Source organism: Myxococcota bacterium, assembly GCA_039030075.1.
Lineage (GTDB): Bacteria > Myxococcota_A > UBA9160 > UBA9160 > SMWR01 > JAHEJV01.
In genome coordinates this window covers 1-56511 of record JBCCEW010000017.1, presented here as the reverse complement: position 1 = coordinate 56511, position 56511 = coordinate 1, and the positions used below count along the sequence as shown (strand labels likewise).

Annotated in this window: 53 protein-coding genes (1 of these 53 only partly in view); 35 read left to right on the top strand and 18 right to left on the bottom strand. The window is 68.9% G+C overall.

Annotated elements, in window-relative coordinates:
- Positions 1-204 carry the beginning of a MaoC family dehydratase gene (locus AAF430_17525; protein MEM7412032.1) on the bottom strand. 291 nt of this gene lie to the left of the window's left edge, so 204 of the gene's 495 nt are visible here — the first part of the coding sequence; the start codon lies at positions 202-204; the stop codon falls past the left edge of the window.
- 92 nt (positions 205-296) lie between these two features.
- Here AAF430_17525 and AAF430_17520 point away from each other — a divergent pair, with 92 nt between their 5' ends.
- From AAF430_17520 to AAF430_17485, 8 genes are read left to right on the top strand one after another with little or no spacing between them, the layout of a single operon-like run.
- Positions 297-677, top strand: a complete 381-nt coding sequence (locus AAF430_17520; GenBank protein MEM7412031.1) for a hypothetical protein — start codon at positions 297-299, stop codon at positions 675-677.
- On the top strand, positions 674-1516 hold the full coding sequence (locus tag AAF430_17515; protein MEM7412030.1) for an alpha/beta hydrolase: 843 nt from the start codon (positions 674-676) through the stop codon (positions 1514-1516). The genes AAF430_17520 and AAF430_17515 overlap by 4 nt, the downstream gene beginning before the upstream one ends.
- Positions 1513-2202 carry a TetR/AcrR family transcriptional regulator gene (locus tag AAF430_17510; GenBank protein ID MEM7412029.1) on the top strand — a complete coding sequence of 230 codons (690 nt, stop codon included), beginning with the start codon at positions 1513-1515 and terminating at the stop codon, positions 2200-2202. The genes AAF430_17515 and AAF430_17510 overlap by 4 nt, the downstream gene beginning before the upstream one ends.
- The gene (locus AAF430_17505; protein ID MEM7412028.1) at positions 2199-3557 is read left to right on the top strand and encodes an MmgE/PrpD family protein; all 1359 of its coding nucleotides are present in this window, start codon (positions 2199-2201) and stop codon (positions 3555-3557) included. The genes AAF430_17510 and AAF430_17505 overlap by 4 nt, the downstream gene beginning before the upstream one ends.
- A 51-nt stretch (positions 3558-3608) precedes the next feature.
- Complete coding sequence (locus tag AAF430_17500) at positions 3609-4820, top strand: CoA transferase (GenBank protein MEM7412027.1); 1212 nt, start codon at positions 3609-3611, stop codon at positions 4818-4820.
- Complete coding sequence (locus AAF430_17495) at positions 4817-5689, top strand: SDR family NAD(P)-dependent oxidoreductase (GenBank protein ID MEM7412026.1); 873 nt, start codon at positions 4817-4819, stop codon at positions 5687-5689. The genes AAF430_17500 and AAF430_17495 overlap by 4 nt, the downstream gene beginning before the upstream one ends.
- Before the next feature lie 13 nt (positions 5690-5702).
- Positions 5703-7883: a malate synthase G gene (locus AAF430_17490; GenBank protein MEM7412025.1), complete on the top strand. Its 2181-nt coding sequence runs from the start codon at positions 5703-5705 to the stop codon at positions 7881-7883.
- A gap of 50 nt (positions 7884-7933) precedes the next feature.
- Positions 7934-9628, top strand: a complete 1695-nt coding sequence (locus AAF430_17485; GenBank protein ID MEM7412024.1) for a glycosyltransferase family 39 protein — start codon at positions 7934-7936, stop codon at positions 9626-9628.
- Here AAF430_17485 and AAF430_17480 read toward each other — a convergent pair.
- From AAF430_17480 to AAF430_17470, 3 genes are all read right to left on the bottom strand, one after another.
- A complete protein-coding gene (locus tag AAF430_17480; GenBank protein MEM7412023.1) occupies positions 9625-10467 on the bottom strand; it encodes a TauD/TfdA family dioxygenase in 843 nt (280 codons plus the stop codon). The two genes, AAF430_17485 and AAF430_17480, sit on opposite strands and share 4 nt — an antisense overlap.
- 64 nt (positions 10468-10531) lie before the next feature.
- The gene (locus tag AAF430_17475; GenBank protein ID MEM7412022.1) at positions 10532-12004 is read right to left on the bottom strand and encodes an aromatic ring-hydroxylating dioxygenase subunit alpha; all 1473 of its coding nucleotides are present in this window, start codon (positions 12002-12004) and stop codon (positions 10532-10534) included.
- Positions 12005-12040: 36 nt separating this feature from the next.
- Positions 12041-13054, bottom strand: a complete 1014-nt coding sequence (locus AAF430_17470) for a putative sugar O-methyltransferase (protein MEM7412021.1) — start codon at positions 13052-13054, stop codon at positions 12041-12043.
- Positions 13055-13217: 163 nt separating this feature from the next.
- Between AAF430_17470 and AAF430_17465 the strand changes: the two genes are divergently transcribed.
- From AAF430_17465 to AAF430_17455, 3 genes are all read left to right on the top strand, one after another.
- A complete protein-coding gene (locus AAF430_17465) occupies positions 13218-14717 on the top strand; it encodes an NAD(P)/FAD-dependent oxidoreductase (GenBank protein MEM7412020.1) in 1500 nt (499 codons plus the stop codon).
- Positions 14718-14904: 187 nt separating this feature from the next.
- Positions 14905-15603, top strand: coding sequence for a helix-turn-helix domain-containing protein (locus tag AAF430_17460; protein ID MEM7412019.1), 699 nt, complete (start codon positions 14905-14907; stop codon positions 15601-15603).
- Positions 15604-15628: 25 nt separating this feature from the next.
- Positions 15629-16858 (top strand): SRPBCC family protein, encoded by a 1230-nt coding sequence (locus AAF430_17455; protein MEM7412018.1) that lies wholly within the window; start codon positions 15629-15631, stop codon positions 16856-16858.
- 266 nt (positions 16859-17124) lie between these two features.
- On the opposite strand, the gene AAF430_17450 is transcribed toward AAF430_17455, so the two are convergent.
- The 3 genes from AAF430_17450 to AAF430_17440 all read right to left on the bottom strand — a co-directional run bounded on the left by AAF430_17450 (position 17125) and on the right by AAF430_17440 (position 19972).
- Entirely contained in the window at positions 17125-17640 is a 516-nt protein-coding gene (locus AAF430_17450) for a peptidylprolyl isomerase (protein MEM7412017.1), read from the bottom strand.
- A 146-nt stretch (positions 17641-17786) separates the two neighbouring features.
- Complete coding sequence (locus tag AAF430_17445; GenBank protein MEM7412016.1) at positions 17787-18797, bottom strand: glutamine synthetase beta-grasp domain-containing protein; 1011 nt, start codon at positions 18795-18797, stop codon at positions 17787-17789.
- 209 nt (positions 18798-19006) lie between these two features.
- Positions 19007-19972 (bottom strand): serine/threonine-protein kinase, encoded by a 966-nt coding sequence (locus AAF430_17440; protein ID MEM7412015.1) that lies wholly within the window; start codon positions 19970-19972, stop codon positions 19007-19009.
- Positions 19973-20257: 285 nt separating this feature from the next.
- Here AAF430_17440 and AAF430_17435 point away from each other — a divergent pair, with 285 nt between their 5' ends.
- Complete coding sequence (locus AAF430_17435; protein ID MEM7412014.1) at positions 20258-20590, top strand: hypothetical protein; 333 nt, start codon at positions 20258-20260, stop codon at positions 20588-20590.
- A 521-nt stretch (positions 20591-21111) separates the two neighbouring features.
- Positions 21112-21783: a PEP-CTERM sorting domain-containing protein gene (locus AAF430_17430; GenBank protein MEM7412013.1), complete on the top strand. Its 672-nt coding sequence runs from the start codon at positions 21112-21114 to the stop codon at positions 21781-21783.
- Here AAF430_17430 and AAF430_17425 read toward each other — a convergent pair.
- Positions 21738-22241, bottom strand: a complete 504-nt coding sequence (locus tag AAF430_17425) for a CBS domain-containing protein (GenBank protein MEM7412012.1) — start codon at positions 22239-22241, stop codon at positions 21738-21740. The two genes, AAF430_17430 and AAF430_17425, sit on opposite strands and share 46 nt — an antisense overlap.
- A gap of 293 nt (positions 22242-22534) precedes the next feature.
- Between AAF430_17425 and AAF430_17420 the strand changes: the two genes are divergently transcribed.
- Together AAF430_17420 and AAF430_17415 are read left to right on the top strand one after the other, a co-directional pair.
- Positions 22535-23419 (top strand): SDR family NAD(P)-dependent oxidoreductase, encoded by an 885-nt coding sequence (locus AAF430_17420; GenBank protein MEM7412011.1) that lies wholly within the window; start codon positions 22535-22537, stop codon positions 23417-23419.
- Positions 23420-23477: 58 nt separating this feature from the next.
- Positions 23478-23906, top strand: coding sequence for a nuclear transport factor 2 family protein (locus AAF430_17415; protein ID MEM7412010.1), 429 nt, complete (start codon positions 23478-23480; stop codon positions 23904-23906).
- Here the strand turns inward: AAF430_17415 and AAF430_17410 are convergent.
- The gene (locus tag AAF430_17410) at positions 23837-25942 is read right to left on the bottom strand and encodes an ATP-binding protein (protein MEM7412009.1); all 2106 of its coding nucleotides are present in this window, start codon (positions 25940-25942) and stop codon (positions 23837-23839) included. The two genes, AAF430_17415 and AAF430_17410, sit on opposite strands and share 70 nt — an antisense overlap.
- Positions 25943-26193: 251 nt before the next feature.
- Between AAF430_17410 and AAF430_17405 the strand changes: the two genes are divergently transcribed.
- A complete protein-coding gene (locus tag AAF430_17405) occupies positions 26194-26400 on the top strand; it encodes a DUF2188 domain-containing protein (GenBank protein ID MEM7412008.1) in 207 nt (68 codons plus the stop codon).
- 109 nt (positions 26401-26509) lie between these two features.
- Here AAF430_17405 and AAF430_17400 read toward each other — a convergent pair whose 3' ends face one another.
- Together AAF430_17400 and AAF430_17395 are read right to left on the bottom strand one after the other, a co-directional pair.
- Positions 26510-27223, bottom strand: coding sequence for a CoA pyrophosphatase (locus AAF430_17400; GenBank protein MEM7412007.1), 714 nt, complete (start codon positions 27221-27223; stop codon positions 26510-26512).
- 19 nt (positions 27224-27242) lie between these two features.
- Positions 27243-28793, bottom strand: a complete 1551-nt coding sequence (locus tag AAF430_17395) for an NAD(P)/FAD-dependent oxidoreductase (protein MEM7412006.1) — start codon at positions 28791-28793, stop codon at positions 27243-27245.
- A 61-nt stretch (positions 28794-28854) separates the two neighbouring features.
- Between AAF430_17395 and AAF430_17390 the strand changes: the two genes are divergently transcribed.
- The 8 genes from AAF430_17390 to AAF430_17355 all read left to right on the top strand — a co-directional run bounded on the left by AAF430_17390 (position 28855) and on the right by AAF430_17355 (position 37541).
- Entirely contained in the window at positions 28855-29535 is a 681-nt protein-coding gene (locus AAF430_17390; GenBank protein ID MEM7412005.1) for a TetR/AcrR family transcriptional regulator, read from the top strand.
- Positions 29536-29650: 115 nt separating this feature from the next.
- Positions 29651-30274: a TetR/AcrR family transcriptional regulator gene (locus AAF430_17385; protein MEM7412004.1), complete on the top strand. Its 624-nt coding sequence runs from the start codon at positions 29651-29653 to the stop codon at positions 30272-30274.
- Positions 30271-31149, top strand: a complete 879-nt coding sequence (locus tag AAF430_17380; protein ID MEM7412003.1) for a sterol desaturase family protein — start codon at positions 30271-30273, stop codon at positions 31147-31149. The genes AAF430_17385 and AAF430_17380 overlap by 4 nt, the downstream gene beginning before the upstream one ends.
- 32 nt (positions 31150-31181) lie before the next feature.
- A complete protein-coding gene (locus tag AAF430_17375) occupies positions 31182-32549 on the top strand; it encodes a phosphotransferase (protein ID MEM7412002.1) in 1368 nt (455 codons plus the stop codon).
- A gap of 117 nt (positions 32550-32666) precedes the next feature.
- Positions 32667-33599 carry a VOC family protein gene (locus AAF430_17370; GenBank protein MEM7412001.1) on the top strand — a complete coding sequence of 311 codons (933 nt, stop codon included), beginning with the start codon at positions 32667-32669 and terminating at the stop codon, positions 33597-33599.
- A gap of 11 nt (positions 33600-33610) precedes the next feature.
- Entirely contained in the window at positions 33611-34222 is a 612-nt protein-coding gene (locus tag AAF430_17365; protein ID MEM7412000.1) for a 2-hydroxychromene-2-carboxylate isomerase, read from the top strand.
- Between the two features lie 77 nt (positions 34223-34299).
- Positions 34300-36762 (top strand): CoA transferase, encoded by a 2463-nt coding sequence (locus tag AAF430_17360; protein ID MEM7411999.1) that lies wholly within the window; start codon positions 34300-34302, stop codon positions 36760-36762.
- A 14-nt stretch (positions 36763-36776) separates the two neighbouring features.
- Entirely contained in the window at positions 36777-37541 is a 765-nt protein-coding gene (locus AAF430_17355; GenBank protein MEM7411998.1) for a M90 family metallopeptidase, read from the top strand.
- Here AAF430_17355 and AAF430_17350 read toward each other — a convergent pair.
- Together AAF430_17350 and AAF430_17345 are read right to left on the bottom strand one after the other, a co-directional pair.
- Positions 37538-37990, bottom strand: coding sequence for a hypothetical protein (locus tag AAF430_17350; GenBank protein ID MEM7411997.1), 453 nt, complete (start codon positions 37988-37990; stop codon positions 37538-37540). The genes AAF430_17355 and AAF430_17350 overlap by 4 nt on opposite strands.
- Positions 37991-37999: 9 nt before the next feature.
- Entirely contained in the window at positions 38000-39472 is a 1473-nt protein-coding gene (locus AAF430_17345; GenBank protein MEM7411996.1) for an NAD(P)/FAD-dependent oxidoreductase, read from the bottom strand.
- Between the two features lie 281 nt (positions 39473-39753).
- Here AAF430_17345 and AAF430_17340 point away from each other — a divergent pair, with 281 nt between their 5' ends.
- From AAF430_17340 to AAF430_17295, 10 genes are all read left to right on the top strand, one after another.
- Entirely contained in the window at positions 39754-40785 is a 1032-nt protein-coding gene (locus AAF430_17340) for a MarR family transcriptional regulator (GenBank protein ID MEM7411995.1), read from the top strand.
- The gene (locus AAF430_17335) at positions 40782-41504 is read left to right on the top strand and encodes a sterol desaturase family protein (protein MEM7411994.1); all 723 of its coding nucleotides are present in this window, start codon (positions 40782-40784) and stop codon (positions 41502-41504) included. The genes AAF430_17340 and AAF430_17335 overlap by 4 nt, the downstream gene beginning before the upstream one ends.
- A 53-nt stretch (positions 41505-41557) precedes the next feature.
- Positions 41558-42751, top strand: a complete 1194-nt coding sequence (locus tag AAF430_17330) for a cytochrome P450 (protein MEM7411993.1) — start codon at positions 41558-41560, stop codon at positions 42749-42751.
- 7 nt (positions 42752-42758) lie between these two features.
- Positions 42759-43271 carry a nitroreductase family deazaflavin-dependent oxidoreductase gene (locus AAF430_17325; GenBank protein MEM7411992.1) on the top strand — a complete coding sequence of 171 codons (513 nt, stop codon included), beginning with the start codon at positions 42759-42761 and terminating at the stop codon, positions 43269-43271.
- Between the two features lie 61 nt (positions 43272-43332).
- On the top strand, positions 43333-45705 hold the full coding sequence (locus AAF430_17320) for a CoA transferase (protein MEM7411991.1): 2373 nt from the start codon (positions 43333-43335) through the stop codon (positions 45703-45705).
- The gene (locus AAF430_17315) at positions 45706-46515 is read left to right on the top strand and encodes a carboxymuconolactone decarboxylase family protein (protein MEM7411990.1); all 810 of its coding nucleotides are present in this window, start codon (positions 45706-45708) and stop codon (positions 46513-46515) included.
- 11 nt (positions 46516-46526) lie between these two features.
- The gene (locus AAF430_17310) at positions 46527-47048 is read left to right on the top strand and encodes a carboxypeptidase-like regulatory domain-containing protein (protein ID MEM7411989.1); all 522 of its coding nucleotides are present in this window, start codon (positions 46527-46529) and stop codon (positions 47046-47048) included.
- A gap of 183 nt (positions 47049-47231) precedes the next feature.
- Positions 47232-48137 carry a hypothetical protein gene (locus AAF430_17305; GenBank protein ID MEM7411988.1) on the top strand — a complete coding sequence of 302 codons (906 nt, stop codon included), beginning with the start codon at positions 47232-47234 and terminating at the stop codon, positions 48135-48137.
- 10 nt (positions 48138-48147) lie between these two features.
- Positions 48148-49311 (top strand): hypothetical protein, encoded by a 1164-nt coding sequence (locus tag AAF430_17300; GenBank protein MEM7411987.1) that lies wholly within the window; start codon positions 48148-48150, stop codon positions 49309-49311.
- Between the two features lie 108 nt (positions 49312-49419).
- Positions 49420-49854, top strand: coding sequence for an MAPEG family protein (locus AAF430_17295; GenBank protein MEM7411986.1), 435 nt, complete (start codon positions 49420-49422; stop codon positions 49852-49854).
- Here the strand turns inward: AAF430_17295 and AAF430_17290 are convergent.
- The 5 genes from AAF430_17290 to AAF430_17270 form a co-directional block, all read right to left on the bottom strand.
- Entirely contained in the window at positions 49851-51293 is a 1443-nt protein-coding gene (locus AAF430_17290) for an MFS transporter (protein ID MEM7411985.1), read from the bottom strand. The genes AAF430_17295 and AAF430_17290 overlap by 4 nt on opposite strands.
- Before the next feature lie 36 nt (positions 51294-51329).
- Entirely contained in the window at positions 51330-51995 is a 666-nt protein-coding gene (locus AAF430_17285; GenBank protein ID MEM7411984.1) for an OmpA family protein, read from the bottom strand.
- A gap of 103 nt (positions 51996-52098) precedes the next feature.
- Positions 52099-52521, bottom strand: a complete 423-nt coding sequence (locus AAF430_17280) for an MAPEG family protein (protein ID MEM7411983.1) — start codon at positions 52519-52521, stop codon at positions 52099-52101.
- Positions 52522-52565: 44 nt separating this feature from the next.
- On the bottom strand, positions 52566-53483 hold the full coding sequence (locus AAF430_17275) for a sterol desaturase family protein (protein MEM7411982.1): 918 nt from the start codon (positions 53481-53483) through the stop codon (positions 52566-52568).
- A gap of 30 nt (positions 53484-53513) precedes the next feature.
- Positions 53514-55241, bottom strand: coding sequence for an amidohydrolase family protein (locus AAF430_17270; GenBank protein ID MEM7411981.1), 1728 nt, complete (start codon positions 55239-55241; stop codon positions 53514-53516).
- A 100-nt stretch (positions 55242-55341) separates the two neighbouring features.
- Between AAF430_17270 and AAF430_17265 the strand changes: the two genes are divergently transcribed.
- Positions 55342-56511 (top strand): NAD(P)/FAD-dependent oxidoreductase (locus AAF430_17265; protein ID MEM7411980.1); only part of this gene is annotated, 1170 nt, incomplete at its 3' end.

Below are 56511 nucleotides of genomic sequence, written 5' to 3'. Positions count from 1 at the left end.
CGGGCCCGGGTGGCCCAGCGCCTGGGCGTACTCCCGGTTGAAGTAGAGGGGGTTGAAGCGCAGCGTCTGGGTGGAGAAGAGCAGCCCGTCCGCCTCCGAGAGGGTGCGCCCCCAGTGGTGGGGGATCTGCTGGCCCTTCTCGAAGTCCTGGTATTGGTTGCCCTTTTTGCGCAGGGGAAAGGTCGAGAAGTCCGGGTCGGCCATGGGGAGGGCTCCTTCCAGCGCCTTTGTATCAGAAATTGATTGATGAACCAATAAATTTCTGAGAAGATCCCAGCCACCCACAGGAGGCCCCCATGCTGGATTGGCAACAGCTTCCCGAGCGGGTGAACCGGGACCCGGAGTTCCAGGTCGCCAGCCGCCATTGGACCGCGCGCCTGCGCCTCGACACGGGCGATGCCTCGCGCCTGCTGCGCTTCGAAGAGGGTCGCCTGGTCGACATCGACACGGCTGGGGCGGAGAGCGCATGCGATCTGTTCGTCTCGGCGCCCGAGTCGGACTGGGAAGGGCTGCTCGCACGTGAACCGCGTCCCTTCTACCAGGATCTCTTCGGGGCCCAGATCCACCACGACGTGCGTCTCCCCGAGGATCCGCTGGCGTACGCCGCCTACTACCCGGCGCTGCGACGTCTCGTCCAATTGATGTCGGCTCTGCGACACGAGGAGGAGTCGGGATGAGCCTGGATGCGATCGTTGGCCGCTACGTCCATCTCGAGCTGGCGGGCGTCGAACACCGCGTGTACTTCGAAGAAGCCGGGGAAGGCGTACCGCTGCTCTGTCAGCACACCGCCGGCGCCCACGGGAGTCAGTGGCGTCACCTGCTCGAGTCGGACGAGATCACCCGCGACTTCCGCGTCATCGCCTACGACCTGCCGTATCACGGCAAGTCGCTGCCGCCGACGTCCCAGGCGTGGTGGAGCGAGGAGTACAAGCTCACCAAGGACTTCTTGATGTCGGTGCCCCTGGCGCTCTCGCGCGCCCTCGGACTCGAACGCCCGGTCTACATCGGGAGCTCGATCGGAGGGCACCTCGCGCTCGACCTCGCGTCGAATCATCCGGACGCGTTTCGCGCGGTGATCGGCCTCGAGGCGTCTGCGGCCACGCCCGGCGGTTACCTCGACATCATGAATCACCCGCGCGTGTCGAACGCGTTCAAGGCGAGCATGATGTATGGCCTGACCGCGTCGACGGCGCCAGAGGCCTACCGCCGCGAGACCGAGTGGGTCTACAGCCAGGGGGCGCCGCCGGTCTTCAAGGGCGACCTCTACTACTACAGCGTCGACCACCACATGTCGCCCGAAGAGCTTGCCGGGATCGACACGGGCCAGTGCGCCGTGCATATGCTGACCGGGGAGTTCGATTGGACGGCCACTCCTTCGGCGAGCGAAGCGACGGCCCAGCAGATCCCGGGCGCGACCTACGCCACGATGGCCGGTCTGGGTCATTTCCCGATGTGCGAAGACCCGGAGCGTTTTCTGGCCGCGCTGCGGCCGGTGCTCGAAAAGGTGCGCAGGTGAGCGCACCGGCGCCCCGCGAACGTCGTTCCCAGGCCGAGCGTACGGCGACGGCCGCGCGCCGCATGGTGCGGGCGGCGGGTCGTCTGATCGCGCGTCAGGGCTACACGAAGACGACGCTCGCCCAGGTGGGGAAGGAGGCCGGCTACACCGGCGGACTCGTGAGCCACCACTTCGGGTCGAAGGAAGGCCTGTTGCGGGATCTCGTCGATCGCTTTACGGGCCGCTTCTACAGCGATCAGTTGGTGGCGGCGGTCGACGACCGCGTGGGCATCGAGGCGCTCTGCGCCACGGCGGACACCTACCTGAAGGAGCTGGTGCTGCGGGAAGACCGCATGCGGACGCTCTACGTGCTGATGGGCGAGTCGCTCGGACCCGTCTCCGAGATCAACGAAGTCTTCTCCGACCTCAACAATGGCTTTCGCGCCAGCGCTCGCCGCTCGATCACCGAGGGCATCGAGCGGGGGGAAGTCCGCTCGGACCTCGATCCGGACGCCGAGGCGGCACTCTTCGTCGGGATGCTGCGGGGTGTCGCTTTCCAGTGGATGGCCGACCCCGGCGCTTTCGACCTCGAAGCCGTCGCGGCGAGCGTGAAGGACTCGCTGCGCGCGCATCTGGGTACGGAATCCCGAAGACTCGGTGCGGATTCCCGAAATCTGGGGGTGGATCCCCAAAGGAGAAACCGATGAGCGAGACCCCGGCTCCGGTGACCGAGGCGCTGGCCCGCTATGGGCGCGCGCTCTCCTACGAGACGATTCCCGAAGCGGCGCGCGACGTGGCGCGACACTGCGTGCTCGACTTCCTGGGTTGCGCCCTCGCGGGCGCGCGGGAGGAACTCAGCGAGATCGTCGTACGCGAAGTCGCGACACCCGAAGCGTCCGCCCAGGCGACCCTGATCGGTCGGTCCGCGCGCGCGACGGCGGCCACCGCGGCGCTCTTCAACGGCGCGGCCGGGCATGCCCTCGACTATGACGACACGGCCGCCGCCATGGGCGGCCACCCGTCGGTCGCCGTGCTGCCCGCCGTGTTCGCCGCGGCCGAGGTGACCGGCGCGTCGGGTCGCGACTTCCTGACCGCGCTGGTGGCGGGCTTCGAAGTGCAGGCCCGCATCGGGCGCCTGCTCGGCGGCGGGCACTACGCAGCCGGCTTCCACAACACGGGCACGGTCGGCACCTTCGGCGCGGCCGCAGCCTGCGCTCATCTCTTCGGCCTCGACGAAACGGGCTGGCGCCATGCGCTCGGCCTCGCCGGGACCCAGGCGGCGGGGTTGAAGTCGGGCTTCGGCACGATGGCGAAGCCGCTGCATGCCGGGCGCGCCGCTTCCGCGGGTTTCGTGGCGGCGAGTCTCGCGCGCGGCGGGTTCACCGCGAACCCCTCGATTCTTGAGGTGCCCCAGGGCTTCCATGCGACCCATGCCGGCCAGACGCCGACGCTGGAGGCCCTCGCGGCCGAGACGGATCGCTTCCACACGCCGGACACCCTCTTCAAGTACCACGCGGCCTGCTACCTGACCCACTCGACGATCGAGACGATCGGGCGCTTTCGAGCGGAAGCCGGTCTCGACCCGGAGAAGATCGAGGCGATCGAGGTGCGTGTGCATCCGGGGCTGTTCGGGGTGTGTCACATCCCCGAGCCGACGACTGGGCTCGAGGGGAAGTTCAGCCTCCGGGTCACGGCGGCGCTCGCTGCCCTGGGCCGGGCCACCGAGGCCCCGGAGACCTTCTGCGAAGCGACGATGTCGGACCCGGTGGTGGTGGCGATGCGCGATCGCGTGACGGTGATCGGGGACGAGAGCACGCCCGCCGCGACCCACGCCCACGTCTCCGTGCGTCACGCGAGTGGCGTCCTCGAAGAGGCCTTCGACTCGGGCCGCCCCGAGCGTGACCTCGCGCGGCAGGGCGAGCGGCTCTCCGCCAAGTTCGAGCGCCTCTCGGTGCCCGCGATCGGAGAAGCCGCGAGCGGTGCGCTGCGCGACGGCGTCCGCTCCCTCGAAGGGCAGGCGCGGACTGCGGACCTGCTGACGACGACGACTCCTTCGCACTGATCACCGACCGACCACCCTGGATTGGACGAAGACCGGGAGGCGACGCATCGCATGGAACAGCAACGCACGGGACCGCTCTCGGACATCCGCATCCTCGATCTCTCCCAGGCGCTGGCGGGACCGTTCGGGACCGCGCTCCTGGGCGACCTGGGGGCGGACGTCATCAAGGTGGAGCCGCGCGGCGGCGACATGAGCCGCGGTCTGCCACCGCGACCGCCCGACGGAGAGGGCTGCGACTACGGTGGCTACTTCGCGAGCATCAATCGCAGCAAGCGCAGCATCGAACTCGACCTGAAGCAGGCGGAAGATCGGGAGCTCTTCCTGCGCATGGCCGAGCAGGCCGACGCCGTGGTCGAGAACGCGCGGGTCGGCGTGATGGACAAGCTGGGCGTCGGCTACGACGTCCTCAAGGAGCGCAACCCGCGCCTCGTCTACGCGGCGATCCGCGGCTTCGGCGATCCGCGCACGGGCGAGAGCCCCTACGCCCATTGGCCGGCCTTCGACGTGGTCGCCCAGTCGATGGGCGGATTCGCCGCCATCAACGGGCCCGCCGGCGGACACGGGATGCCGGGCGGGACCAGCATCGGGGACATCTACCCCGGGACCCTCATGGCCCTGGGCCTCGTCTCGGCAGTGCACGCGGCAAGGAGCACCGGGAAGGGACAGTTCGTCGACGTCGGCATGTACGACTCGATCCTGGCGCTCTCGGAGCTGATCGTCTGGAACTACAGCTACGACAAGAAGGTCGTCACGCCGCGCGGTTCCGGACACCCGATGCTCTGCCCCTTCGACGTCTTTCCCGCGAAGGACGGCGCGATCTCGATCGCGGCGCCCGGTCCCGTGCATTGGGAGAAGCTGTGTCGGGTGATGGGCCGCGAGGACCTCGTCACCGACGAGCGAACCTCGGACGTGCTGCGCCGCGCGAAGCATCGCGATTTCACCATCGGTGTGGTTACCGAGTTCACCCAGGCGCGCACGCGGCAGGAGATCGTGGAGCTGCTCGGCGGCGAAGTCCCGATCGGTCCGGTGCAGACCGCCGAGGACATCTTCGCCGACCCCCACGTGGCCGCACGCGACATGCTGCCCGAGGTCGAGCTGCCCGGGGACAACCCGTCCGTGCAGCTCCCGGGGACGCCGATCCATTTCACGGAGACCAAGGCGGGCATCCATCGGCGCCCGCCCACCCTCGACGAGCATCGCGCGGAGATCCTGCGCGAGTTCGGAATCGAGGCAGCGACCGAACCGGGAAAGGAATCTCGATGAACGTGCAAGGGGGAGGCGCCGTCGTCACCGGCGGTGCCTCGGGCATCGGGCGCGCGATCGCCCTCGAGCTGGGTCGCCGCGGTTGCGCGGTGGCCGTGGCGGACATCGACGGCGCGGCAGCGACCCAGGTCGCGAAGGAGGTCGCCGCCCTCGGCGTCACGGCGACCGGCCACGCCTGCGACGTGACCGAGTCGGGCGCGATCGAGGCGCTGGCCGAAGCCGCCGCGTCCGAGCTGCCGCGGGTGAACCTGCTCTTCAACAACGCCGGCGTCGGCGCACCGTCCCCACTGCTCGAAGGCTCGGCCGACGACCTGCGCTGGATCCTCGAGGTGAATCTCGTCGGTGTCTGGAAGGGCTGCGCCGTCTTCGGCAAGCACTTCGTCGCGCAGGGCGAGCCGGCCTGGATCTGCAACACCGGCTCGGAGCACAGCCTCGGCCTGGCTCATGTCGGGATGGGCTTCTATTCCGCCTCGAAGGCGGCGTTGCTCGGGCTCAGCGATGTACTGCGCGGCGAACTCCCCGACCATGTGGGTGTGAGCCTCGCGTGCCCGGGGATGGTCGATACCGGGCTGTGGAACGCGACCCGGCACCGACCGGATCGCTTCGGCGGCGCCGGTGACGCCGACGCGTTCTCCGGAAAGGTGCAGGCCCACGGCATGGAGGCCGGGCCGATCGGCGCACGCATCGTAGACGGGGTGGAGGCCGGCGCGCCGATCATCGTCACCCACTCCCAGGCGCGACGTTACGCCGAGGCGCGCTGGAACCAGATCCGCGAGGCCTTCGACGCGCAGGCGCCGTACCGTGAAGAGGACGAGCGCTACGACGTCACGGGCGTGATCGGTCGACTGCTGTCCGGCGACGCGAGCTAGGGGAGGGCGCCCGGTGTCGGAACGCGATGGTCTCGTCCGCGTGCTCGATCTCCAGGTCGACCCGCGGCTGCACGCCTTCCTCGAGAAGGAGGCGCTGCCCGGGAGCGAGGTCGATCCCGCGACCTTCTGGGCAAAGCTGTCCGAGCTGGTGCGCGCGTTCACGCCGCGCAACCAGGCGCTGCTCGACGAACGGCAGCGCCTGCAGGATGCGATCGACGCCTGGCACCGGGAGCGGCCGGGTCCGATCGAGCCCGAGGCCTACGCCGGGTTCCTGCGGGAGATCGGCTATCTCGAGCCGCTCCCGGCGCCCTTCGCGGTGGAGCTCACGGGGATCGATCCCGAGATCGCCACGACCCCCGGGCCCCAGCTCGTCGTTCCCGTGAGCAACGCGCGCTACGCGTTGAACGCCGCCAATGCGCGCTGGGGGTCCCTCTACGACGCGCTCTACGGGACCGACGCGCTCGGTGACTCGCCGCCGCCCGGGCCCTATGACCCGGCGCGCGGAGACCGGGTGGTCGCCTGGACCCGCGACTTCCTGGATCGCAGCCTGCCTCTCTCCGAGGGCTCCCACCACGACCTCGTTGCGTACGCCGTCGGGGAAGACGGGCACTTGCAGATGCAGGGTGCGGCGGGGCACGTGCGGGCACTGGCGAACCCCAAGGCCTTCGTCGGCGCACGTGTCGACGGATCGGGGGCGCAGCGGCTGCTCTTCCGTCACCACGGTCTCGGGATCGAGCTCCGCATCGACCGGGACGATCCGGTGGGCGCGCGCGATCGGGCTGGCGTGGCCGACGTCGAGCTCGAGAGCGCGGTGACCACGATCATGGATTGTGAGGACTCGGTCGCGGCCGTGGACGGGGAGGACAAGACCCAGGTCTACCGCCACTGGCTCGGGTTGATGCGGGGAGACCTGGCCGAGTCCTTCGTGAAGAACGGGGAGGCGGTCACGCGCCGTCTGGCGCAGGACCGTCGCTACCGCACCCCCGGCGGTGGGGAAGAACGCCTCTCGGGTCGCTCGCTGCTGCTCGTGCGCAACGTCGGTCTCTTGATGACGACGCCTGCCGTCCTGGATGCGGTGGGGAACGAGGTGTTCGAGGGGCTGTTGGACGCGCTCTGTACGGCCCTTGCCGCGAAGCACGACCTGCTGCGTAAGAGCGCCGAGCGAGGCAACTCGCGCGCCGGCTCGATCTACGTGGTGAAGCCGAAGCTCCACGGCCCCGCCGAGGTGCGCTTTGCCTGCGAGCTGATGGCTTTCGTGGAAGCGGCCCTCGAGCTTCCGGCGCAGACGATCAAGCTCGGCATCATGGACGAGGAGCGGCGCACGAGCGTCAACCTGGCTGCCTGCATCGCCGAGGCGCGCGACCGGGTCGCGTTCATCAACACGGGCTTCCTCGACCGCACCGGCGACGAGATCCACACCTCGTTCCATGCCGGCCCCGCGGTTCCGAAGGCGGCGATGAAGCGCACGCCGTGGATCGCGGCCTACGAAGCCGGAAACGTGCGCACGGGGCTCGACTGTGGCCTCGGTGGGCGCGCCCAGATCGGCAAGGGCATGTGGGCGATGCCCGATCGTATGGCCGAGATGCTGGAGCAGAAGCGCGCTCATCCGGAAGCGGGCGCGACCTGTGCGTGGGTTCCGTCGCCGAGCGCCGCGACGCTCCACGCCGTCCACTACCACGAGGTGGACGCCTTCGCGCGCCAGCGTGCGCTTCGTGACGCTGCGCCGCCCGATCCCGCGACCCTCCTGCAGCTTCCCCTCGGCGATCCCAAGGGCGGGTCCGCGTCCGATCGACGCTTCGAGATCGAGAACAACGTGCAGGGCATCCTCGGCTACGTGGTCCGCTGGATCGACCAGGGCGTCGGCTGTTCGAAGGTGCCCGATCGAAACGACGTCGGGCTCATGGAGGACCGGGCGACCTGCCGGATCTCGTCCCAGCACCTCGCGAACTGGTTGGCGCACGGCGTGATCTCGCGCGACGAGGTCGAGGACGCGTTCCGGCGGATGGCCGAGGTGGTCGACCGTCAGAACGCGGACGATCCGGAGTACGTGGCGATGGCGCCGGGCTTCGACGGTCTTGCGTTCGAGGCCGCCCGGGCCCTGGTCTTCGACGGCGCCACGCAGCCATCGGGCTACACGGAGCCGTTGCTCCACGCGTTTCGTCGGCGCCGCAAGCAGGAGCTCGCGCAGGGGTAACCCCAGCGCTTTCGCCCCCTGGGCCGGATTCGTCGGGTACGCTGACCGGCGTGGATGTCGCGTCGGACGCAGCGCCGCCGGCGCCCGCCACCGCGGCGCGCCGACGCAAGGAGCTGGGGCTCCTGTGCGGCGTCGTCGCCCTCGGGTTGCTCGCGTTCCTCGACAAGCCCGTGCACGTCGACGATCCCGTCTACCTCTGGGTGGCCGAGCGGATCCAGACCCACCCGACGGATCCCTACGGGTTCGAGCTCAACTGGCACGGCACCCGCGATCCCGTGCACGCCATTCAGCAGAACCCTCCCGGTGTCAGCTATGCCCAGGCCAGCGTGCGGAGCGTGTTCGGTCCGAGCATCGCGGCCCAGCACGGCGTGGCGCTCGTCTGGGCCCTCGGCGCACTCCTCGGTGTCTACCTCCTGGCCGAGCGCTTCACGCGCTCACCCGGCGTGGCGACCGCCCTGGTGGCGACCACGCCCGCGTTCTTCGTCTCCGCGACGACGCTGATGAGCGACCTGCCGATGCTCGCCTGCTGGTGCGGGGCGATCGCGTGCTGGGTGCGGGGGCTCGACCGCGGCTCCACGCGCTGGCTGGTGGTTGGCGGGTCGCTCATCGGGGTGGCGGCGCTGACGAAGTACTTCGCCGTGGCCCTGCTGCCACTCCTCGCCGCCTACACGGCACTGCGCGGCGTGCGCGCGCCCCGGGTGTGGGCGGTCTTCGCGCTGCCCGTGTCGGTGCTCGTCGGCTTCGAGGCGGCGGCCCATGGGCTCTACGGTCATGGGTTGTTGAGCCAGGTTCCGGGCTATGCCACCGGCGTTCGGCAGTACTTGGGGCAACCGTGGTGGAACGACGCGATCGTCGCTCTGGCGTTCATCGGAGGTTGCGCGTTTCCGCTGCCGCTCCTGACGGGCGGGGCCAGTGACCCGCGCGGTCGGGTCTTGGGGGCGCTCGCGCTCCTCGCGTTGGTCGGAGCCGTCGTCGCCTGGAGTCCGCTTCCCTATGAGATCGATGTAGCCACGACGCGCGGCTGGGTGCTCGTTCACGTCGTGATCTTCGCCTGGGCGGGGGCTTGTCTCGTGGCCCTCGGCGTCGCCGGAGCGCGTCGCGCCGCACGCGATCCCGATCACGCACTCCTGGTCCTGTGGGGCGCGGGGGTTTTCGCGTTCGTGGCGTTCTTCAACTGGAGCGCGAACGCGCGTGCAGTCCTGCCCCTGGTACCTGCAGCGGCCCTGGGCGGCGTGCGCGCGTGGGAGGCGCGCGCGGGTTCGCCCCTATCGCTCGTACGCGCCGCCCCGCTGCTGGCGCTCGGCGCGGCGCTCTCCCTCAGCGTCGCCCACGCCGACCGCGACTGGGCGACGGGTGCCATGCGCATGGCGCGACAGCTGGCGCACGACTACGGGGCGGGCGCCCAGCGGGTGTTCTTCCAGGGCCACTGGGGCTTCCAGTACTACTTCGAAAGCGCGGGCGGGCGCGCCTACGACGTGCATCGCGACCGGCTGGTGCCCGGCGACATCGTGATCATGCCGCGCAACAACGTCCACCTGACCCAGCTCGATCCGTCGAAGGCGATCGAGCTCGAGGTGCGCGATGCCGGCAGGACCAGCCCTTGGAGCCTGATGGGGGGCGGGGCCGGCTTCTACTCCAGCGTGTGGGGTCCGGTGCCGTTCAGCTTGGGCCCGTCGGCGCCCGAGCTGTACCGGGTCCTCGAGGTTCGTGCGCCGATCCCGCCGCGGCCCGCGCTCGGCCGCTAGGCCGATCCAATCGTCGTCCGGTGCAGCAAGCGGGCGTGACCGTCGTAGCCGCCCGTGGCCTGGTGCAACACGCTGCGGTTGTCCCAGAGCACGAGCATGTTCGCTTCCCAGGCGTGGTCGTAGATGAACTCGGCTCGGCTCTGCCAATCGTAGAGTTCTTTGACCAGGGGCAGGGCCTCCTCGGTCGCCATCCCGTCGATTCCCACGATGTAGCCGAGGGAGCCGAACACGCCCTTGCGTCCCGTCTCGGGATGGACGCGCAGGATCGGGTGCCGCTGCTCGGCCAGCGCGGCCTCGGACACGCGGATGTCCATGCTGCGTCCCGAGTCACGATCGGTCCGGCCGTACATCCCGTCGGGTCCGTAGGGGATGCGCGCCGAGTGGATCGCCTGTTTTCCCTCGAGGCGGCTGCGCAGTAAAGCGGGCATCTGCTCGTAGGCCAGATACTGATTCGCGAAGCGGGTGTTCCCACCCTGGGGCGGGATCGTGATCCCGAACAGGCAGGTGCCCTGGGGCGGGTGTTCCTGGAAGCTCCAGTCCGTGTGCCAGCTCTCGGCGAAGAGCGGGGTGGTCTCGCCGGCATCGCGTTGGATCGCGGCGATATGGGGGTGGCCGGGAATCGAGCCGAAGAAGGGATCGTCGCCGAAGGGACCGAAGTAGCGCGTGAAGCGCTCGAGATCTCCGTTGCTCATGGGTTGGTTCGGAAACACGAGCACGAGGTGCTCGAGCCACGCCGTGCGAATCTCCTCGACGTCGCTGTCCGAGAGCGGCTGCGTCAGATCGATCCCGCGGACGTGGGCGCCGCAGGCCTGACCGGTCGGCGTGATGTCGAGGGGCATGGGAGACCTCCGTTCGGCCAAGGCTACGCCGAGGGTGGACTCGGCGCGAGGCCCTGTGCGTCGACTAGACCGGCCCTGCGGGACCGAGCCAGCGCCACAGGTCGAAGGCGATGAGTGCCATGGAGCCCAGGGCCCACACCGCGTTGATGCTCCAGAAGAGCGCCGGGTTCTCGGCGCGCGCGACGGGTTCGACCAGCTGCGTGATCCCGTCGCGCAGCGAGCGAAGCGTCCAGAAGAGGAAGAGCAGACCCCACGGCCAGCTCCAGCCCGCGAGCGTGGTCGCCACCAGGACGCAGAGGGTGGCGATGCTCCAGGGCTTCGCGAGGGAGCGTCGCTTCGGCGCGACGTCGACCGACGCTGGAGCGGACGCGGCGGTCTTGGGCGTTGCCTGTGGGGGCGAAGCGTCCGGTTCCGCCGAGTCCCGTTCGACTGAGAACGGGGGATCGGTCGGCGTACCGAACAAACGGTTCCCGAGGTACTGGTGGAAGTCGACGACGACGCGCTCGAGCTCGACGAGCTGTCCGCCCTCCTGTGCCGAGCGCATGCCGCGCTGGTTGCGCTCGCAGATGGCCTGGTCTTCCGCGAGGAAGGCTTCGAAGAACTCGGAGCCGGCACCTTCCTCCGTCGCGACCGGCGAGAGCCCGGCGCCCAGCACCGTGCACTGCTCGGGCCCACTCGGGAGCACCGAGATCCAGCCCCAGGAGTCGGCGGTCAGGATGCCGACGAAGGAGGGGGGAAGCGAGACGAGTACGTAGTGCTCGCGTTCCCAGGCGCCGAGTCCTTCCGAGTCGCCCGGATGCGCGGCGCGCGCGAGCTTGGTCGTGCCCGCTGTGAGGGTCGCTTCGGCCGAGCCCTCCAGATAGAACGCACCGCGTGTCGGCGTGTAGGGCTCGAGGGTCTCGGGATGCACGCGGAACAGGTGGTAGCTCTCGATGCCGTTCTCGACCGCGAGTTTCCAGTTCGCGTCCCAGGCATGCAGCGAGATGCGCGTTGGATGGGTGAACCGATCCAGCGCATAGCGCGACAGCCGCGCATCGATCCCAGCGACGCGTTCGGCGAGGGGCGGTGCCTGGGGATCGAGATTCACGAAGACGACGCCGGCCCAGGTTTCGACGCGATAGCTCGGAAGCGCGTGGGCCGCCTTGTCGACCACGACGTCGCCGGGGTGTGGGACGCCCTTGAGTCGGCCATCGAGGCCGTAGCCCCAGGCGTGATAGGGACACACGAGGCTGGACGCGTGGCCGATCCCTTCGTCGAGCAGCGGGGTCCCGCGGTGGCGGCAGACGTTCGAGAGCGCGCGGAGCTCGCCGTCCTCGCCGCGCACGACGATGACGGGCTCGTTTCCGAGCGTGACGGTGAGGGTGTCGCCGGGTTCGGAAAGCGCGGCGGCCGAGCCGAGGGCGATCCACTCGCGGGCGAAGATCCGTTCGCGCTCGCGGGCATGGAGGTCCGGGTCGGTGTAGGCGGCGAAGGGCAGGGCGCGCGCTTCACCGGCCGAGGCCGCGCAGACGCGTCGCAGGGAGTCTTCGAGGGTCACACCGCGGAAGGTAGCGGGTCACCTGCTCGGCGCGGGCTAGCCGCGCTCGTAGCAGTGGTACCAGGCCGGGAAGACGCCGAGTCGCTGGACGGCGTCCGAGTGGGCGTACTTCGGCTGGACGTCGACGGCGCGGTAGCCGAGCGTCTCGAGGACCGGCGCCAGCGGCGCCCGCGTGAGGTCGTCTTCCAGGGCGAAGAGCTCGGGTTCGACATGCACGAGGAAGAGCCGGGGGACGTCGGCGGCGGCGAGCCGCTCGATCCACCAGCGCACGCTGGCGAGCGGCGCTTCGCCAAAGCTGTGGACGTTGGTGGCCAGGTCGAAGCGGCGTGTGCTCAGCGCGTTCTCGATCTCGTGGAGAGCTATGACCTGGGTGCCTGGGCAGGCGCGGAACCCGAGGTAGTACTCGCACAGAAAGGTCGAGGTGGGCACCGCGTCGGTCGCGACGCGTTCGCCGTCGGGGGCCCACTGCGCCAGGCGATGGACGAGTCGTCCGTACCCGGCGCCGATGTCGAGGACGCGTCCCTTTGCGAGCGCGTCCGCACCGAGCCATTCCGCCAGCGCCTCGATCTCGAGGGCCGCATCGAGTCGATCGCGGCTGATGGCGCGACCGTCGACGTCGTGGAGCAGTGCACCGAAGAGCCCGTCCTCGTCGAGCCGGTCCAGTACGCCGAGCCGACCGTGGCGCAAGGCGTAGTGGGTCGACAGCGCGTAGGCGGCGTCGGAGGTGCCGCGTGCCTGGTAGAGGTACTGGCTGTCGCCGCGGAAGCGGCGAAGGTCGATCTGGCCTTCCAGTCGCAGGTCGCTCCAGGCCGACACGGCGGCGGCGCAATGCCCGGAGTAGCGGGCGCGCAGCTCGGCGAGACGCGGGTGGTCGGTGCGCAACGCCGCTTCCGCGCCCTCGGGCAGGGCGGCGTCGCCGTGGGTGTACTGCTCCGGCAGCTGGGACTCCACCCAGGAGGGTCGGTAGAGGCCGAGGTCCCAGCGCCGCAGCAGGCGATTGGTCTGGAGTCGGAGCTGGTTCGGATTGAGCCAGCGGCGTACGCGTCCCAAGCGGGCGGTTCCTCCCTTGGTGGACTCTTCATCGGCCAGCAGAAGCGCCGGGTTGAGCCGCGTGTCGTCAGGGTTTTCCGCAGCTGCGGCGCGCCTTGGGCCCGGGCGGCGGTGTACTCTGGAGCACGGCGGGTCATCGGGCCCAGGCCAGGGAGGCAGGGCGATGGCAGGCTGGGCATCCGAGGGGCGCACGCCCCGGGTCGCGATCATCGGGGCGGGCATGTCCGGGATCGCGGCGGTCGTGCACCTGCGTCGCGCCAGCTACACGGACGTCACGGTCTTCGAGAAAGCGGATCGCGTCGGTGGGACCTGGCGCGAGAACACCTACCCCGGGCTCTCCTGCGACGTCCCATCGCGCTGGTATTCGTTCTCGTTCGCGCTGAATCCCGAATGGACCCATCGCTATTCCTACGGGCCCGAGATCCAGGCCTACATGGAGCGGGTGGCACGCGAGTTCGACGTCGAACGCCACATCCGGTTCGACACGCCCGTGGCCGCGCTGCGCTACGACGCGCCCGAGTGGGAGCTCACCACCGGGGCGGGCGAAACGCTGCGCTTCGACGTCGTGATCTCGGCGACCGGGATCCTGCACCGACCGGTCCTGCCCGAGTTCGAGGGGCTCGAGCGCTTCGCGGGAGCGGCCTTCCACTCGGCGCGTTGGGACCACTCGGTCGAACTCGAGGGAAAGCGCGTCGGCGTGGTCGGCACCGGCTCGACCGCGTGCCAGATCGTCGGTGCGATCACAGACCAGGTGGCGCAGATGCGCGTCTTCCAACGTACGCCCCAATGGATGGTGCCGCTGCCCCAGGTGGAGTACCGCTCGGTGACGAAGGCGCTCTTGCGACGCTTCCCGTCGCTCCAGCGCTACGGCTACGACTTCTACAAGGACCGCATGATGCGGACCTTCTCCGAGGCGACGGTCGGCGATGCCGAGCAGCAGCAGGCGCTCAGCGAAGCGAGTCTCCAGAACCTCGCCGACAACGTCCCCGACGCCGAGCTGCGCGAGCGCTTGACGCCCGACTACCAGGCGGCTTGCAAGCGGCTGATCTTCTGTTCCACGTTCTACCCCGCGATCTCGCAGCCCCACGCCGAGTTGGTGACCGAACCGATCGCGCGGGTCGTGCCCGAGGGCGTGGAGACCGCCGACGGGGTGCTCCACGAGCTCGACGTGCTCGTGCTCGCGACCGGGTTCGACCACACCTCGTTCATCCTGCCGACGCGCGTGACGGGGGAGGGCGGTCGCGACCTCGAGACCACCTGGGACGGCGCGCCGCGGGCGCATCGCGCGGTGGCCGTGCCCGGTTTCCCGAACTTCTGGATGCTCGAGGGCCCCACCGGTCCGGTCGGCAACCTGTCGTTGATCACGATCACCGAGCATCAGCTCGAGTACGTCGTGGCAATGCTCGACCGGATGCGCGACGAGCAGCTCGCCTCCCTCGAAGTGCGCGAAGAAGCGTTCCGTGACTACAACCAGGCCATGAAGCAGGCGATCCGCAACACCGTCTGGTACACGGGCGGCTGCACCAGCTGGTACTACGACAAGTCGGGTCTGCCGAACCTCTACCCCTGGTCGCCCCAGCGCTACCTGGATTCGATGCGCGCGCCGCGCTTCGACGAGTACTACGAGCGGCGCGACGGCGACGCACCGGCGCGGGCCGCCTGAGACCGGCCGCCCACCAGGCCCGCCGCCGAGCCAGCCCAACCCCGGAACCGGGCCCCCAGCCCCGGGTCTGGACCCAGGGGCTCTTCCTCGCGTCTCCCAGCGGTCCGGCGATTTCTGTGGACAAGAAGGTTGGTACGGTGTTACAACTTTGAACGACGTTCCAAGTTTCCCGTGATCCGGGGGCGGCATGTCTCTCCGCGACCTCAACATCGAAGCCCGGCGCCAGCGCATCCTCGAGGCGGCGCGCCGCCTGATCGCGGCGGGAGGCGTCGAGGCGCTGACCATGCGCAAGCTGGCCGCCGAGGCCGACCTGTCGGTCACGACCCTCTACAACCTCTACGGGGTGCGGGCCGAGATCCTCCACGCCCTGGTGGATGATGCGGTCGATCGCATCGTCGGGGTCATCGATGCGGAAGCGCCGCTGGACGATCCCCTCGAGCGCTGCCGCGCTGTCATCACCGTGAGTGTGCGGGAGCTGTCCAAGCGCGCCGGGATCCACGTGCCGATGGTGATCGCGAACTACGGCGGGCTGCCGGACGCCCAGCCCGATCGGCGCCTGGCGAAACGCGCGGCGGCGATGCAGCAGCGGGGGATCGAGCAGGCGATCGCCCAGGGCCTCTTGCAGGACACGCGCAACCCGGAGCAGCTCGGGCTGCAGATCTATCACGGGTTCGAGCTCGCCTGCATCCAGTGGGGCTACGGCCTGCTGACGCCTGCGGAGTTCGAGGCCCGTGCCCTGTACGGCCTCTACCTGGCCCTGGCCTCCGTCGCGACCGACGCCACCCGCGCGTCGATCGACGCGGAGCTCCATCGATTGGAACGGCAGCTCGCCCGCACGGGTGCGGGCGACCGTGCGCGCCCGAAAGCACGGCGACGCTCGGCCTAGCCCGAGCCCACGCAAAGGAGACCCCATGAAGCGTGAAGTCGAACTCTCGATCCTGAAAGAGCTGATGAGCCAGCTCGACGAACAGCGCAACGTCGACGCGGGCGTTGGCTACCGCCAGCCGACTTCGGTCTATACCTGCCCGGAGATCGCCGACCGCGAGTGGGAGTCGTTCTTTCGCCAACACCCCCAGCTGATCGGGCTCTCGGGCTCGCTTCCCGAGCCCGGCTCCTACATGACCGTGGACGACTTCGGCGTGCCGGTGCTGGCGACGCGCGATCGCGACGGCGACTTCCACGCGTTCGTCAACGCCTGTCGCCACCGTGGGGCGCGCCTTGCCGAGGGTCGCGGGACCAGTCCCCGCTTCGTCTGCCCCTTCCACAACTGGATGTACGGGAGCGACGGCGCGCTCAAGACGGTTCCCATGGAGAGCCACGTCGGGAAGATCGACAAGGCCTGCCACGGCCTCGTCGAGCTCCCGGCCGTCGAGCGCGATGGCCTCCTCTGGGTGCACCCCCAGGCCAACGGCACGATCGATCTCGATCAGCAGCTGGCCGGGCTCTCGCAGGAGATCGGATCCTGGGGCTTCGGCGAGCTCCAGCACGCGGGCGAGACCGTGATCGAGGGGCGCCTCAACTGGAAGCTCGCCAACGACACCTTCGGCGAGACGTATCACTTCAAGCGGCTCCACCGGAACACGCTGGGCCAGATCTTCCACGGGGACGTGCTCGGCTACGAGCCGTTCGGTCGCAACCATCGCTTCGTGATCGCGACGAAGCGCATCGACGAGATGCGCACGAAGCCCGAGAACGAGTGGAGCCTGGTCCAGGGCTGTAGCCCGCTCTACTACCTGTTTCCGAACATTCAGCTCACCTTCGGCGAGCAGACCGCGAGCGTGATCAAGATCTACCCAGTGCCTGGCGACCCCTCGCGTTCGCTGACCCGCGTGGTGCACTACTTCCACCCCGAGCTGATCGAACGCGCCGAGGGGACGACCTCGGACGAACAGATCAATGCCGACAACGCCTACGAGTACCGGGGCGGGGATCGCGTCTTCACGCTCTCGGCCTTCACCGAAGTCTTCGACAGCACCATCGAGAAAGAGGACTACGTGATGGGCGAGCACCAGCAGCGCGCGGCCGAGAGCGGCCAGCTCGACCATCTGGTGTTCGGGCGCAACGAGCCGGCGCTCCATCACTACCACGGGCGCTTCCGGGAGGCGCTGGGGATGGCGCCGCTAGAGAAGCTCGACCTCTAACAGGCGGCGTCTTTCGGCCGCCTTCTTCGTTCCCGGAGCGAGTCCGTAGCGGTCCTACGATCCTCGCTCCGGCGCCTCGAATGCGGCCGAAACTCGCTCGCCTGGTAGGTTCCAGGCTCTTGCAGGCCTGCGTGAGGCGGCGTCTTTCGGCCGCCTGCTGCGTTGCTGAAGCTCGCCGTAGCGATCCTATGGCTGCGCTCCGGCGCCTCGAATGCGGCCGAAACTCGCTCGCCTGGCCGCGCAGGGCACTGGGGCGGGGAGGCCGCCTACTCCTGGACGGTGATCCGGATCATCTGCACCGGGTCGGCCGGGCGGTCGCCTGCGGCGGTCGGCGTGGATTCGATCTGCGAAACGACGTCCATGCCTTCCGTCACGCGCCCGAAGACCGGGTGCTTGCTCTGGCCGGGCGTGAACCAGTCCAGGTAGTCGTTGTGGACGGTGTTGATGAAGAACTGACAGCCGCCGCTGTTGGGCTGGCCGGTGTTCGCCATCGACAGCGTGCCGGGTTCGTTCGAGATCTTCGCGTCGTCCGGATGCTCGTCCTGGATGCGCCCGTTGGGGCTGTCTCCGGTGCCGGCCATCGGGCTGTTCGGATCCTTGCTGTGGGGACACCCGAACTGGATCATGAAGCTCTGGATGACGCGGTGGAAATGCAGCCCGTCGTAGAAACCATCCTTCGCCAGCGAGATGAAGTTGCCCGCCGTGAGGGGCATCTTGTCGACGAAGAGCTCGACCTGGATGTTTCCGAGGGACGTCTCGAGGAGCGCGGTAGGGTTGGCCATGGACGGTGGGTACCCGTTCCGACGCGTCGCGTCCACCCGCCGCGCCGAAAATCGCCCGCTGCCCCAACGAAAACCGGGGTCCGGCGTGCGATACGCCAGACCCCGGCTCGGGATGCTGCACGCGGGGCGTGCCCGCGGCGACGGTCCTAGACGCCGGCTTCCTTCGTGGTCTTCACGATGGCGGCCGCGACCTTGTACGGGTCGGCGTTCGACGCCGGGCGGCGATCCTCGAGGCGGCCCTTCCAGCCGTCCTCGACGGTGCCCACCGGAATCCGGATCGAGGCACCGCGATCGGAGACGCCGAAGCTGAACTGGTCGATCGACTGCGTCTCGTGCTGACCGGTGAGGCGCTGATCGTTGTCGGCGCCGTAGACGCTGATGTGTCGGTCGATGTTCTTGCCGAAGGTCTCGCAGATCTTGTTGAACACGTCCTCTTTCCCGGCCTCGCGCATGGCGCTGTTCGAGAAGTTGGCGTGCATGCCCGAGCCGTTCCAGTCGGTGTCACCCAGGGGCTTCGGGTGCCAATCGATCCCGAGGCCGTACTTCTCGGCGGTGCGCTCCAGGATGTAGCGGGCGACCCAGGTCTCGTCGCCGGCGCCCTTGGCGCTCTTCGCGAACACCTGGAACTCCCACTGACCGGCGGCCACCTCGGCGTTGATGCCCTCGACATTGAGGCCAGCTTCGAGGCAGAGGTCGAGATGTTCCTCGATGACTTCGCGGCCGTAGGCGTTGCTCGCCCCCACCGAGCAGTAGTACGGGCCCTGCGGTCGCGGGTAGCCCGCGCGCGGGAAGCCCGGCGGCAGGTTGGTCTCGGGATCCCACAGGAAGTACTCCTGCTCGAAGCCGAACCAGAAGTCGTCGTCGTCCTCTTCGATCGTGGCGCGGCCGTTCGACACGTGGGGCGTGCCGTCGGCGTTGAGCACCTCGGTCATCACGAGGTAGGCGTTCTTGCGGTCGGGGTCGGGGAAGACGGCGACGGGCTTCAGCAGACAGTCCGAGTCGCTGCCGTCGGCCTGCTCGGTCGAGCTGCCGTCGAAGGACCACATGGGGCAGTCCTCGAGCTTGCCCGAGAAGTTCGACTCGACGCGGGTCTTGCTGCGCAGCGACTGCGTCGGCGTGTAGCCATCGAGCCAGATGTATTCCAGCTTGCTCTTCATGGTCTCCTGTTCTCCTGAAAATGAAGGGTAGATAGACGGTTATGCAAAACCTGTTCCGCCCAATCCGCCCTGTCGGCCCGTCTGAGCCGGTCTCGGCTCGGGGATTGCCTGTTTGGGGGGCGGCGGCGCCCAGATCATGAGCAACACCGGGGCGCGGCGCCAGCCGGAAAGGCGGGGGGGGTGCGGCCCGTCGCCGACGCGGCGAAGGATCAGCGCCAGTCGTTCTGGAGACGGCGAATCAGCTCCTCGCAGCCCGAGATCCTGGCGTCGGGGTCGATCTGGAGGCACTGGAGGGCCAGGTCCTCGAGGGGCTGCGGGATCCGCAGAGGGTTGAGCGTCGACGGCCGCGGCGGATTCCCGGCACGGATGGCCTCGGTCAGGTGGTGGACCTTCTCGCCTTCGAACGGCGTTCGCCGGGCGAGCATCTCGTAGAGCACGACGCCCATGCTGTAGAGGTCGGTGCGGAAATCGATCTCCGGATCGGCGTCGAGCTGCTCGGGCGACATGTAGGCGAGGGTGCCTTCGAGCTTCCCGGCCAGCGTCATGGCGGTCACGTCGTCGGAGGACACGTCGGCCTGCGCCTTCGAGGGCTCGGGCTCGTTGCTGTCGCCGGACTCGCTCCAGACCTTGGCGAGCCCCCAATCCATCAGCAGCACCTCGCCGAAGGGTCCGACCAGGATGTTGTCGGGCTTGATGTCGCGGTGGACGACACCGTGGGCGTGGGCGTAGCGCAGCGCGTGGGCCACATCGATGAGGACGTCGATCAGCTGCGTCAGGTCGTAGCGGTCGCGGTACTTCTCGTCGAAGAGCTCCCGCATCGTGAAGCCGTGGACGAGCTTCATCGTGAAGTAGTACTGGCCGCGGGAGTCGCGCCCTACTTCATAGGTGGGAATGATGCTCGGATGCTGAAGCGCGGCGCTGACGCGCGCTTCGCGCAGGAAACGGCGGGTCTCCGTCGGATCGTCCGCGAACTCGGGCCGCAGCTTCTTGTAACAGATGACGCGGCGGAGATGGAGGTCCTTGCAGGACTGGATGATCGACTTGCCGCCCTTCGCGATCGTCTTGAAGTAGGCGTAGCGGGTGCCGGGATTGAGCTTCTCGGGGAGCGGGTGATCCGTGTCCTCGAGGTAGACGATGGCGTAGTCGTCGGCGGGCGGCTCGGGAAAGCGGGGCATCGTGTCCTCTCGCTGGGGGCGCGGACTCCCGGACGCTAGGCGATCGCTGCGTGTGCGGCGAACGGCCAGAGCGTGCGATGCGCACTACGCGCCTTCTTGCGGACTGGGTAGTGCGTGTCCGTTGCAGGGCGCAACCGGCGGACGGATCCCCGCTCGAGCGTACGCAACCGACGCGTAGGGCGGGTTGGAGACGCCCGTCGCGCGGAGGGCTTTCGATCGTCCACGGCTTCTCGGCACGTCCCTTGCTCTAGCCAGGCCTGGGATCGGGAACCTCCTGGAGTCGACATGCGTGCTTTTGCCCTGCTCAGCGGAGCCTTTCTCCTGATGCTCTCGATCGGTTGCGCGAACCCGAGCGGGCTCGTCTACGACCGAGACGAGTGGAACGACACGATCCAGATCGGATCGGTGACCTACGTGGTCCTTCCGACGACGAAGCTCTTCGGCCCGTCGGGTCGCCCGATCGAATTGACCCAGGTTCCCAGCGTTGCCGACCCCGGCGTCGGCGTCCGCTACTCCCACCGGGCGCGTGTCGAGTACCGCTCGGTCGAAGACCGCGGCGAGCATTACCTCGTCTGGCTGTGGGTCCGCCCCGGCGATCCTGCCGCCCGCGAGGGATGAGCGGGTCGGCGGGGTCTGCACCGACCCCGCTGCGCCCGCGACGCCCGGTCAGTGCCCGGGCGTCCCGCCCGTCTCCGCGGATTCCACCCGCTCGCGCGACGTCGCGTGCGCCGGCGCCGAGCGTTCCGCCGTCGTAAGGGCAGGGGACCGCCGGGCGCCGGTTGCCCCGTTGCAGCAAGCCCGCCGGTTCGGCTCGCCCTACGCCTGAAGCCCCCTGTTGGGCGGCGCCCCTCGTGTGGGGCGGGTTTCCTGTGTCGCCAGGCGGGCGCACGGCGACTCAAGAATCGAGTGTGAAACACCGAAACGATCAGTCAAATTGATAGGTGTTTCTCTTTTCTCAAGCTACCGCGCCCCGGTCCTCGGGGGCGCCGGGCGGGAGGAGATCGATGCTCGATTCGAATGCGCCTCGCGCTGTCTCGCACTGCCGCCGTGCGCGGTCGCGCGGTGCCTCCGCCCGGTGGGCCGGCTTCATTCGGCCGGCCTCTCGCGCGCGGGCCCGTCGCCTGGCCCATTCCGCCTGGGTGTTGGGACTCGTGCTCGCCGCGGCGGTGCTCCCGGCCAGCGCCGCGAGCCTGACCGTGGGGGTCGCCGACGTTCCCGGCAACGGTATTCCCTTCGGCTCGAACCTCGGGGCGGGCACCCGCTACCAGCAGATCTACGACGCTTCCTCGTTCTCGGGCGTGCTGCGGATCGAGGCCCTCTCCTTCTTTCAGGACGGCGCGGGCAATCTGCGCAGCGGCACCTACAGCGTGTACCTCACGACGACTTCGCTCGGGGTGAACGATCTCGACCTCTTCGACTTCGACGGGAATCTCGGGGCCGATGTCGCGCTGTTTCGGGTCCAGGCCCTCTCCGGCCCGGCCCCGGCCGTCCTGACGTTCGCGGGCACGTCCTTCGACTACGACGCGAGCCTCGGCAACCTGCTCCTGGACATCCGCATCACGGGAGCCGGTGCGAACCCCACCGGCGCGGCGAGGTTCGACGAGGACCGCACCGCGAACGGGGTCTTCTCGAAGGCCCACGACTTTGGCGCGGGCTTCGACGGTCGCGGGCTCGTTACCGAGTTCACGTTCACGCCGATCCCCGAGCCGACGCCGGCGGCGCTACTCGTCGCGGGGGTGGGGTTCTGGGCCTGGCGGCGACGCGCTCACTCGGTGCGGCGCGCGCCGACGTCGCCCGCCGGCTCGAGGTAGTCCGGGTAGCGACGCCGCACCACGGTGTGTTCACCGAGCTTCTCCATTCCGTGAAGGACGTCGCGGCGGCTGATCTGACCGAGTAGCTCCCCGTTCTCGACGACGGGCAAGCGCCGGATCGAGTGGGTGAGGAAGAACTGGGCGAGGCGGTAGATGTCCTCGTCCGGCCCCACGGTGATGAGCTCGGTGCTCATGTAGTCGGCGACCCGGCCATCCTCGTGGTGGTCGTCCCGGTAGAACTCCCCGGCGGTCAGGACGCGCAGGCAGTCGAGCTCCGAGCAGATGCCGACCAGCTTCCCGTTGGCGTCGAGGACCGGGGCCCCGGACACGCGGCTCTTCAGCAAGGCTTTCACGGCCTCGATGATGGGCATGTCGGGGGTGAGCGTCGTCAGCGAGGTCTTCATGATCTCGCGGGCGATCGGGATCGAGTGATGGGCTGTGACGCGTGCAGCTCGCATGGCGGTCCTCCGAAGCCGGTCCCGCCTCCGTGCCGGAGGCGAGCCGCCGACTCCTCCAGACTAACACCAAGACGTGCGGCTCGGGGCGCGTTGCAGCGGCTCTGGACGGGTAGGCAGAAGCGGCGCAAACGCGCGAATTTCGTTGGGTTCTGCTTCTCCCGACGCGGTCGCACGCCGCAGCAGGCAGTGCTGAGCCCGACTGCTAGCTTCCGGCCTCGCCCCGGGCGCGAGCGCTGCGTAGCGGGTTCGCAACAGCGCACGGGGGCCACCCAGCCCGCCACGTGGAGGAAGCCATGGGAATCTTGGACGGAAAGGTCGCCCTCGTGACGGGCGCCGGCGGCGGTTTGGGACGCGCACACGCGCTGTGCCTGGCGCGCGAAGGGGCGGCGGTCATCGTGAACGACCTCGGCGGCTCGGTCGACGGTTCCGGTGATGGCTCACGCGTTGCCGAGCAGGTGGTGAAGGAGATCCAGGAGGCCGGTGGTCGCGCGGCCCCGGATTTCGGATCGGTCACCAGCGAGGCCGACGCCGCACAGATGATCCAGACGGCGGTCTCCGAGTTCGGGAAGCTCGACATCCTGATCAACAACGCCGGCATCCTGCGCGACAAGTCCTTCAAGAAGATGAGCGAGGATCTCTGGGACTCGGTGATCGACGTCCACCTGAAGGGCACCTACTACGCCACGCGCGCGGCCTACGCCCAGATGGTCGAGCAGGGCAGCGGCGGTCGAATCATCATGACGAGTTCCACCTCCGGGTTGATCGGGAACTTCGGCCAGACCAACTACGGCGCCGCCAAGGCGGGAATCGCCGGGTTCATGCGCTGCCTCGCCATCGAAGGGGCGAAGGCGCAGATCACCGTGAACGTCCTCGCTCCCAACGCGTACTCGCGGATGACGGCCGCGCTGTTCCCGGAAGGGGCCGAGCAGCGCTTCGCGCCGGAGAAGGTGTCGCCGGCGATCGCCTGGCTGTGTTCCGACGAGGCCGCCGAGATCACCGGCCGCCAGTTCGTGATCAGCGGCAACCGTGTGACGCTGCTCTACCCCGCGGGCTTCCAGATCGCCGAGGGCGACATGGACAGCGCCGAGCCCTGGGACGTGGAAGAGATCGGCCAGAAGATCAAGGCGTCGATGGCCGACTGGCCGAAGGCGGCGACGGTTCCCGAACTCGTTTTCTAGAGAACCGCGTCGGCTTCGTCTCCGACACGCTCTCGCCGAACCCATCCAAGGAGAAGCCATGGACACATTCCCGCGCGCGGAGGTCGAAGAGGCCTATCACCACTTCGTCGCCGTCGGCGACGCGCAGGACTGGGATGCCTGGGCCGATCTGCACAGCGAAGATGGCGTTTGGATCGAGCACCATCTCGGCGTGATTCGCGGACGCCCGGCGATCCGCGAGATGATCCAGAAGACCATGGCGGCGGCGCCGCCGATGGAGTTTCCCGTCGAATGGCACGTCATCGAGGGGAACCGGGTCGTCTTCTACCCGTGGCAGGTGTTCCCGGATCCAACCGGCGGTAGCGAGGTGTTCCGCTTCGGCTGCGTCACGATTCTGGAGTACGCCGGAAACGGGCTCTGGTCGCTCCAGGAAGACCTCTACAACCCGCGCGAGGCCGAAGAGGTCGTCGGCCGCTGGCTCCGGGCGGGCGGCAAGCGCCCGGGCTGAGCCCGCCGCGACGGCGCGCGCGTCGGCGGCGTTGCCGCCGATGCGAACAGCCGCGCGGTCTTGTCGAGCAGGGCGGCGATCGAGAAGGGCTTCGCGAGGAACGCGATGCCGTCGGCCCGGTCCTTCCAGCCGCCGAGTTCATCGTTGTCGTAGCCCGAGATGAACAGAATCGGCAGGACGGGGCGGATCTCGCGCACGCGCTGGGCCACCTCGGAGCCACGCAGCTGCGGCATGACGACATCGGTGATGAGCAGATCGATCCGCTCGTCGTGCGCTTCGAGCCGGGCGAGGGCTTCCAGCCCGTCGCGCGCGGTCACGACCCCATAGCCCGCGCCGCGCAGCGCCCGCGCGATCAGCGCGCGGATGGTGTCGTCGTCTTCGGCGATCAGCACCCGGCCCGTGCCGGTGGATGGAAGGGCGCGCGCGACCGCCTCGTGCTGCTTGGCAACGGGAGCGGCGGCGCACGGCAGCTGCACGATGGCCGTCGTGCCCTCGCCGGGTTCGCTGCGGAGTTCGATCTCGCCGCCGAGCTGCCGGACCAGGCCGTGGGCGCTGGCCAGGCCGAGCCCGTTGCCGCGTCCCACGTCCTTGGTGGTGAAGAACGGATCGAAGGCGCGGCGTCGGATCGTCTCGGGCATGCCCTGGCCATCGTCGCGGACCTCGATCCGGACGCGCGTGCGACAGGGCTCGACGCCGGCGCGCAGGGTGATCGAGCCACGGCGCGCGATGGCGTCGCGCGCGTTGTAGACCAGATTGAGGAGCACCTGTTCGAGGCTGCGACGGTGTCCGTGGACCCAGCAGGGTTCGTGCCCCGAGTCCACCTCGAGCTCGACCTCTTCGCGCGTGAAGCTGCCGATCATGCGGTGGAGGTCGCGGAAGACGTCGCGGACGTCGAAGGTCGTCGACTCGACGGGCTGTTCCCGTCCGAAGGCGAGCAGCTGCTGCGTCAGGTGGGAGGCCCGGTCGGTGGCCTTCAGGATCTCGTCGCGGTCCTCGTCCTGCGGAAGCATCTGGGCGTGGCCCGCGATCGCGGTGAGCACGTTGTTGAAGTCGTGGGCGACGCCGGCGGCGAGCACGCCGATGCCCTCGAGGGTTTCGGCACGCTGGGTGCGATCGCGCTCGCTGCGCTCCCGCTCGATGTTGCGACACGCGATGATCCAATGGTGGGCGCTCTCGGGTTCGGGGTGGGGGATCGCGTAGCTCTCGCACCAGAGCCAGCTGCCGTCGGCGTGCAGCGCCCGGTGCTCGACCCGAAAACCGTCGGGCGCTTCGTCGCGGAGCACCTGCCGCAGGGGAACGGTCTCTTCGGGATGGACGAAGTCGAGCATCGGCAGGCCGACGAGCGCTTCGGGTGTGCGGCCGAGCGCACCGGCCACCGAGGGGCTCACGTAGGTGAGGATCTCGTCCTGCGCTTCGAGGATCCAGTGGAAGGCGGCGTCGCCCAGCACGCGCAGCCGGCGTTGCTCCCGCGAGGCCTGGTCGAGGGCCCGTCGCCGCGATGCCTCGATCATGGCCGCTCCGGCTCCGAGGAAGGCGGCGACGACGGGCGTGTTCCAGGCGGGCGGGAGGAAGCGGGGATCCTGGATGGCGATCGCATTCCACGAGGCCAGCGCGACCGCGACCGCGGTCCAGGCGAGTCCGGCGCGCGGTCCGAGCAGGTGGGCCGCCGCGAAGCCGATGCCGCAGAGGGCGATTCCGATGCGCGGATGGTCCGGTGCCGGCGTCGGCGTGAGCTCGATGGCCGCGATCGCCACGAACAGCAGGGCGTGTCCCGCCCAGTCGAGGCGACGGGTCAGCTGGAGGATCGGAATCGCGACGAGAACGCTGGCGCCTCCGGCGAGGCAGTACCAGGCCTGGGTGCCGGCGCCGATGGCGTGGAAGAGCACGAAGCAGACCACGCCCGACAAGGAAGCCAACAGGCTGCTGGCGACGAGCAGGCGTGCTCGAAACCGCCCATCCTCGCCGGTGGGCGACAGGTCGCGCGGAACCCAGCGATCGATCCGGTCCCAGAAGGACTTCAGTCCCCAACCCTTCATCCGTGCCTCTCGCTTCGCACCCTAGCGACTTCATTGGGTGTGCGAACCCGGGCGCAAGTTCGCTTGCGCCTCAGGCCTGCCCGCAGCTGCCGCAGCGTTGCCAATTTCTCTCCGAGCGGTCGCGGGCAGTTGGCGCCCCCGCTGCGGGCCGGTTGCCGGTTCGCTGCCGGTGGGGCCTCAAGGCCCCATGCGGGGGCGACGATTCTTGGCCTGGGCTCCACCTCTCGCAACGGAGCCGATAGGAGGCACATATGCCGAAGAACTCGTTCGTGGTCCGCAGTGCAAAGGACGAAGGTTGGATGGTGCAGGAGGAGGGCAAGAAGAAGCCCGAGAGCATGCACAAGAAGAAGGAGACGGCCGTGCGCCGCGGCCGCTCGATGGCGAAGCGCGCCGGCGGCACGCTGAAGATCAAGGGCCGCAACGGCAAGATCCAGGCGAAGCGCAGCTACGCGGCCTAGTGCCATACCGCGGCGCGCTCCCGCGAGCGCGTTTCGGAACCGAAGCCGGTGCACTCCGCGAGGGGCGCACCGGCTTTCGTGCGTTTCGGTCTCCGCTCGGGTGATCGGGCTAGGGCGCGTGGGTCTTCGCGAGTTCGCGGTAGAGGCCGATCGCGAGCGACGCGGTCACGCCCGTAAGGATGGGCCCCTCGACCGGGGGATCCAGCGCAAAGTGAGCGCGATCCGGTCGACCCTCGAAGCGGTAGAGGAAGTAGGCGCGAGAATCGACCAGCGACGCGAGCGGGATGCGCGCGATCGCGGCGACCTCGCCCGCGCGCGCGACCAGGGGAGCTGCCGCGTCGACCATCGCGACGACCGGGACGATGCGGAAACCGCTGTGGCTCACGTAGGGCCCCAGGCAGCCCAGCACCTCGACGCGTCCCGGGTCGAGGCCGATCTCTTCGCGGGCTTCGCGGAGCGCGGTGCCCACCGCGTCGGAGTCGTCCGGGTCGCTGCGGCCACCCGGGAACACCCAATGGCCGGGGTAGGAGATCGCGGCGTCGCGCTCGGTGACGATGACGTCGAGAGCGCCGGGCGTGGTGGTCACCCCCAACAGCACGGCAGCCGGAACGGCGCGCTCGCGGTCGGCTGCGCTCACCGCGGGTTCGACGTGGGGGTTCTCGAGGGCCTCGGCGCGTCGTCCCACGTCGCTCGAGAAGTGGGCGCGCAGCGAATCGGCTGTCACCGACAGGGCAGGGCGGCGCAGGGGCGAATCGCCGACCCGCGTCTTCTGGGCGCGCGCGAAGCGCTCGCGCATCTCGGGCGTCACGGAGCCGATCTGCATGGCCAGGGAGCGTCGGGGATCAGGCGGCGCGCTCGCTGCGGGCGGCGACCGCGGCCTTCTCGAAGCGAAGGGCGCCGTCCTCCAGCGGGGCGCGGCGGATCATCGCCTTGTCGGCCGTGTAGTTCTGGGTGTTGCGCCAGGGGGCGCGATCGCTCTGCTTCGGGAAGCGGTGCATCTCGCGCTGCATGTAGCCCGCCGAGAACCCCTCGATCCACGGGTGCTCGGGCATGCCCTGGTCCTCGTCGCGCAGGCGCGGCACGCAGACCTGGGTGCCGGTCTCCTGCATGTGGTTCAGCAGACGACAGGTGTATTCGGCGGTGATGTCCGCCCGCAGGGTCCAGGACGCATTGATGTAGCCGAAGGTCTGGATCAGATTCGGGATCCCCGAATACATCATGCCCTTGTAGGTGAAGGTCTCGTGGAAGTCGACGGGTGCTTCGTCCACGTAGAACTCGACCCCGCCGAGCAGCTTCAGGGTCAGCCCCGTCGCCGAGATGATGATGTCGGCTTCGAGGAACTCGCCCGACTCGAGCTGGATGCCCTTTTCGGTGATGCGCTCGATGTGATCGGTCACCACCGAGGCCGAGCCGCTCTTCAGCGCATCGAAGAGGTCGTCGTTCGGGATCAGACAAAGGCGCTGGTCCCACGGGTTGTAGCTCGGCGTGAAGTGCTTCTCGATGTCGAAGTCGGGACCGAGCTGCTTGCGCACGCGCTTGAGCAGGAAGTCCTTCACCTTCTCGGGTTGGGTGCGCGTGCGCTCGTAGACGCGCCGCTGGAGCACCACGTTCTTCCAGCGCGTGATGCGGTAGGCGAGGGACTCGGGAAGGATGCGCCGCAGGAAGTTGTTGAGGCGGTCCTCATCGGGACGCGACACGACGTACGTGGGCGAGCGCTGGAGCATCGTGACGTGGGCCGCCTTGTCGGTCATCGCGGGCACCAGGGTCATCGCGGTGGCGCCGCTGCCGATCACGACGACCCGCTTGCCCGTGTAGTCCAGATCTTCCGGCCAGAGCTGGGGGTGGAAGAGCGGACCCTCGAAGGCCTCCTCGCCGGGGAAGGGCGGGCGGTGCGGCTCCTCGTAGCTGTAGTAGCCGCTGCACATGGAGAGCAGGGTGCAGGTGATCGGCTCGCCGGGGGTGCCGTCCTTGCTGCGGGTCTCGAGCTCCCAGACCGCGCGCTCACTCGACCAACGCGCGCTCACGAGTTCACGATCGAACTGGATATGCTTGCGGATGTCGTTCTCGTCGGCCGTCTCGTTGACGTAGGAGAGGATCGACGGGCCGTCGGCAATCGCCTTGCGCGCCTTCCACGGCTTGAAGCCGTAGCCCAGGGTGTGCATGTCGCTGTCCGAGCGGATGCCCGGGTAGCGGTAGAGATCCCAGGTGCCCCCGAGCGCGTCGCGGCCCTCGAGGATCGCGTAGCTGCGTCCCGGGCACTGGGACTGGAGGTGGTAGGCCATCCCGATACCCGACAGGCCGGCACCAATGATCACGACGTCGAAGTGAGCCACGGGACCTCCGGTGGCGAGTGGGCGCGGCGTGGGCGCGAGAGGGCCCACGAGTCTCGCCATTCCCAGAATATAGAAAATTTTAGACTTGTAAAGGTTTCTCCCGGGCGCCAGAATCCCGGCGATGACCGGCCTGCGGGAGAAGAACAAGGCACGGCGCCGCGGAGCCATCCTCGATGCCGCCCTGACACTGCTGCGCGACGAGGCGATGGCATCGGTGACGATCGAGCGGATCGCGTCGCGAGCCGGCGTGTCTCCGCCCACGGTCTACAACCTCGTCGGGACCCGCGAGCAGCTGTGGGTTGCCCTGGTCGAGCGGGTGGTCGACGACCTGGTCGCGTCGTTGGCCGACCTGACGGCGGATGAAGACCCCGACCCGATCGGTCGCGCGCTGGCGGCGGTCGATTCGACGGTGGCGGCCTTCGTGTCCGAATCGGGGGCGTTCCGCCAGATCGCCCGCTCGCTGGGCGAATTTTCGGCGTCGGGCTCGCGCGTCTCCTTCGATCCGGTGCAGATCCACGTCTGGGCCATGCGCCGTGCTCAGGAGCTCGGCGTGCTCCGCCCAGACCTGGACCCCGAGGCGTTGGGCCGCCAGTCCTACCTCACCTACGTCGCAGCCCTGAATGGTTGGGCCGCCGGCGGATTGAGCGACCGCGGCTTCCGCATCGCCGCGCGCCACGGGCTCCTGACCGTCGTGGTGTCCGCGGTGAGCGAGGGCCACCGCGAGCGCTACCTGGAAGAACTCCGCCAGGTGTCGAGCCGCTTCGCGAAGGTGGCCTGGAACGCGGAGGCGACGGGCCGCTAGCGGCCCGGCCGGTGGGCAGCGGGTCGCTCCCCAGGTCGCTGGGGGGCGTGTTGCGTTCACGAAGAAACGCAACATGAATGTTGCAAATATGAATCGAGTGTGTACGATCCGTGCCATGGACACCGAGGCGCTGCTCTCCGGCTTCGAACAGGCGCTCGAACGCGATGGCTTCGCCGGGCTCACCCAGGAGGCCATCGCCGAAGAGGCGGGCGTCAATCGGGTCACCCTCTACCGACGGGGTGTGACGCGGGAGGGCCTCCTTGCCGAAGCGACGAAGGCACTCGCCGACGGCTTTCGCGCCGCGAGCCTCGAGCCGCTCACCGCGTCGGGAAACGCGCGTCTGCGTCTGGAGCGCTTAATGGCCGTGCTCTTCACTGCGATCGACGCACACGGAGCGCTGCTGGCGACCCTCTACGACGGCCCCGCGCTGCTCTTCCACTTCCGCGCAGACCCGGGAGCCGCGACGCGCCTGACGCGTTTCGAGTACACCCAGCCCTTCGCGCGGTTGCTTCGCGACGGGGCGGCCGACGGCAGCCTCGCGAGCGAAGATCCCGAGGCCGATGCCGAGCTCCTGTTCAACGCCGCGAGTTGGACCTATCTGCACCTCCGCCGCAGCCACGGCTGGTCGGCGCGGCGGGCCCGGACTGCGGTCGAGCGCCAGGCACTCGCGTTCGTGCTGCCTGCGGAGCGCTCGCAGGTCGTGGGCGAAGGGAAGCGGCGGAAGCGAGTCGCGCCATGAGAGGCTCGCTCCGGTGGGTAGGGACGCGCGTGTTCGCGCCGGGGGTCTTCGTCGCGGCGATCGGGGTTGCGATGGTGCTCTCGTTGCAGGGAGCAGCGCCGGCCTGGCTCGGCGTGCTGCTCGCGGCGGCGCTGGCTGCTTGTTTCGCTGCGGAACGGATGTGGCCCTACGAGCCGGTGTGGAATCGCGATCGCGGTGACGGCGACCGGGATCTCTTGCACGCGCTCGTCAACGAGGGCGCCACCGTCGCTTCGATCGCGCTCTTGCCCGTACTCGCGAGCTTCGCTGGGACAGGGCTCTGGCCCGAGCATTGGCCGCTGTTGGCCCAATGGGCGCTGGCTGTGGTCGTGGCCGACATGGGGATCACCCTCGCCCATGCGGCGAGTCATCGCTACGCCGCGCTCTGGCGCCTGCATGCCGTTCACCACAGCGTGACGCGGATGTACGGTATGAACGGCTGGATGAAACACCCGCTCCACCAGGGTCTCGAAACCCTCGCGGGTACCGCGCCGCTCATCGTCCTGGGCTTGCCGCAAACGGTCGCATGGCTGCTCGGGTTCTCGGTCGCGCTGCAGCTGCTCCTGCAGCACGCGAATCTCGAGATGCGACTCGGCGCGCTCGGGCGCTGGTGGGCGGTCGCGCCGGGGCACCGTCTGCATCACGTGGCTTCCACGGATGGAGACGTGAACTTCGGGCTCTTCACCCTCGTGTGGGATCGGATGCTCGGCACCTACCGGGCCCCCGAAGAGGCGGCTCCCCGCGACGGGGCGCTCGGCGTGGCGGATCGGTCCGACTATCCGGTCGCCTATCTGGCGCAGCTGGTGGAACCCTTCCGGCTGGCCCGCCGCTGGCGGCCTGCACCGCAAACGCGCTAGCTCCCAGGGGTTCCCCGCACCCCGGAGCTCCCATGGCCGATACCTCCACGACCCTGCCCGCAGCCGTCACCCAGTGGGTCGAAGCCATCGGGGGCGGGCGCATCACGACCTTGCGTCGGCACGTGGCGCGCCGCGAGGCCTGGATCGTCGATGTCGAACGCGGGGTCGGCGACACGCTCGAGGGCTTCCTGCGCATCCAACGCGATGCCGGTGGCCCGGACCCGCGGCGCCTCGAGCGAGAGACGCGGATCGTCGAGGCACTGGGCCGGGCCGGGATCCCGGTTCCGGCCGTACACGGCTGGAACCCGGAGCTGCGGGTGGCGCTCTTCGCACGGGACCCGGGACGCGCGGATCTCGACGCGGTCGAGGACGCCACCGTGCAGCGCGCCGTGCTCGAAGACTTCATGGATGCGATCGCCGAGCTCCACGCACTCGACCCGGCCGCGCTCGGACTCGACGACGTGCTCGGGCCCTTGCCGACGACGCCGGAACAGACGGCCCTCGGCGCGGTCGATGAGATCGCCGGCCAGTGGGACCGCTTCCTGTCGCGCTATGACGATCCGCTCACGATCTACGGGCTCGCCTGGCTGCGTCGCTTCGTGCCCCAGGAGGTCGCGCGCGTCTCGCTGGTGCAGGGGGACACGGGTCCGGTGAACTTCATGTTCCAGGGAAGTCGGGTCAGCGCGATCATCGACTGGGAGACCGGACACTGGGGCGATCCGATGGAGGACCTCGGCAACATCTGCGTCCGAGAGTTCTACAACCCCTGCGGCGGGCTCGAGGGGCTCTTCGAGCGCTGGGCTGCGCACACGGGATTCCCCTACACGCGCTTCGCGGCGCAGTACTACGCCGTCCACCAGAACGTGCGCGGCATGATTCCGATCCACGTCGTGTGTCATCACGCCCACGCCACCGAGTCCCTCGCCGCCTACCTCTGTTACCGCTATGTCGGCGACCGCGCGACAGCCGAGATGCTGGCGGCTGCCATGCAGATCCCGATCGAGCGTCCCGAACTCCCCGACGAGGATTCGGGCGACGACGATCTGCTCGCCCAGGCGGCGCTCCACAACCTCTCTCACGACATCACTCCGGCGCTTTCGGACCCGTTCGCGCGCTCGCGGGCCCGGGACACCGCGACCCTGGTGGCCTGCATCGATCGCCGGCGTCGCTACGGCGACCGCGTGGCTTCCCTCGAGTGCGACGACCTGGGAGCGCTCCTCGGGCGCCGGCCCGCGGATCGCGAGAGCGGGACCCGCGCGCTCTGCGAGGCGCTGCGCGAGGGGCGCTTGCCCGACGACGCCGTGATCCCCTACCTCGCGCGTCGCGCCTACCGCGACGAGTGGCTCCACGCACCGTCGACGGTCTTGTACCCGGACCGGGTCTGGTCCCCGATCGACTAGGCGGGCGCCGCGGTCGTGTCCGCGAAATCTCGCCTCGACGCCCGCCCGGCGTGTACTGTCCTTGGGGCGTGTGCAGGTCCGGCACGCGGCGTCGCCGCGGCGCGGGGAGGGCAGAGCATGGCGTTGCATCGACTGCTGGGAATCGAGATCGGGGCGCCCGATCCCGCGCATCTCGACGCCTTCTACCAGGAGATCGGGTTCACCGGGGGCGACGGCACCTGGGGTGCCGAGGACCAACCCGGCCAGATCCGCGTGGTCGACGCGCCCTACCGTCAGCTGCGAAGGGTGCGCGTCGGCTGCGAGAGCGAAGCCGACCTCGACGCGGCGGCCGCGCGACTCGAACGGCTCGGCCTCTCGTCTCGGCTCAGCGGAGGGGAGCTCCGATTGGTCGATCCGCACAATGGCTGGGAGTTCGTCGTCGAGCCCTGCGCCCCCTACGACGTCCCCGCGACGCCGAAGCGCTTCGTGAACCGACCCGGCGAGCGCGCACGCATCGGGCAACGCGCAGAGGTGCTGGTCGAAGCAAAGCCGCGCCCGCCGCGGCGGCTCGGACACGTCGTGGTCGGTACGCCGAAGCCGATCGAGACGATTCAGCTCGTCACCGAAGGGCTGGGCTTTCGGGTCTCGGATACGGTCGCCGGCGGGATCGGTGCGTTCCTGCGCTGTTCCCCCGACCACCACAATCTGCTGGTCGCACCGGGGCCGGTGCCGTATCTCAATCACTACGCCCTCGAGCACGACGACTTCGACGCGGTGACCCGCGCGGCCTCGGTGTATCTACGCGAACACGGCGACGACGTGCAGATCTCGGGGCCCGGTCGTCACCCGATCGGGGGCAACGTCTTCTGGTACCTCCGCGATCCGAGCGGGACCTTTTTCGAGTACTTCGCCGACATGGATCGCATCGTCGACGATGCGGCGTGGAAGATCGAAGACTGGGGTGTCGAAGGCACCTGGTCGATCTTCGGCGACGGCGTCCAGCCGGAGGTCTTCTTCGCGCCCGACGACATGGACGAGATCGTGGCTGGCTGGAACCGCGCCCAGACCTAGTCGAGGAGAGCATGCAGATCGAGTTTCATTTCGACTTCGGCAGCCCGAACGCCTACCTGAGTCATCGGGTGATCCCGAGGGTCGAAGAGCGGACGGGTGAACGCTTCCGGTACGTCCCGGTGCTGCTGGGTGGGGTCTTCAAGGCGACGGGCAACGCCTCGCCGGCCGTGACGCTGCAGGGGATCAAGAACAAGGGCGAGTACCAGGGGCTCGAGATGCGGCGCTTCCTGCGGGACCACGAGATCTCCGACTTCGCGCCGAACCCTCACTTCCCGGTGAACACCCTCCAGATCATGCGTGGCGCGATTGCCGCGGGGCGGCTCGGCGTCTTCGAGGACTACGTCGAGGCCGTGTTCGGTCACATGTGGGCCGAGCCCAAGAAGATGGACGACCCGGCGGTGATCGAAGCGGCGTTGCGGGAATCCGGGCTGCCGGTCGAGAAGCTGCTCGAGGGTGCGCAGGATCCCGACGTGAAGCAGGAGCTGATCGAGAACACGTCGGCGGCGGTGGAGCGCGGGGTCTTCGGCTCGCCGAGCTTCTTCGTGGGCGATGAACTCTTCTTCGGGAAGGACCGCCTGCGGGACGTCGAGGAGGAGATCCTGCGCCAGCGCGCGAAAGGCTGAGCTTCCCTCGGCCCGCGCCCCGCGTATGATGCGCGAGGACGTCCGCCGTCCCGACGACTTCCGCCACAGGAGACTCCATGGCTCGCGCACTCGAAGGCATCCGGGTCCTCGACCTCACCACCGCTCTCGCCGAGTCGACGGGCCGCGTGCTCGCCGATCTGGGCGCCGAAGTGATCAAGGTCGAGCCGCCCGGTGGCTGCGACGCCCGTTTCGCTCCGCCCTTCGCGGACGGCGGGAGCACGGATCCGAGCTCCGACCCGGAGGCCTCCCTCTTCTGGAAGCACTTCGGTCTCGGCAAGCGCAGCGTCGTGCTCGATCTCGACGATGCGGACGATCGCGCGTCGCTGCTGGCACTCGTCGATACGGCCGATGTCTTCCTCGAGTCCTTCACGCCGGGCGCCCTGGCGCGATACGGCCTGGACGAAGCTTCCCTGCGCCAGCGGAACGAGGCGCTGCTCTACGTGTCGGTGACCCCCTTCGGCCAGACGGGACCGTACGCGACGCACCCCGCCACCGACCTCACGCTCGCGGCGGCGGGCGGGCTCCTGAACCAACAGGGCGACGGCGATCGCGTGCCCTTGCCCGTCGGGGTCCCGGAAACTGCGCACCTCGGCGCTGTGCAGGCCGCGGCCGACGTCACCATGGCGCTCTACGCCCGCAGTCGCACCGGCCAGGGCCAGCATCTCGACACGTCGATCCAGGCGGCCGTGCTGTGGACCCTGATGTACGTAACCGACTTTGCGGCGCTGGGGCAGAACCCGCCGGGGTTCGGCGACGAACGCGCTACGCGTACCGGGGGCATGCCGATCGTGCCCGGCTTGACCCTGCCGTCGGTCGAACCGTGCAAGGACGGCTACGTCGTGATGGTGCTCGTGCTCGGCGCGCAGGGCGCGTTCGGGTTCAACGCGGCGATGCAGTGGATCGGGGAGCAGGGGGCCCTCGACGCGGATCTGATGGAGATCGACTGGCTCACCTGGATCCAGCAGCTCCAGGAGGGGACCCTCGAACTCGAGACGGCGAAGCGCGGTGTCGAACAGTTCCTGGCGCACCTGCGCACCATGACGAAGGGCGAGATCCACGAGCAGGCGGTGGCGCAGAAGTGGTTGATCGCGCCGGTCAATCTGGCGCCCGACCTGCTCGCCGATGCCCAGCTCGCTGCGCGGGACTTCTGGGTAGAGCAGGGCGACGTCCGGGTGCCCGGGCCCTTCGCGCGGCTGTCGAAGACCCCGATCGCGTACGAGCGCCCGGCTCCGACGCTCGGCGCCGATCAGGAGCTCGCCGCGTCGACCGAGCGTCGGCCGGATCCGGTGCACGTCTCGGCGCCCGCGCCGCGCGCGCAGATCTTCGAGGGTCTCAAGGTCGCCGACTTCTCCTGGATCGCGGCGGGCCCCCTGATCACGAAGGACCTGGCAAACCTGGGCGCCACCGTCCTGCGCGTCGAGACCGAGAAGCGCGTGGACACGCTGCGCTTCTTGCCGCCCTGGGTCGGCGATCCGGGGGTCACGACCGGCCACACCGCCGCGAACATGAACCAGTCGAAGCGCGGCATCGCCCTCGATTTCACCACCGAGCGCGGTCTCGAGGTCGCGCACCGCATGGTCGAATGGGCCGACGTGGTGATCGAGAATTTCACGCCCGGTACCGCCGAACGGCTGAAGCTCGACTATGAGACGCTGCGCGCCAAGAAACCCGACCTGGTGATGCTCTACACCTGCATGCGCGGACAGACGGGCCCCGAGCGCAAGCACACGGGCTTCGGCATCCACGGCGCTGCGCTCGGCGGTTTCGCGGGGATCACCGGCTGGCCCGACCGGAAACCGACGGCGCCCTGGGGCGCCTACACCGACTTCATCTCGCCGCGCTACGCGCTCGCCGCGCTGTGCTCGGCGCTCTACCACCGCGATCGCACCGGCGAGGGACAGCTGATCGACCTCTCCCAGATCGAGTGCTCGATCCACTACCTCGGGCCGATGCTGCTGGACTACCAGCGATCGGGTGCCGTGATCGATCGTGCGGGCCTCGACTCGAGCTGGGGCTGTCCCCATGGCGTGTACCGAACGCGCGAGTCCGAGCGCTTCGTCGCGATCGAAGTGCGCACCCCCGAGCAGTGGCGCGCCCTGGTGGCCGAGGTGCCGGCCCTCGCCGGGCTGGGCGGCGCCGACCTCGACGCCCTGTCCGCGCGCCAGGCGCTGCGCGAGAAGATCGAAGCGGCGCTCGTGGCGTGGTGCAGCGAGCGCGATGGGTTCGCGGCCGCCGAGCAGCTGCGCGAGAGCGGCGTACCGGCCTACCCAGTGCTCCGCGCGACCGACTTCCACGGAGATCCCCAGCTGGTGTCGCGCGAGTTCTTCATCGAGCTCGACCACGGTGGAATCGGGCGCAGCACCTTCGACGGCGCCGTCACCCGCTTCTCCGACATGCCTTCGCGGCCGTGGCGGGCCGGCCCGCTGATCGGGGAGCACACCTTCGAGATCATGCGCGACGTCCTCGGCTACAGCGACGAGGAGATTGCCGACATCGCGGCCACCGGCGCGCTCTCCTAGGCGGCAGGTCCTGGATGTTCGGTTGGTTTCGACGCAGGCGACGTCGGCGCGTGCGCGCCGAGCCCTTTCCCGCGCACTGGCGCCCGATCCTCGCGGAGCGGGTCCCGTACTTCGCGACGCTGCAGGAGGCACTGCGCACGAAGGTGGAGGGCGACCTCATGATCTTCGAGCGCGAGAAGGAGTTCGTGGGGGCGGGCGGGTTCGAGGTCGACGAAGAGGTGCGGGTCGTAATCTCGGCGGCTGCGGTGCGCCTGGTGGCTGAGCTCGACATCGCGGCCTTCGATCGGATGCGCGAGATCGTCGTCTACCCGGCGGCCTACCGGCACCCTGACAGCGACACGGTCGTCCTCGGCGAAGTGAGCCAGTGGCACACGGTGGTGCTGTCCTGGGAGGACGTGCTCGCGGGCCTCACGAACCCGGAGGACGGCCATGACACGGCGACCCACGAGTTTGCTCACGTGCTCGATCGCGCGTCCGGCGCCTTCAACGGCACGCCGCATCTACGGGCGCGCGCCGACTACGCGCCCTGGGGCCAGGTGTTGTCCCACTACTTCCTGCGCCTGCGCAAGAACGCGGGGAAACGACGCACCCTGCTGCGGACCTACGCGGCGACGAACGAAGCCGAGTTCTTCGCCGTGGCGACCGAGATGTTCTTCGAGCGCCCCGAGCTCCTGCGCAAGCGTGCGCCGGACCTCTACGAGGAGCTCGGGCGCTTCTACGGATTCTCCCTCGCCGATGGCGAGGTCGGAGGCGAGGCCGCGAACCGCGGCGACGGCTAACGCCCCACGCCGATTTCTGCCGCGACCATCCACAGCACCAGCGCGGCCCGCAGGCTCCAGGCGACCGTTCGCACCCAGTTGCTCGTGACCAGCCGACGATGCGCGCGGCCGTCGAACCCGGTCGAGAGCTCCTGGTGGCGGGGTACCTGCAGGAGAGCCGTCGAGATCCAGATCAGTGCGAGCAGCGCCGCGCCGACCCCGAGCGCGAGCCCTCCGGCGGCGGGGGTCGGCGTCCACGAGAGCCAGGCGAGGGTGCCCACCTCGAGCAGCATGGGCGGGCCCACCACCCAGGTCGTGAGGCGGGTGTGGGCGTTCTCGTAGGCCACGAACCCGTCCTCAGCGACGCGTCCGAAGAGCGGGTAGTGGACGACCTGGACGAACCAGATGAGCCCCGTCATGAACCAGGTGGCGCCCGCGTGGACGAGCAGCACGGCAGTCGGGTCGAGCATGCGCCCACACTAGCCGCGGGTGCGGGCTTCGACCTCGTACACCTCGTCGTCGGGCGCCTGGGTGCGGCGCTCGAATTCGCTCATCGAGTACGGCCACTGGGTGACGACGCGGCCGCCGGGTGTGCGGTAGTAGCCGTTGCAGTCGGCCTGCCAGACGCGGACGTTGTCGATCGCTTCCTGAACCTCGGCGTTGTAGCGGGCCATCGGCTCGGGGCGGACGTCCATCCACGCGAGATCTTCCCGCGCCAACCGTTCGATGTGCGACAGGGTGTATTCCACCTGAGACTCGATCATGGTCAGGATCGACCCGTTGTTCGTGTTGGGGCCGTAGAGCATGAAGAGGTTCGGGAAGCCCGAGGTGGTGATGCCGAGGTAGGCCTGTGCGCCGTCGGACCAGGCGGCGTCGATCGATTGGGCATCGCGCCCGCGGACATCGATCGCGGACAGGTACTTCGTCGCCGAGAAGCCGGTCGCGAGGATCAGGGTGTCGATCGATCTGCGCTCGCCGTCCCGGGTGACGATGGCGTCGCGCTCGATGTGATCGATCGGGTCGGTGACCAAAGTGAGGTTGGGTCGGTTGAAGGCGGGGTAGAAGTTGTTGGCGATCAGCGGTCGCTTGCAGCCGAGCGGGTGCTCGGGGGTGAGCTTCGCGCGCAGCTCCGGATCCTCGACCTGTGCGAGCTGCTCCAGCGACGCGGCTTCCATCTGGGCCAGGGCCTCGGGGTCGCTGAAGGTCATGCCCCCGTCGACCTGGTCGTAGATCTCCTGGCGTACCGCGAGAGCCGCGTTCGGATCGTTCTGGAAGTAGGCGATCTGCTCGTCGGTGTACGGATCGTCGAGCTTCGGCATCACCCAGTTCGCCGTGCGCTGGAAGAGGATCACCTGCTCCGCGTCCTGCACGATCTCCGGCACGAACTGCACGGCACTGGCGGCGCTCCCGATCACGCCCACCCGCTTGCCGCGGAGGTCGTGATCCCAGTTCCAGCGTGCCGAGTGGAAACGCGTGCCGGCGAAATCGGCCAGGCCGGGGATCTCGGGGTCGGCCAGTTCGTTGAACATCCCGACGGCGCTCACCACCGCGTCGGCTTCGACGCGATCCCCGGAGTCGAGCTCGAGTGTCCAGGAGGCGTTGGGTTCGTCCCAGACCGCCCGGCGCACTTCGCACCCGAAGCGACAGTGCGGCATCAGCTCGTACTTCTTCGCGAGCTGCTCCATGTACGCGAGGATCTCGGGCTGCGACGCGTAGGGTCGGGTCCAATCCCGCTTGATCTCGAACGAGAAGGAGTAGAGGGCCGAGGGGATGTCGCAGGCGCAGCCCGGATAGCGGTTGTGGTGCCACGTCCCCCCGACGCCGTCGCCCTTCTCGAGCAACACGATCTGGCGAAAGCCGGCCTGCTTCAGCCGGATCGCCATGCACAGACCGCCGGGGCCGGCGCCAATGATCGCGATGCGAAGGTCACGGGCGTGGGGGGTGTCGCTCATTCCAGGCGGCTCCGTCGGGTGGGCGAGGGAGGACCGGGCCGGCTTGGTCTCCGGCTTGTCTTCGATCCCGGTCCTGGTCGATCCGCATCGTAATAAATCAGCATTGACAAGGATGTCAAACACAATTGACTACGCGGGCCGGCTCTGGGTAAGGTCGCCCCATGAGCGCGTCCCCGGCGAGCCGCCCGGAGTCCGCGGCGTCACCCGCATCGGGACGGCGCCGGGGAGCTGCCCGATTCGCGCCCGCGTCGCCCGAAGCGTGGGAGCGCTATCGCGACAACGTGGCCCGCCACCTGATGGGGATCTCGCGGGATCTCCAGGCGCGGCTGATGCAGCGTCTCTCCGAAGAGTGCGGCTACCGCGCGCTGCGCCCGAGCCTCGGGACCCTGCTGTCCCTGGTCTATCTCGAGTCTCGTCCCCTCGGTGCGCTCGCGTCGCGCCTGGCGATCAGCAAACAGGCGTGTTCCCAGCTGGTCGCGCACGCCGCAGGCGGGGGCTACGTGGAGCGGCGCCCCGATCCCGTGGACCGGCGGTCGAAGCACGTCGTGCTCACCGATCGGGGCAGGGCGCTCGTCGAAGACGCGATCCGGATCATTTTCGACTGCGAGTCGATCTACGCCGACGTGCTCGGGGAGGGGGCGTACCGGCGCTTCACCCGCACGCTCGCCCGCCTCTTCGAGCTCGAAGTGCCGAGCCCGGCCGCTTCCGAGCTCACCGAGCGGGCGCGGCGGACGATCGGCGTCCTGCCCATGGTCGCCGAGCGCGTGCAACGCGACCTCATGGAGGCGACGCTCGCTCATGGACATCGCGGCCTCAAGATGTCCCACGCGCAGGTATTGCCGCTGATTGGTCCGGAGGGCGCGCGCGCCCACGTCCTGGCGAAGCTTCAGGGGGTGAGTCGTCAGGCGATCCACGCGACGGCGCGCGATCTGGAGGAGCTCGGCATCCTGGTGCGCGAGCCCGACCCGCGCGATCGGCGGGGTGCGCTCTTGCGCCTCACGCGTCGCGGCGGGCGCGTGCTCGAAGACTCGGTGGCGGCGATCGAAGGGCTCGAAGCCGCGTTTCGTGAGGTGCTGGGTGATGCGGGCTACGCAGAGCTCGCAGATGGGGCGCGCCAGCTCTTCCGCGCCCTGCACCTCGAGGAAGAGATCTTCGGTGCGCCCTCGGATCGCCCCACGACCGCGACTCCCGTCGCCGAGGGGGACACCGACATTCCGCGTTTGGCGCGTCGCCTGCGCCGCGAGCTGGGGCGTCGCGATGCCCTGCGGCTCGCCGCGCTCCTGGACGCCGACGCTTCGGGGAGCAACCCATGAGCTACGACTGGATGGCCACGTTGGTCTTCGTCGCCACTTTGATCGCCACGACGATCGTGGGTCGCTTCCTCGTCTTCCAGGTCCCGGTCCTGCAGCGGATGCGCGAGTTGAACCGCTCTGCCGACAAGCCGAAGCTCGCCCGCAAGCGCTTCCGCGAGGCCGTGGAAGAGAACAACCGCTACGGGTTGCTGACCAACGTCGTCTTCTACATCGCAATCCTGCCTTTCTGCATCGATCTCACGCCGCGTCCCTTGTGGCGTCACGCCGTCGACATCGTCGCCGTGCTGCTGGTCTTCGACTTCTTCTACTACTGGACCCATCGTTTCATCTTTCACGGAAAGCTCCTGCGCAAGGTCCACGCGCTGCATCACCAGGCGCGCACGCCCACCTACGTCGATGCGCTCTACGTGCACCCGCTCGAGACCTTCATCGGCCTGTGCCTGTTCCTGGGGGCGATTCCGCTGGTAGCGGCCGTCGCCGGGGCGCCCCTGAGTGCCTACTCGATGGCGATCGCCACGCTGCTCTTCACCCAGCTGAACACTCTCAACCACACCTTCGTCGACTTGCCGCAGCAGCCCTGGCGCGTGCTCCGCTACATCACCGGTGTTCACGCCGCCCACCACGTCGACATGAACCAGGGCAACTACGCCACGCTCACCATGTTCTACGACTGGCTATTCGGCACCTACGAACGGCCGGTGAACCGCAGCACGCCCTGAACGGGCCGAACCCCGCTTCCGACGAGACAGGATCCGACGACACAGGAGCCTCGATGCGCGATCTACCCGACGTCAGCAACCCCGATGCCTTCGCCGATGGCTTTCCCCACGAGCTGTTCCGCGAGCTGCGCAACGAAGGTCCCCTTCACTGGCACGAGGGCGACTACCTCGGCGGGCCCGGCTACTGGGTCGTCTGTCGCTACGACGCGATCAAGGAGATCTCGCGTCAGCCGGAAGTCTTCAGTTCGGCGGCGGGGAGCAGCATCGAGACGAACGGCGAGAACTTCCAGTCGATGATCAGCATGGATCCGCCGGATCACCGGCGTTTCCGGTCCCTCGTCGCCAGTGGTTTCACGCCGCGTCAGATCGCGGCCCAGGAGCCCCATCACCGCGAGATCGTGAAAGCGATCCTCGATGCCGTCGTCGACCGCGGGCACTGCGACTTCGTCGTCGATGTCGCCGCCGAGCTCCCGCTCCGCGTGATCGCCGAGCTCCTCGGTGTGCCCCAGTCGGCCTGCCGCGATCTCTTCGACTGGAGCAACCGAATGATCGGCAACCAGGACTCCGAGTACGTCGTGGGGATGGAGGAGGCCACGAAAGCGGCGCAGGAGATGTACGTCTACGTGAACGGGCTCGCCGAGGAGCGTCTCTCCGAGCCCCGGCAGGACCTGATGAGCGCCATGCTTCACGGGGAGGTGAACGGCCAGCGTCTCAGCACGATGGAGTTCGATTCCTTCTTCCTGTTGCTGTCGGTGGCGGGCAACGAAACCACCCGCAACCTGATCGCCCACGGTCTGCTGCTCCTGATGGAACACCCCGAGGCGTTGGAGCGTCTGCGCGCAGACCGCAGCCTCCTGCCCGGCGCGATCGAGGAGATGCTCCGCTTCAAGTCGCCCGTGATCTACATGCGTCGGACCGCACTCGAGGACACGACCCTTGGCGGCCAGAGCATCCGCAAGGGCGACAAGCTGCTGCTCTACTACCCGAGTGCAAACCGTGAAGAGGAAGTCTTCGAGGATGCGGATCGCTTCTTGATCGACCGCCCGAACAACCACCACCTGGCCTTCGGCGTCGGGGAGCACTTCTGTATCGGGACGCACCTGGCGCGGCTCGAAACCCGGGTGATGTTCGAAGGCGTGCTCGATCGCATGCACGACCTCGAGCTCGCCGGGCCGATCTCGTACCTCCGGTCGAACCTCATCGACGGGATCAAGCACATCCCATTGAAGTTCACGGGGACCGCGTAATCAGGCGATGGGCGCGCCCAGCGACGATCTCACCGTTCGCATCACCACCCACCCGGCGACCATCTGGTTCATCCGGAACGTGGCGTCCCGCCTCGACCCCTGGGTCTTCCGCGCCACGAACGGGCGATTCTTCTCGATGGGCAAGCCCGACATGCCCATGGTCACGCTGCTCACGCGGGGCCGGCGCAGCGGTCGCATCCGTCCGGTGCATCTCGCGTCGATCCAGCACGAGGGACACGCCCACGTCGTGGCCAGTGCGATGGGACAGGAGCGGCACCCGGGCTGGCGCTACAACCTCGAGGCGCATCCGGAAGTCGAGGTCCAGGCCGCCGGGGAGCGCTACACCGCGCGCGCCGAAGTGCTGACGGATGCGGAGAAGAGCGCGATGTGGGACCTCGTGTGTGCGTTGATCCCACAGATCCGGATCTACGAACAGCGGACGGACCGCAACATTCGCCTGTTCCGCTTGCGGCGCGTCGCACCGGAGTCGGATCGCGCCGCTGGGGTCGGAGCCGCGTGATAGGGTAGGGCGGTCGCCCGCGCGCCGGCCTCCGCCGGCGCTGGGGCCGAAGGAGACAAGGGTGCAGGGTTTGCGCGGGATTCGCGTTCTCGATTTCAGTGACCGCGTCGCAGGGGCCTACGTCACGAAGCTGTTGGCCGACGCCTACGCGGACGTCGTCAAGATCGAGCCCGAGGCGGGCGATCCGCTGCGGAGCTGGACGGCCAGCCACCAGGACCTCGCCGGTGAAGACGGCGCGCTCTTCCAGTTCCTCTCGTGCTCGAAGCGTTCGGTGGTCGGCGCGCCCGACTCGGCGGAAGTGCAGGAACTCGTCGCGGGTGCCGATCTCGTCGTCGAGACCCACGCTCCGGGAACCTTCCCGGGCCTAGACTGGTCCGAGCGCTACCCGGGCCTGGTGGTGCTGTCGATCACGCCCTTCGGGCAGGAGGGGCCCTACGCCAATCGCCCCGCATCGGATCTCACGATCCAGGCCGAGAGCGGTGGCATCTCGTCGCGCGGGTTGGTGACACAGCCGCCGGTCCAGAGTGGCGGGCGCATCACCGACTGGATCGCGGGCACCTACGCAGCGGTCGCCGCCCTGGCGGCGGTGCGTGGGGCGCGCGAGACCGGCCAGGGTGAGTTCATCGACTTCTCCCTCGCCGAGGTCACGAACATCGGGTCGACGATCTACGTGGACCTGCTGAACAGCCTGCTCGGCCGCCCCGAAGTGGTGGAGCCCGCGCGCTCGGTCGAGCTCCCTTCCATCGAGCCCACCCGCGACGGCTGGGTCGGCTTCAATACCAACACGCGCCAGCAGTTCAGCGATTTCTGTCTGCTCATCGAACGGCCCGAGGTGGCCGAGAGCCCGGACGAGTGGTGGCAGGTCCCGACGCGGATGGCGCGCATGGACGAGTGGAACGAGATCGTCCGCGCGTTCACCACCCAGCACACGACCGAGGAGATCGTCGAGCGCGCGGCCCTGCTGCGCATTCCCGTCGCCCCCGTGTGCACGGGCGAGATGGTGCTCGAGCACCCGCACTTCAAGGCGCGCGGCAACCACGTCCCGAACCCGCGCAGTGGCTTCCTCCAGCCGGCGCCGAGCTACCAGATGAACGGCGAGCGCCCGCGTCCGCCCGAGCCGCCGCCGCGGCTCGGGGAGCACACGGGCACGATCGAGTCCCACGCGCGTCCGCATCCGAAGGGCACGGCACCCGGCAAGGCGGCGAAGCCCCAGCTGCCGCTGGAGGGGCTCCGGATCCTCGACGCTACGGCCTGGTGGGCCGGCCCGTCGGCCTGTCAGATGCTGGCCTTCCTCGGTGCCGACGTGATCCGCCTGGAGGCCTGCTCGAAGCCCGACGGCATGCGGATGGCCGGCGGCATGTTCATCTCGCAGCCCGAATGGTGGGAACGCTCCCACGTCACCCTGGCGGCGAATACGACGAAGCGCGGTGTCACGCTCGACCTCGCGAAGCCCGAGGGCCTGGCACTCTGCAAGCAGCTGCTCGGTGAGGTCGACGTGTTCGTCGACAACTTCTCGCCCCGGGTGGTCGACGGTTTCGGCCTCGATTGGGACGCGGTGCACGCTCTCAACCCGCGCCTGATCCAGGTGCGCATGCCGGCTTTCGGGTTGTCCGGGCCCTGGCGCGACCACGTGGGCTTCGCCCAGACGATGGAGCAGATCTCCGGACTGGCCTGGATGACCGGCCACGTCGACGACCAGCCCCGCATCCCCCGCGGCCCGTGCGATCCACTCGCCGGCATGCACGCTGCCTACGCCATCCTCGTCGCGCTGGCCGAGCGCGAACACACGGGCGAGGGGCAGCTCCTCGAGTGCACGATGGTCGAGGGCGCACTGAACGCGGCCGCCGAGGTCGCGATCGAGTGGTCGGCCTACGGCGTGCGGCTGGAGCGCGCCGGCAATCGCGGCCCGGAGGGGGCACCTCAGAATCTCTACGCGTGCGAAGGCCACGAGCAGTGGATGGCCTTGACGATCGCGACCGACGCCCAGTGGCAGTCGTTCTGCGAGGCGATGGGCCAGCCGGCCTGGTGTCGCGACGCCGCGCTCGACACGGCTGCGGGGCGGCGCGCGCGTCACGACGAGATCGACAAGGGCATCGCGGCCTGGGCCCGCGAGCAGCCCCTGCACGAGACCGTCGAGCGTCTGTGCGCGGCGGGCATTCCGGCGGGTGTGGTCGTCCAGGCCATGCGGTCGAGCGAGCATCCCCAGTTCAAGGCCCGCGGCTTCTACGAAGACATCGACCACCCGGTGGCGGGCACGCACCCACTCACCGGGCCGCCTTTCCGCTTCGCGAGCGTGGAGCACTGGCATCGCGGGGCGACCCCGACGATGGGGCAACACAACCGCGAGGTACTCGGTGCCCTCGGCGTCGACGACGAGCGCCTCGCCGCGCTCGCGGCCGCGGGTGTGATCGGGACCAAGCCGGTGGGGCTCTAGGTGTCGAGCTCCGAGGAGCGGCGCGCCCAGGGAGCCGAGGTCTTCTCGAAGCTGGGGGGCGGCGCCGAGCCCGGCGCCGCGCTGGTGGAGGCACTCGAGGGCCTGGGTGCGCTCGGCCAGATCGCCGTGCAACAGGGGGCCGGCGCCCTGTGGACGCGAACGGAGCTGTCGCGCCGAGATCGCAGTCTGATCGTGATCGCGGCGCTGACCGGGCTCGGACGCGAACGGGAGCTCCGCCAACACCTGATCGGCGGCTTGACCCATGGTTTGGAACGCAGCGAGATCGACGAGGTCTTCGTGCAGGTCGCCGCATACGCGGGCATGCCCTGCGGTCTCGGCGGTGCGGTCCAGTTCGCCGGGGTGCTCGGCGAACGCGACGGAGGCGCGCGCCACGACACGCCGTCGTGCCTGGCCGCGCGCTCGGAAGCCGATCGCCGCAGTGCCGGCCTGGACGTGTTGAGCACGTTGCTCGGGATCCCCGGCGCGGACATGCAGGCCCCGGCCGATGCCACCGTCGCACAGCTCGGAGAGATGGGTCGCTGGGTGCTCGACTACGCCTTCGGAGACGTCTGGTCGCGCCCGCAGCTGACGCGTCGCGACCGCAGCCTGGTGGTCGTCGCGTTGCTGACGGCGCTGAACCTCACCCATGAGCTCGAGATCCACCTGGGAGGTGCGCTCAATCACGGCGTGACCCCTGAGGAGCTCGACGAAGTGATGCTCACGATGGTGATCTACGCGGGCTTCCCCCGCGCCATCGACGGGAAGCACCTGCTCGACAAGGTGATGGCCGCTCGCGGGGCCGCTTCCTGAGGCGGCGTTCGTTGGGCTGGGGCAGAGCCGCGGTGACGCTCGCGGCGCTGGCGTTCCCGGGCTGCGTCGTGGACCTCGGTCCGTTCTCGCTTTCCGCGTCCGAGGGCAGGGTGGTCGACGCGGACAGCGGTGCGCCGATCGCGGGTGCCGAAGTTTTCGAGTGGCACCGCGGCGTCGGGAGCAGCGATGCGGCGCAGCCCGTCTACGTGGCGCGCTGGACGACAACGGATGCCGACGGGCGATTCACGCTTCCGCAGCGCTGCGCGCCGAGTGCGCGCATGTGGATCTGGAAGACCTATCCCCCGGACTACGCCTTCTACCACCCCGACTACGGACTGCAGCGGGGGGCACGGCAGGCGGTCGGCGCAGCCGAGCGCGACGCGGGCTGGCAGCTGCTGGGTTCCCGTGCCCGAAGCGAAGCCGCGCGACGCGATCTCGCGCCTTACTGCCGAGGGGAATACGACGACGCCGGCGCGCGACATCTCGCGGCGATCGCCTGCGACGCGGAGCAGCCGCGGCGATCCGCGCCCTGAACGGACGCAGCCGGCCCACGAATCGAACTGACGCCCAGTCACTTCGGCACTCGCAAGTATCTCTCCAGGCTCCTGTTTTTCTTGATTCTTCTCGACGCGCTCCCATAGCCTGAGGGCATGCGGTCCACCGCTCACGTGGGCGAGATTGTTCGCCAAACGGGGCGCGAACGGGGAGGGAAACGCATGGCCCGGTACACGGTACGGTTCTCGAGAAGCACCTGGATCGGTTTCGCCTTGATGGCAGTGTTGTCCTTTGGCGCTCCGGCGTTCGCCGGTGTGGGCGGGGACGACGCGGGTACCTGCGTGGGCGCCTGTGGAGGTGCGGGCGCGGGGAACAACGGAAACAGCTGCTACTGCGACGCCCAGTGCGCGAGCTTCGGGGATTGCTGCGCGGACTACGAGCCGGTGTGCAACGGGAACACGGGCTGCACGCCGAACTCGGGCGGTCGCTACATCCTCCACGTCGGAGGCATGTGCTCCCAGGGTTGGAACGACGCGCTCGCCAACAAGTCGGGCTACACGAGCATCGACGTCAAGGCGGTGCAGACCAACCACAGTGGCCTGGCGGATGGCAGCCATACCGTCGGTGTCTACCTCGACAGCTGCTGCACCGGCTCGAACCTGTGCTACGTGGTCAACTACAGCGGTGGTGACAACGTGGTGGGACACCGTCTCGCCAACTCGAACACCAACTACAACATCCACTGGGTCGGGACGTCCGCGGGCGCCGGCGGTGGCAGCGAGCTGTCCGGGAACCTCTTCGCCGACATCTTCGGTCCCTGCGACTACGCCGGGCACCTCGGCACGAGTGAGGCCCGGAACTCCTACAACCACAACGACACGAACGGCGAGACCGTCTATCACATCGGGGGCTACGACGGCTGGTGGTACTCGTCGTGGTTGCTGCCGGGCGAGGACGACGGCGCGGTGGCCTTCCACTCGGCCGGGGCGGTGACGAGCACGACATCGACCAGCAGCATGTGCACGGCGCCGAAGTACACGGGCCATGTGCCGGCCTGGACCTGCTCCGGGTACAACCTCGATCACTTCGAGATCAAGCGGAAGTTCATCACCAACCTGGGTTGGTGATCGCGCGATCGTGAGCCCGCGACGTCGAATCCTGCTGGGTTTGCTGGGACTCGTCGTCGCGGGCGTCCTCGCGGTGTGGGCGCTCGGGCGCGCGCCGGCCTCGGAGGGAGAGCCGACGGTGGCTGCGGCGCCGCCGCCGGCCGAAGCCCCCGCGCCGGGCGCACCGGAGGGGGAGGCTGCCGCCGCAGGTCCGCTTCCGCCGGCCGTCGAGCGCTACCTGGCCGCGACGGTCTATCCGCCCACCTCGGGTGCCCTCGCCGATACCGCGGTCGATCTGCTCGAGCCGAACCGGCGCTACGAGCGGATGCGTCCGGTCCCGGGCGCCCAGGGGACGGGGCACGAGTTCCTCTGGACGGCCGATCGCTACCGCTACACCAGCGATCAGACCGTCCGCGCGCGCTTCGAAGCGCTCGATGGAGGCCAGCCCGCCGAGATCCGCGTGCTCAGTGCCTTCGCCCAAGCCGAAGGGCGGGGCGGACCGCTGGGGAGCCCGGTGGCGATGACCTTCCGGGCGGAGGCCGACGCGCGCACCGCCGATCTCGAGCTGGAGCGCGTCTTCGCCGATCACCACGGACCGGTGCGCCTGGTCGCGCGCTATGCGCTCGGGGAAGAACCGCCCCAGGAAGAGACGATCCGCATCTTCGTCACACCGGCTGATCGGGTTCCCGCGGAGTTCACCGGACGCTTCGGGGAGGCGGCGACGCCCGAAGGGCTGGTCGTTCGGGTGGGTGTCGATGTCTTCGAGCCGGGTTTCTACCGGATCGATGCGAACCTTCTCGACGCAGGGGGAGAGCCCTTGGCCTGGGGCGTCTTCAAGGGCGACCTCGAGGCGGGGCCGGCCCAGGTGCCGCTCCGATTCTTCGGCAAGGTGCTCGTCGACCGCGGACGCGCGGGGCCGTACCGCGTCGCGCAGCTGCGCGGCTACCTGTTTCGCGACGGGAGCTATCCCGATCGCCTGGAGATGCGCCCCTACCCCGGCATCTTCGAGACCCAGGGGTGGTCGTTGGCCGCCTTCTCCGACGCCGAGTGGGACAGCCCCGAGCGCCGTCGCATGGTCGAACTGCTGCTCGAGGACGAGCGCCGCGGCATCGGCCTCGACGTGCCCGGTGCTCCGGCGGGTCTCGCGCCGGCCCCGGCACCCGCCGACTCCGGCGCCGCGCCTCCGCCGAACTGAACCCGCACGCGCGCGACGCGCAATCGGCGTTCGCGGCGCCTTGCTTTCGACGTCGCTGCGCTCGCGCGACACTGAACCCGCGCCCCGCATCCTTCGAGAGGAATTCCCATGTCTCCGTCCGCGATCTTTGCCCCGGTCTTCGCCACGATGGGGCTCACCTTCGTCGTCTGGACGTACATGTACGTGCGTCGCATCCACTTCCTCCAGTCGGCCGAGATCCCGCCCGAAGACCTCATCCGACCGGGCGGACTCGCCGCGCTCTCGCCCGCGGCGGTCAACAATCCGTCGGAGAACCTGAAGAACCTCTTCGAGATGCCGGTGCTCTTCTACACCGTCGCGCTCGTGGCCTTCGCGCTGGACCGGGTCGACGGCGTGATGCTCTTCCTGTCCTGGGTCTTCGTGGCATTTCGCGCACTCCACAGCGTCGTCCACTGCACGGTGAACATCGTGATGCTCCGCTTCGGGCTCTACCTCGTCTCGAGCCTGGCGCTGTGGGGAGCGGTGGCCTGGCTCGCGTGGAGCGCCTACGCGACGTCGGCCTAGGCCGACGTGGGCCTGGTGTTGCGCTGATCCAGGAGCGCCCGGATCTCGCGATGGCGCGCGCGGTCGAGCCGGTAGCGGGCGAGGAAGACCAGGGCGATGACCGCCAGGACGCCGATGCCGGGCCCGTAGAGGATGCCCAGCGCGAGTGAGGTCGCTTCGGAGACGTCCTCCGGCGCCGCCTGGGTCGGAAACTCGATCCAATCGAGGCCGACGCCGCCGAGGAAGGTGCCGAGCCCCGACGTCGACTTCGCGGCAAAGGAGAGAGCGGCGAAGAAGATGCCCTCCTGGCGGACGCCGTGGGTGAGTTCGTGCTCGTCGGCGACGTCGGCCATCATCGAGCCGGCCAACACCAGCCCAGCGGACGCACCAAAGGCGGCACCGACCGCCGTTGCGATCAAGATGGCGAGGTACACGGCGCTCTCGGGCTCCGGAAAGAACCCGACGATGCGCGCGACCGGCGGACCGAGCACGCAGGCACTGAAGCCCGCCACGCCGATCAAGAACGCGGGGCGCTTGTCGTAGCGCCGGGCGGCCCAGGTCCAGAACGGCACGCCCACCAGCAGACCGGGCAGGGCGGCGGCACCGATCGCGAAGATCTCGTCGGCGTCGAGTCGCCAGAAGTAGGTGAACATGTGGACGCCGAGCACCTCCTGGAGCCCGCGCATCACGTAGAAGACCGTGATTCCCAGGCAGAACGCGCGAAACGAGGCGTTCGAGAACGCTCGGCGGTAGTCGCTCCAGAACTGTCGGGCCGAAAAGCGGGCGATGTCGCGCGCGGGCTGGGGAAGCCGCGGAATCTGATCGTGGGTGCCCCAGGCCGAGAGCAGCACCGTCACCGCCATCACCGCGCCGAAGCAGAGCCCGAAGGCCGGGTAGGCCGCCGCGTTCAGCTGCCCCACCGGGTGTTCCGCGGAGGGCGCGAAGAAGACGAGCCACGCGCCGGCGACGACCCCCACCACGCCGGTCAGCGAAAAGGCGGTTCGGGTAGCGGCGATCAGCGTGCGCTCTTCGTAGTCGTCGGAGAGCTCGGCGCCTAGCGCGAGGTGGGGGACATGGAAGAGCGTCATCGACGCGCGCACGGCGATGGTGAAACAGAGCAACCACGCGAAGAGCGCGCCCTCCCCGAGGCCCGCGGGCGGACGGAAGAGCAGGGTGAAGCTCACCCCCAACGGCAGCGCCGCCGCGTAGAGGAAGGGGTGGCGTCGTCCCCACCGGTGTCGCAAGCGATCGGAGAGCGAACCGACCAGGGGGTCGGTCACGGCATCGAAGGCCGTGGCGAGGAACAGCGCGAAGCCGGCCAGGGTGCCGGGGAGCCCGAGCACCTGGCTGTAGAAGAACAGCAGGAAGAGGTTGAACGCGGTGTTCTTCGTGCCTTCCGCCAGCTGTCCCAGACCGAAGGCGAGCCGGGTGCGGAGCGGGACCGGAACGCGTTCGGTCATGGGGGGCGACGACGAAGGGGGGCGGAGTCGCGGGCCCTAGGGGTTCATGGGGCGCAGGTAGATCTCCGTGCGGCGGTTCTTCGCGCGTCCCTCGGGCGTGTCGTTCGATTCGAGAGGGGCGTAGGGCCCCCGCGACGTGGCGCGCAGGCGGGCCGGATCGACGCCGTTGTCGGCGAGGAGTCGAACCACGCTCGAGGCGCGGGCGGCGGCGAGCTCCCAGTTGGTGGGGTAGCGATTCTTGAGCGCGCCCGAGATCTTGATGTTGTCCGTATGGCCTTCGACCGTGACCAGGCTCTTGTCGTCGATCTGGCTGGCCACCTTCTCGAGCAGGGTCTTCCCCGCCGCGTTCAGCCGCGCCGAACCCGAGGGAAAGAGCAGCTCGTCCGAGACATTCAACTGCACGCCGTCGCGCAGCTGCTGGACCTGGATCTGCCCGGCTTCGACCTCGCCCTGGAGCTCGCGGATCAGGTCGTCGTAGCCACCTTTCTGGGTCTCGGCTTCGACCTTCGTGGCGGCGAGTTCGTCGCGGAGCCCCTGATTCGCGGCCTGGGCCTCTTCGAGCTGGACCCGCAGGGTGTCGCGCGAGGCGCGAGCGTCGTCGCGCTCGCCGAGCACGAGATCGTGGGTTCCCTGGGTGACGCAGCCCACCGAGAGCGCGGCGGTCAGGACAGCGAGCAGGATGACGACGGTGCGTCGGGCCATGGTGGGGTTTCCTCCCGGGTGATCTACTGCCGCCACGGGTCGCTCCGGGCGGGGCGCCGGGAGCATACCCGAGGGTCCTGCTACGCGGGAGCGCCGAACGGGGCTAGAACGCGCCGAGTGCACCCCGCACGATCATCACGATCAACACCAGCCACGACAGCGCGAAGAGCGCGAAGCGGATGTTCACGATGTCGACCGTGGCCTGCACCAGCGAGTGGGCGATGCGGATGGCGACGAACGCCCAGGCGCACGCGACGTGGATCGTGTCCTGGAGGTCGAGCACCGCCAACGTGATCACCACCGCGTAGAACAGCGTGGGCTGCTCGAAGAGGTGGTTGTAGTTGTTGGAGATCCGCGTGATCTCGGTGGGCAGCATGTCGATCAGACGCGCGGTGTCGCGGGCTTCCTGGGCGTCGATGCCCGCGCTGGCCATGGCGGGGATACGCGTGGCGAGCATCCAGAGGAGCATCACCACCGTCCAGGCGGCGAGGGTGAACACGGGCTGAAGCAGGGCACTGGGTTCCATCGGGTCCTCTCGTGTGGGAAACGGAATCCGCTCGGGGGCGCAGTCTACTCCACGGCGTGTTGGGCAGGGGACGCTGCGCGCCACGCGGCCTTCAGGTCGCGACTCGTGGCGCGGCTCCCATCGTGACTCCAACCCGGCGGACCGAAGAGATACCCCCAGCGTTCGCGCAGCCCGATCCCGGGCTGGAGCGCGTCGCGGAACAGAGAAGCCCACTCCTGATAGGCGACCCGGAGCGGGTTGAAGCTTCCCAACGGGTGCACGATGCCGTAGCGCACCGGCTCGGTGGGCTCCTCCGGCACGAAGCTCCCGAACCAGCGGTCCCAGAAGATGAAGACGCCGGCGTAGTTGGCGTCGAGGTAGCGCGGGTTCACCCCGTGGTGGACGCGATGGTGGGAAGGCGTGTTGAAGACGGCCTCGAACCAGCGGGGCAGGCGATCGATGGCCTCGGTGTGGATCCAGAACTGATAGATCAGGTTCAGTCCGCCGACGAAGGCAACGACTCCTGGGTGGAAGCCGAGGAGCACGGGGGGGATCTTGAGTACGAACAGGCCCGAGATCGTCCAGGTCTGACGCAGGGCCGTGCTGAGGTTGTAGTGCTCGCTCGAATGGTGGACGACGTGACTCGCCCAGAAGAAGCGGCTCTCGTGTCCGAAGCGGTGGACCCAGTAGTAGCGGAGGTCATCGAGGACGAAGCAGACGGCGATGCTCGCGACGGTGATCGGCACATCGAAGAGCCGCCACGCGTAACAGGCGAAGAGAACCGCCTGGGTGAGCGCGGTGAAGGCGACGCCCCACACGACGCTGCCGGCGCCCATCGTCACGCTCGTGACCGCGTCGCGGGTTTCGAAGCGCCCGCGGAATCGACCGAGGGAGATGCCGACGAACTCGACGGCCAGCGCGATCAGGTAGAACGGCGCTGCCAGTACGGAGACATCCGGCAACTCGAAGGTGTCGGGCGACATCGGGCTCCGTTCTGGGCTTCGCGGGCGGGCTCAGTCCGAGCTGCCCGGCGAGAGCATCTGACCCGGGCGCGCCCCGGTATGGCGCCCGGCCTCGAAGGTGGCTTCGCCCGCGGCCAGGGTGAGGCGCACCGGCGCCGGATCGCGGGTCCAGCGCCAGGTATGACCCCCGTGACCGTCCGGGACATCCGAGATCTTGTACTTCTCGCGGCGCTCGACCTCGGCGAGGTCGAAGACCGTGAGGTCGGCGTGGTTGCCGGGGGCGACGATGCCGCGTTCGCGCAGGCCGAAGTGGTCGGCGAGCTTCCCGGTCTGGACGTGCACGGCTTCTTCGACGCGCAGGGATTCGGTGCCGCGCACGAAGTCGGTGAAGAGCAGGAGGTTGTCTCCGGCTCCGCAGAACATCTGGCCGTGGGCGCCCGCGTCACTGATGTTGCCCACGGAGTACGGGTCGCGGAGCAGCCGCAGCACGGTGTCCTGGTCCTTCTCCCAGGGCGGCATCGTGACGGTGGACTGCACGCCGTTGGCGAGAAACCACTCGGCGAGGGCATCCGAGGGGTGGACGCCGAGCTCGTCCGCGTACTCGCCGAGAGAGATGCCGAGGGGTCCGACTTCGGTCGCCGAGTTGTCGAGCAGGATCGGCCGCGGGTTCCGGAAGGGCGCCGTGGGAAGGCACTTCTCGTCCCAGGAGTGACGTGCGCGCTCCCGCCAGTCGGCATCCCCCAGCACGGCGCGCTTTGCATCTTCGGTCTCCGCCGTGACCACCTCGTGCCAGACCGCGTCTCCGGACTGGGCGAAGAGCAGGGAGTGCTCGACACTCGCGACCGTCGTGATGGGGACATGGGCATAGCCCGTCCAGAAGTCGCGACCCTCGTCGGCGAAGCGCTCGTGCAGCTCCAGGAGCGGCTGCTGGAGGCCGTAGTCCTTCTGCCATTGCAGGGTCGGCACGCCGGCCCATTGCACCCGCACCGGCAGGTCGTTCGCGAGGCGGGCGAGCCGTTCCATCGACGCTCCGGCGGTCATCCGCATGATGCTGTCGACCACCACCTGGAAGCTGGCTCCCGGGTGACGCGCGACGACTTCGAGGAGCATGCGCAGCTCGGCGTCGTCGGCGTGGAGAGACGGGACGGGACGGTCGGCGCCGTCGTGGTCCATCAGGTTGGTGGAGACGCCAAGCGCGCCCGCGGCGAGCGCGTCCTCGAGGAGCGCGGCCATCCGCTCGATCTCCGAGCGGTCGGCCGGCCGCTTCCAGGCGTCGAGCCCGAGGACCGCGAGGCGCAGGGCGATGTGTCCGACGAAGGCCGCGTAGTGCGTCGGAACCCGCGCCTGCTCCTCGAGCGACGTGCAGTACTCGGACCAGCGCGACCAGTTCCACGGAAGCTCGTCGTGGAATGGCGCCTCGGGGATGTCCTCGAAGAAGGAGAAGATCTTCACGACCTCGGAGCGCACGCGAGGATCGTCGTGCAGCGGGGCCAGCGCGAAACCGCAGTTCCCCATCACCACGGTCGTCACGCCGCAGCCCGGCAGCGGAGCCAGGTCGGGTTGCCACCACATCGTGCCGTCGAAGTGGGTGTGACTCTCGATGAAGCCCGGAGCCACGAATGCGCCACGGGCGTCGTGGACCCGGTCCGCGCCGTGATCGGCGAGGGCGGGCCCCACCTCGACGATGCGCCCGTCGCGCACCCGCACATCCGCCGCGCGCGGCGGGGCGCCGGAGCCGTCGACGAGGGTGCCGCCGCGAATCAGCCAGCCCGAACCCATCCGATTCTCCTATCGCGCCTTGCCATCGCGCGGCGCCGGGGGGCATGGTACCGAGTCTCTCGAAGCGTTTCGCTCGCTCGGTTGGTCAAGGAGTCTTGTCTTGGGGAACGTTCGACAGCCCACCACCTGCATCGTGGGCGCGGGCATGTCCGGGATGCTGATGGCGATCCGTCTGCAGCAGCGCGGGATGCCGTTCACGATCCTCGAGAAGGCCGAGGCGGTGGGAGGTACGTGGCGCGAGAACTCCTACCCGGGGCTGTCGTGCGACGTCCCATCGTTCTTCTACGCCTACTCCTTCGAGCCGAATCTCGATTGGTCGCATCGCTTCTCGCCCGGCGCCGAGATTCGTGCCTACTTCGAAGAGATCGCGCGCAAGTACGACCTCGCGAAACACACGCGGTTCGGCACGACGGTGCGCGCCGCCTGTTTCGAGAACGGGCGTTGGCGGGTCGAGACCGATGTGGGGCCGCCGGTGGAGGCCGACGTGCTCGTCGACGCCAGCGGACCGCTGCACATCAAGAATGTTCCGCCGATTCCCGGGCTCGAACGCTTCGGGGGAGCCTGCTTTCACTCCGCCGACTGGGACCACGACGTGCCGCTCGCAGGGAAGCGTATCGGGGTGATCGGCAACGGCTCGTCGGGCGTGCAGATGATGGCGCCTTTGTCCGAACAGGCGTCGCACCTGACGCTCTTCCAGCGGACGGCCCAGTGGATCTTCCCGATGGGCAACAAGCGCTACTCCGACCGCGAGCGCAGCTGGACGCGGCGCTTGCCGATCCTCGCCCACCTGACGCGCGCCGTGTACAAGCGGATCTTCGATCACGCGTCGGTCGGCGTCACGAAAGACGGCTTCTGGCGCAAGCAGATGAGCCAGGGCTGCCGCGATCATCTCGAAACCGTGAGCGACCCGGAGCTGCGCCGGAAGCTGACGCCCGACCACGAGCCGGGCTGCAAGCGCTTGATCCTGTCGACGAGCTTCTATCCGACGCTCGAGAAGCCGCACGTCGACCTCGTCGCCGAGGGCATCGAGCGCGTCGACGAGACGGGCGTCGTGACCCGCGATGGACGCCACCACCCCCTCGACGTGTTAGTCCTCGCGACGGGCTTTCGCCCGCACGACTGGGGCATTGGCGAGGTGCGCGGGATCGGCGGCCGCAGCCTCGAAGAAGCGTGGCGCGCGGGACCGCGGACCTATCGATCGATCACGATTCCCGGATTCCCGAACTACTTCATGATCGTCGGTCCGAACGCGCCAATCGGGAACATTTCG

Excerpts from the sequence above, each read along its gene's own strand:
- AAF430_17520 (MEM7412031.1), top strand. The coding sequence starts at position 297 with ATGCTGGATTGGCAACAGCTTCCCGAGCGGGTGAACCGGGACCCGGAG.
- AAF430_17515 (MEM7412030.1), top strand. The coding sequence starts at position 674 with ATGAGCCTGGATGCGATCGTTGGCCGCTACGTCCATCTCGAGCTGGCG.
- AAF430_17505 (MEM7412028.1), top strand. The coding sequence starts at position 2,199 with ATGAGCGAGACCCCGGCTCCGGTGACCGAGGCGCTGGCCCGCTATGGG.
- AAF430_17500 (MEM7412027.1), top strand. The coding sequence starts at position 3,609 with ATGGAACAGCAACGCACGGGACCGCTCTCGGACATCCGCATCCTCGAT.
- AAF430_17495 (MEM7412026.1), top strand. The coding sequence starts at position 4,817 with ATGAACGTGCAAGGGGGAGGCGCCGTCGTCACCGGCGGTGCCTCGGGC.
- AAF430_17480 (MEM7412023.1), bottom strand. The coding sequence starts at position 10,467 with ATGCCCCTCGACATCACGCCGACCGGTCAGGCCTGCGGCGCCCACGTC.
- AAF430_17465 (MEM7412020.1), top strand. The coding sequence starts at position 13,218 with ATGGCAGGCTGGGCATCCGAGGGGCGCACGCCCCGGGTCGCGATCATC.
- AAF430_17460 (MEM7412019.1), top strand. The coding sequence starts at position 14,905 with ATGTCTCTCCGCGACCTCAACATCGAAGCCCGGCGCCAGCGCATCCTC.
- AAF430_17455 (MEM7412018.1), top strand. The coding sequence starts at position 15,629 with ATGAAGCGTGAAGTCGAACTCTCGATCCTGAAAGAGCTGATGAGCCAG.
- AAF430_17450 (MEM7412017.1), bottom strand. The coding sequence starts at position 17,640 with ATGGCCAACCCTACCGCGCTCCTCGAGACGTCCCTCGGAAACATCCAG.
- AAF430_17445 (MEM7412016.1), bottom strand. The coding sequence starts at position 18,797 with ATGAAGAGCAAGCTGGAATACATCTGGCTCGATGGCTACACGCCGACG.
- AAF430_17440 (MEM7412015.1), bottom strand. The coding sequence starts at position 19,972 with ATGCCCCGCTTTCCCGAGCCGCCCGCCGACGACTACGCCATCGTCTAC.
- AAF430_17435 (MEM7412014.1), top strand. The coding sequence starts at position 20,258 with ATGCGTGCTTTTGCCCTGCTCAGCGGAGCCTTTCTCCTGATGCTCTCG.
- AAF430_17425 (MEM7412012.1), bottom strand. The coding sequence starts at position 22,241 with ATGCGAGCTGCACGCGTCACAGCCCATCACTCGATCCCGATCGCCCGC.
- AAF430_17420 (MEM7412011.1), top strand. The coding sequence starts at position 22,535 with ATGGGAATCTTGGACGGAAAGGTCGCCCTCGTGACGGGCGCCGGCGGC.
- AAF430_17415 (MEM7412010.1), top strand. The coding sequence starts at position 23,478 with ATGGACACATTCCCGCGCGCGGAGGTCGAAGAGGCCTATCACCACTTC.
- AAF430_17410 (MEM7412009.1), bottom strand. The coding sequence starts at position 25,942 with ATGAAGGGTTGGGGACTGAAGTCCTTCTGGGACCGGATCGATCGCTGG.
- AAF430_17405 (MEM7412008.1), top strand. The coding sequence starts at position 26,194 with ATGCCGAAGAACTCGTTCGTGGTCCGCAGTGCAAAGGACGAAGGTTGG.
- AAF430_17400 (MEM7412007.1), bottom strand. The coding sequence starts at position 27,223 with ATGCAGATCGGCTCCGTGACGCCCGAGATGCGCGAGCGCTTCGCGCGC.
- AAF430_17395 (MEM7412006.1), bottom strand. The coding sequence starts at position 28,793 with ATGGCGAGACTCGTGGGCCCTCTCGCGCCCACGCCGCGCCCACTCGCC.
- AAF430_17390 (MEM7412005.1), top strand. The coding sequence starts at position 28,855 with ATGACCGGCCTGCGGGAGAAGAACAAGGCACGGCGCCGCGGAGCCATC.
- AAF430_17385 (MEM7412004.1), top strand. The coding sequence starts at position 29,651 with ATGGACACCGAGGCGCTGCTCTCCGGCTTCGAACAGGCGCTCGAACGC.
- AAF430_17380 (MEM7412003.1), top strand. The coding sequence starts at position 30,271 with ATGAGAGGCTCGCTCCGGTGGGTAGGGACGCGCGTGTTCGCGCCGGGG.
- AAF430_17375 (MEM7412002.1), top strand. The coding sequence starts at position 31,182 with ATGGCCGATACCTCCACGACCCTGCCCGCAGCCGTCACCCAGTGGGTC.
- AAF430_17370 (MEM7412001.1), top strand. The coding sequence starts at position 32,667 with ATGGCGTTGCATCGACTGCTGGGAATCGAGATCGGGGCGCCCGATCCC.
- AAF430_17365 (MEM7412000.1), top strand. The coding sequence starts at position 33,611 with ATGCAGATCGAGTTTCATTTCGACTTCGGCAGCCCGAACGCCTACCTG.
- AAF430_17360 (MEM7411999.1), top strand. The coding sequence starts at position 34,300 with ATGGCTCGCGCACTCGAAGGCATCCGGGTCCTCGACCTCACCACCGCT.
- AAF430_17355 (MEM7411998.1), top strand. The coding sequence starts at position 36,777 with ATGTTCGGTTGGTTTCGACGCAGGCGACGTCGGCGCGTGCGCGCCGAG.
- AAF430_17350 (MEM7411997.1), bottom strand. The coding sequence starts at position 37,990 with ATGCTCGACCCGACTGCCGTGCTGCTCGTCCACGCGGGCGCCACCTGG.
- AAF430_17345 (MEM7411996.1), bottom strand. The coding sequence starts at position 39,472 with ATGAGCGACACCCCCCACGCCCGTGACCTTCGCATCGCGATCATTGGC.
- AAF430_17335 (MEM7411994.1), top strand. The coding sequence starts at position 40,782 with ATGAGCTACGACTGGATGGCCACGTTGGTCTTCGTCGCCACTTTGATC.
- AAF430_17330 (MEM7411993.1), top strand. The coding sequence starts at position 41,558 with ATGCGCGATCTACCCGACGTCAGCAACCCCGATGCCTTCGCCGATGGC.
- AAF430_17325 (MEM7411992.1), top strand. The coding sequence starts at position 42,759 with ATGGGCGCGCCCAGCGACGATCTCACCGTTCGCATCACCACCCACCCG.
- AAF430_17305 (MEM7411988.1), top strand. The coding sequence starts at position 47,232 with ATGGCCCGGTACACGGTACGGTTCTCGAGAAGCACCTGGATCGGTTTC.
- AAF430_17295 (MEM7411986.1), top strand. The coding sequence starts at position 49,420 with ATGTCTCCGTCCGCGATCTTTGCCCCGGTCTTCGCCACGATGGGGCTC.
- AAF430_17290 (MEM7411985.1), bottom strand. The coding sequence starts at position 51,293 with ATGACCGAACGCGTTCCGGTCCCGCTCCGCACCCGGCTCGCCTTCGGT.
- AAF430_17285 (MEM7411984.1), bottom strand. The coding sequence starts at position 51,995 with ATGGCCCGACGCACCGTCGTCATCCTGCTCGCTGTCCTGACCGCCGCG.
- AAF430_17280 (MEM7411983.1), bottom strand. The coding sequence starts at position 52,521 with ATGGAACCCAGTGCCCTGCTTCAGCCCGTGTTCACCCTCGCCGCCTGG.
- AAF430_17275 (MEM7411982.1), bottom strand. The coding sequence starts at position 53,483 with ATGTCGCCCGACACCTTCGAGTTGCCGGATGTCTCCGTACTGGCAGCG.
- AAF430_17270 (MEM7411981.1), bottom strand. The coding sequence starts at position 55,241 with ATGGGTTCGGGCTGGCTGATTCGCGGCGGCACCCTCGTCGACGGCTCC.